This is a genomic window from Bittarella massiliensis (ex Durand et al. 2017) (assembly GCF_009876955.1).
GTDB classification, from domain to species: Bacteria; Bacillota; Clostridia; order Oscillospirales; family Ruminococcaceae; genus Bittarella; species Bittarella massiliensis.
This window is the reverse complement of sequence record NZ_WWVY01000003.1, coordinates 285739-343409: the sequence shown is the minus strand read 5'-3', so window position 1 is coordinate 343409 and position 57671 is coordinate 285739. Positions and strand designations below refer to the sequence as shown.

Annotated in this window: 53 protein-coding genes and 1 tRNA gene (2 of these 54 only partly in view); 51 read left to right on the top strand and 3 right to left on the bottom strand. The window is 45.1% G+C overall.

Annotation, left to right across the window (positions count from 1 at the left end; genetic code table 11):
* The 13 genes from GT748_RS05535 to GT748_RS05475 all read left to right on the top strand — a co-directional run.
* On the top strand, positions 1-194 hold the end of the coding sequence (locus GT748_RS05535) for a glycosyltransferase (RefSeq protein WP_083546615.1). Its footprint begins 625 nt before the window's first position; only the last 194 of its 819 coding nucleotides appear in the window; the start codon falls outside the window, past its left edge; its stop codon occupies positions 192-194.
* 34 nt (positions 195-228) lie between these two features.
* On the top strand, positions 229-1242 hold the full coding sequence (locus GT748_RS05530) for a polysaccharide biosynthesis protein (RefSeq protein ID WP_044991773.1): 1014 nt from the start codon (positions 229-231) through the stop codon (positions 1240-1242).
* Between the two features lie 31 nt (positions 1243-1273).
* Positions 1274-2689 carry a lipopolysaccharide biosynthesis protein gene (locus GT748_RS05525; RefSeq protein ID WP_021657881.1) on the top strand — a complete coding sequence of 472 codons (1416 nt, stop codon included), beginning with the start codon at positions 1274-1276 and terminating at the stop codon, positions 2687-2689.
* A gap of 20 nt (positions 2690-2709) precedes the next feature.
* Positions 2710-3576, top strand: coding sequence for a sugar nucleotide-binding protein (locus GT748_RS05520; RefSeq protein WP_021657882.1), 867 nt, complete (start codon positions 2710-2712; stop codon positions 3574-3576).
* A gap of 33 nt (positions 3577-3609) precedes the next feature.
* Positions 3610-4755 carry a polysaccharide pyruvyl transferase family protein gene (locus tag GT748_RS05515; RefSeq protein WP_021657883.1) on the top strand — a complete coding sequence of 382 codons (1146 nt, stop codon included), beginning with the start codon at positions 3610-3612 and terminating at the stop codon, positions 4753-4755.
* 11 nt (positions 4756-4766) lie between these two features.
* The gene (locus tag GT748_RS15720) at positions 4767-5450 is read left to right on the top strand and encodes a CatB-related O-acetyltransferase (RefSeq protein WP_021657884.1); all 684 of its coding nucleotides are present in this window, start codon (positions 4767-4769) and stop codon (positions 5448-5450) included.
* Complete coding sequence (locus tag GT748_RS05505; RefSeq protein ID WP_243147995.1) at positions 5450-6601, top strand: N-acetyl sugar amidotransferase; 1152 nt, start codon at positions 5450-5452, stop codon at positions 6599-6601. The genes GT748_RS15720 and GT748_RS05505 overlap by 1 nt, the downstream gene beginning before the upstream one ends.
* On the top strand, positions 6594-8108 hold the full coding sequence (locus tag GT748_RS05500) for an O-antigen ligase family protein (RefSeq protein WP_021657886.1): 1515 nt from the start codon (positions 6594-6596) through the stop codon (positions 8106-8108). Before GT748_RS05505 ends, GT748_RS05500 begins: the two co-directional genes overlap by 8 nt.
* The gene (locus GT748_RS05495) at positions 8095-9225 is read left to right on the top strand and encodes a hypothetical protein (protein WP_044991683.1); all 1131 of its coding nucleotides are present in this window, start codon (positions 8095-8097) and stop codon (positions 9223-9225) included. The genes GT748_RS05500 and GT748_RS05495 overlap by 14 nt, the downstream gene beginning before the upstream one ends.
* Before the next feature lie 23 nt (positions 9226-9248).
* Positions 9249-10898 (top strand): cytidylyltransferase domain-containing protein, encoded by a 1650-nt coding sequence (locus tag GT748_RS05490; protein WP_044991685.1) that lies wholly within the window; start codon positions 9249-9251, stop codon positions 10896-10898.
* Positions 10888-11970, top strand: a complete 1083-nt coding sequence (locus GT748_RS05485) for an N-acetylneuraminate synthase family protein (RefSeq protein ID WP_021657889.1) — start codon at positions 10888-10890, stop codon at positions 11968-11970. Before GT748_RS05490 ends, GT748_RS05485 begins: the two co-directional genes overlap by 11 nt.
* Positions 11971-12084: 114 nt before the next feature.
* Positions 12085-12309 carry a hypothetical protein gene (locus GT748_RS05480; protein ID WP_161213310.1) on the top strand — a complete coding sequence of 75 codons (225 nt, stop codon included), beginning with the start codon at positions 12085-12087 and terminating at the stop codon, positions 12307-12309.
* A gap of 141 nt (positions 12310-12450) precedes the next feature.
* Complete coding sequence (locus tag GT748_RS05475) at positions 12451-13065, top strand: helix-turn-helix domain-containing protein (RefSeq protein ID WP_161213311.1); 615 nt, start codon at positions 12451-12453, stop codon at positions 13063-13065.
* Positions 13066-13115: 50 nt separating this feature from the next.
* Here the strand turns inward: GT748_RS05475 and GT748_RS15160 are convergent, their stop codons facing one another.
* Positions 13116-13283, bottom strand: coding sequence for a hypothetical protein (locus tag GT748_RS15160; RefSeq protein ID WP_178551111.1), 168 nt, complete (start codon positions 13281-13283; stop codon positions 13116-13118).
* A gap of 10 nt (positions 13284-13293) precedes the next feature.
* A complete protein-coding gene (locus GT748_RS05470) occupies positions 13294-13635 on the bottom strand; it encodes a hypothetical protein (protein WP_161213312.1) in 342 nt (113 codons plus the stop codon).
* Between the two features lie 502 nt (positions 13636-14137).
* On the opposite strand from GT748_RS05470, the gene GT748_RS05465 reads away from it, so the two are divergent.
* From GT748_RS05465 to GT748_RS05385, 17 genes are all read left to right on the top strand, one after another.
* A complete protein-coding gene (locus tag GT748_RS05465) occupies positions 14138-14512 on the top strand; it encodes a TnpV protein (protein WP_161213313.1) in 375 nt (124 codons plus the stop codon).
* Positions 14513-14631: 119 nt separating this feature from the next.
* Complete coding sequence (locus GT748_RS05460; RefSeq protein WP_161213314.1) at positions 14632-16020, top strand: ATP-binding protein; 1389 nt, start codon at positions 14632-14634, stop codon at positions 16018-16020.
* 45 nt (positions 16021-16065) lie between these two features.
* Positions 16066-17832 carry a type I restriction-modification system subunit M gene (locus GT748_RS05455; RefSeq protein ID WP_161213315.1) on the top strand — a complete coding sequence of 589 codons (1767 nt, stop codon included), beginning with the start codon at positions 16066-16068 and terminating at the stop codon, positions 17830-17832.
* Entirely contained in the window at positions 17829-18203 is a 375-nt protein-coding gene (locus GT748_RS05450) for a hypothetical protein (protein ID WP_161213316.1), read from the top strand. The genes GT748_RS05455 and GT748_RS05450 overlap by 4 nt, the downstream gene beginning before the upstream one ends.
* The gene (locus GT748_RS05445; RefSeq protein WP_161213317.1) at positions 18196-20100 is read left to right on the top strand and encodes a restriction endonuclease subunit S; all 1905 of its coding nucleotides are present in this window, start codon (positions 18196-18198) and stop codon (positions 20098-20100) included. The genes GT748_RS05450 and GT748_RS05445 overlap by 8 nt, the downstream gene beginning before the upstream one ends.
* Positions 20101-21054, top strand: coding sequence for a hypothetical protein (locus GT748_RS05440; protein ID WP_161213318.1), 954 nt, complete (start codon positions 20101-20103; stop codon positions 21052-21054).
* A 56-nt stretch (positions 21055-21110) separates the two neighbouring features.
* Entirely contained in the window at positions 21111-24086 is a 2976-nt protein-coding gene (locus GT748_RS05435; protein ID WP_161213319.1) for a type I restriction endonuclease subunit R, read from the top strand.
* A gap of 42 nt (positions 24087-24128) precedes the next feature.
* Positions 24129-25901 carry an ATP-dependent nuclease gene (locus GT748_RS05430; RefSeq protein ID WP_205301320.1) on the top strand — a complete coding sequence of 591 codons (1773 nt, stop codon included), beginning with the start codon at positions 24129-24131 and terminating at the stop codon, positions 25899-25901.
* A gap of 3 nt (positions 25902-25904) precedes the next feature.
* The gene (locus tag GT748_RS05425) at positions 25905-27641 is read left to right on the top strand and encodes a UvrD-helicase domain-containing protein (RefSeq protein ID WP_161213321.1); all 1737 of its coding nucleotides are present in this window, start codon (positions 25905-25907) and stop codon (positions 27639-27641) included.
* 677 nt (positions 27642-28318) lie between these two features.
* Positions 28319-28552: a helix-turn-helix domain-containing protein gene (locus GT748_RS05420; RefSeq protein WP_161213322.1), complete on the top strand. Its 234-nt coding sequence runs from the start codon at positions 28319-28321 to the stop codon at positions 28550-28552.
* Positions 28545-28901 carry a cysteine-rich VLP domain-containing protein gene (locus GT748_RS05415; RefSeq protein ID WP_161213323.1) on the top strand — a complete coding sequence of 119 codons (357 nt, stop codon included), beginning with the start codon at positions 28545-28547 and terminating at the stop codon, positions 28899-28901. The genes GT748_RS05420 and GT748_RS05415 overlap by 8 nt, the downstream gene beginning before the upstream one ends.
* A 127-nt stretch (positions 28902-29028) precedes the next feature.
* Positions 29029-30045, top strand: coding sequence for an AAA family ATPase (locus GT748_RS05410; protein WP_161213324.1), 1017 nt, complete (start codon positions 29029-29031; stop codon positions 30043-30045).
* A 64-nt stretch (positions 30046-30109) separates the two neighbouring features.
* Complete coding sequence (locus GT748_RS05405) at positions 30110-30331, top strand: hypothetical protein (protein ID WP_161213325.1); 222 nt, start codon at positions 30110-30112, stop codon at positions 30329-30331.
* The gene (locus GT748_RS05400; protein WP_161213326.1) at positions 30328-30588 is read left to right on the top strand and encodes a plasmid mobilization protein; all 261 of its coding nucleotides are present in this window, start codon (positions 30328-30330) and stop codon (positions 30586-30588) included. The genes GT748_RS05405 and GT748_RS05400 overlap by 4 nt, the downstream gene beginning before the upstream one ends.
* Before the next feature lie 115 nt (positions 30589-30703).
* Positions 30704-31042, top strand: a complete 339-nt coding sequence (locus GT748_RS05395) for a plasmid mobilization protein (RefSeq protein WP_161213327.1) — start codon at positions 30704-30706, stop codon at positions 31040-31042.
* Between the two features lie 14 nt (positions 31043-31056).
* Positions 31057-31980, top strand: a complete 924-nt coding sequence (locus tag GT748_RS05390) for a ParB/RepB/Spo0J family partition protein (protein WP_161213328.1) — start codon at positions 31057-31059, stop codon at positions 31978-31980.
* Positions 31981-32104: 124 nt separating this feature from the next.
* Positions 32105-33316: a site-specific integrase gene (locus tag GT748_RS05385; RefSeq protein WP_161213329.1), complete on the top strand. Its 1212-nt coding sequence runs from the start codon at positions 32105-32107 to the stop codon at positions 33314-33316.
* A 116-nt stretch (positions 33317-33432) separates the two neighbouring features.
* Here the strand turns inward: GT748_RS05385 and GT748_RS05380 are convergent.
* Positions 33433-33521, bottom strand: a tRNA-Ser gene (locus tag GT748_RS05380).
* A 527-nt stretch (positions 33522-34048) separates the two neighbouring features.
* On the opposite strand from GT748_RS05380, the gene GT748_RS05375 reads away from it, so the two are divergent.
* The 21 genes from GT748_RS05375 to GT748_RS05270 all read left to right on the top strand — a co-directional run.
* The gene (locus GT748_RS05375) at positions 34049-34579 is read left to right on the top strand and encodes a helix-turn-helix domain-containing protein (protein ID WP_021633063.1); all 531 of its coding nucleotides are present in this window, start codon (positions 34049-34051) and stop codon (positions 34577-34579) included.
* A gap of 1 nt (position 34580) precedes the next feature.
* Positions 34581-35156: a helix-turn-helix domain-containing protein gene (locus tag GT748_RS05370; protein WP_154238242.1), complete on the top strand. Its 576-nt coding sequence runs from the start codon at positions 34581-34583 to the stop codon at positions 35154-35156.
* Positions 35138-35920 (top strand): ParA family protein, encoded by a 783-nt coding sequence (locus tag GT748_RS05365; protein WP_154238243.1) that lies wholly within the window; start codon positions 35138-35140, stop codon positions 35918-35920. The genes GT748_RS05370 and GT748_RS05365 overlap by 19 nt, the downstream gene beginning before the upstream one ends.
* On the top strand, positions 35913-36953 hold the full coding sequence (locus GT748_RS05360) for a ParB N-terminal domain-containing protein (protein WP_154238244.1): 1041 nt from the start codon (positions 35913-35915) through the stop codon (positions 36951-36953). The genes GT748_RS05365 and GT748_RS05360 overlap by 8 nt, the downstream gene beginning before the upstream one ends.
* Before the next feature lie 40 nt (positions 36954-36993).
* Complete coding sequence (locus tag GT748_RS05350) at positions 36994-45429, top strand: GNAT family N-acetyltransferase (protein WP_241675705.1); 8436 nt, start codon at positions 36994-36996, stop codon at positions 45427-45429.
* Positions 45350-45640, top strand: coding sequence for a hypothetical protein (locus GT748_RS05345; RefSeq protein WP_143424471.1), 291 nt, complete (start codon positions 45350-45352; stop codon positions 45638-45640). Before GT748_RS05350 ends, GT748_RS05345 begins: the two co-directional genes overlap by 80 nt.
* 16 nt (positions 45641-45656) lie before the next feature.
* Positions 45657-46751 (top strand): hypothetical protein, encoded by a 1095-nt coding sequence (locus tag GT748_RS05340; protein ID WP_154238245.1) that lies wholly within the window; start codon positions 45657-45659, stop codon positions 46749-46751.
* Positions 46752-46905: 154 nt separating this feature from the next.
* Positions 46906-47799, top strand: coding sequence for a hypothetical protein (locus tag GT748_RS05335; protein WP_149889337.1), 894 nt, complete (start codon positions 46906-46908; stop codon positions 47797-47799).
* Positions 47786-48373, top strand: a complete 588-nt coding sequence (locus GT748_RS05330; protein ID WP_206671698.1) for a hypothetical protein — start codon at positions 47786-47788, stop codon at positions 48371-48373. Before GT748_RS05335 ends, GT748_RS05330 begins: the two co-directional genes overlap by 14 nt.
* Positions 48357-48947 (top strand): DUF4314 domain-containing protein, encoded by a 591-nt coding sequence (locus tag GT748_RS15450; RefSeq protein ID WP_205125103.1) that lies wholly within the window; start codon positions 48357-48359, stop codon positions 48945-48947. The genes GT748_RS05330 and GT748_RS15450 overlap by 17 nt, the downstream gene beginning before the upstream one ends.
* 11 nt (positions 48948-48958) lie before the next feature.
* Positions 48959-50017, top strand: coding sequence for a DUF3991 domain-containing protein (locus GT748_RS05320; RefSeq protein ID WP_149889338.1), 1059 nt, complete (start codon positions 48959-48961; stop codon positions 50015-50017).
* Between the two features lie 2 nt (positions 50018-50019).
* Entirely contained in the window at positions 50020-50916 is an 897-nt protein-coding gene (locus GT748_RS05315; protein ID WP_055180672.1) for a hypothetical protein, read from the top strand.
* Positions 50917-51267: 351 nt separating this feature from the next.
* Entirely contained in the window at positions 51268-51750 is a 483-nt protein-coding gene (locus tag GT748_RS05310) for a ribbon-helix-helix domain-containing protein (RefSeq protein WP_006354114.1), read from the top strand.
* Positions 51731-52966, top strand: a complete 1236-nt coding sequence (gene mobP3, locus GT748_RS05305) for a MobP3 family relaxase (protein WP_206671243.1) — start codon at positions 51731-51733, stop codon at positions 52964-52966. Before GT748_RS05310 ends, mobP3 begins: the two co-directional genes overlap by 20 nt.
* 109 nt (positions 52967-53075) lie before the next feature.
* Complete coding sequence (locus GT748_RS05300) at positions 53076-54287, top strand: ATP-binding protein (protein ID WP_149889385.1); 1212 nt, start codon at positions 53076-53078, stop codon at positions 54285-54287.
* A 120-nt stretch (positions 54288-54407) separates the two neighbouring features.
* On the top strand, positions 54408-54758 hold the full coding sequence (locus GT748_RS05295; RefSeq protein WP_118426526.1) for a hypothetical protein: 351 nt from the start codon (positions 54408-54410) through the stop codon (positions 54756-54758).
* Positions 54748-55431 carry a hypothetical protein gene (locus tag GT748_RS05290; RefSeq protein WP_055180676.1) on the top strand — a complete coding sequence of 228 codons (684 nt, stop codon included), beginning with the start codon at positions 54748-54750 and terminating at the stop codon, positions 55429-55431. The genes GT748_RS05295 and GT748_RS05290 overlap by 11 nt, the downstream gene beginning before the upstream one ends.
* A 5-nt stretch (positions 55432-55436) precedes the next feature.
* A complete protein-coding gene (locus GT748_RS05285) occupies positions 55437-55721 on the top strand; it encodes a hypothetical protein (protein WP_154238247.1) in 285 nt (94 codons plus the stop codon).
* The gene (locus GT748_RS05280; protein ID WP_087182914.1) at positions 55714-56082 is read left to right on the top strand and encodes a hypothetical protein; all 369 of its coding nucleotides are present in this window, start codon (positions 55714-55716) and stop codon (positions 56080-56082) included. Before GT748_RS05285 ends, GT748_RS05280 begins: the two co-directional genes overlap by 8 nt.
* Positions 56083-56091: 9 nt before the next feature.
* Positions 56092-56706, top strand: coding sequence for a hypothetical protein (locus GT748_RS05275; RefSeq protein WP_154238248.1), 615 nt, complete (start codon positions 56092-56094; stop codon positions 56704-56706).
* Positions 56707-56816: 110 nt separating this feature from the next.
* A protein-coding gene (locus GT748_RS05270; RefSeq protein ID WP_161213330.1) for a DUF7768 domain-containing protein crosses the window boundary here: on the top strand, positions 56817-57671 show its 5' portion. 195 nt of this gene lie beyond the right edge of the window; the window shows 855 of its 1050 coding nt (coding positions 1-855); its start codon is at positions 56817-56819; its stop codon lies off the right edge, out of view.

The window sequence follows — 57671 nt, the reverse complement described above, 5'->3', positions numbered from 1 at the left end:
CTGGTGATGATTTATACAAACGAAGAGGGGGAAAGAAATACTTTGAAAACATGAAGAGTTTTAAAAGATGGATGAAAGATCAGGGCTTTTTGTCCGTATTTGAATATGCATATTTGCTTGCGGCGAATGGTCTCATTGTTTTGATGCCTAGTTCGTTTAGAAAATGGATTTATTGTCGCTTTTTGAGAAAGTGAAGAATATAGAAATTGGGGGATTACTAAAATGGGCATTTTTACAGGTAAGAAACTTCTCATCACCGGAGGAACGGGCAGTTTTGGAAATGCTGTACTTGATCGGTTTTTGAAAACTGATATTGGAGAAATACGCATCTTTTCTAGAGATGAAAAGAAACAAGATGATATGCGGAAAAAGTATAAAAGTGATAAAATCCAATTTCATATTGGCGACGTAAGAGATGTCCAGAGCTTGCGAAATGCAATTTATGGGGTGGATTATATCTTTCATGCCGCTGCGCTAAAACAGGTGCCGAGCTGTGAGTTTTATCCCTTAGAAGCTGTGAAAACAAATGTTTTAGGGACAGAAAATGTTTTGACAACTGCAATTCAAGAAGGAGTAAGAAATGTAGTTTGTCTATCTACTGATAAAGCAGCATATCCCATTAATGCGATGGGGATTTCCAAGGCTATGATGGAGAAAGTCATTGTCGCTAAAGGGAGAGCAGTGGGTGGGGGAAATACTGTCATATCCTGCACAAGATATGGCAATGTGATGTGTTCCAGAGGAAGTGTAATTCCACTTTTTGTTGAGCAGATTAAAAAAAATCTACCAATTACTATTACCGACCCTAAGATGACTCGCTTTTTGATGAGTCTTGATGAGGCAGTGGAGCTGGTTCTTTTTGCGTTTGAGAATGCAGAGCCGGCAGATATGTTTATACAGAAATCTCCAGCAAGTACAGTAGGAGATCTTGCAACAGCATTGTTGGAGTTATTCCATGCTCAAAATCCAATTAAGTTTATTGGAACAAGACATGGCGAGAAACTGTACGAGACTCTGTTAACGACTGAAGAAAAGATTCGAGCATGTGATATGGGAGATTACTACAGGGTCCCAATGGATGCGCGAAGCCTTAATTATGAAAAATATATCGAGGAAGGGGATACAAAGTTAGAGACTGTTGAACCCTATACTTCTCACAACACTAGGCTGCTTTCTGTAGAGGAAATCAAATCCAAACTGTTAGAGATCCCCTATATACAAGAAGAGTTGCGACAATTCTGAGAGATGGTAGATAAGGAAATAATGATACGTGATGCAATCGACAAATATAGTCTCTGACAAGAAAATCAATAGAATAACCATTCTCAACATTATAGGAACTCTTGCTTATCAGGGCATTAGTTTTTTGCTGACTCCAATTTTAACACGAGCTTTGGGGTCTTATGACTATGGCATTATTTCTATTTACAATACATGGGTGAACTTTTTGTATCCCATTATTGGCCTAAGCACAGCAATCGTTATCCCGCGAATAAAAATGTCTGTTCCTGAGGAAGAGCAGTCATCTTATATCAGCTCACTCGCGGGGCTTTCGACTATTTCGTTCGTGTTTTTTGGATGTTTAACGTTACTATTTTCCTCAATGATCTCAAGAATCATAGGATTAGAGCCCATTGTTTTAGTAATGTTGGTGATTCATGGATTTGGCTTAACCCTTGTTAAATTTATAGTTTCATTTTATATACAGTATCAGAAAACCCTAAAACAGTTTGCCTTTACAATAGTAGTTTCTTTTGCCACCTGTGTATCGACTTTACTTTTGCTTCGGTTTATTTCACGCCCTGAACAAAAATATTTATGTCAAATCATTGGGTTTGCAATTCCGTATTTTTTAGCAGGTCTATTAGCATTGCTTATTCTGCTTAGAAGAGGCAAAAAAATTGTTCGTTTAGATGTTTGGAAGATGGCTTTACCAATATGCTTGCCAATAATTTTTCATTCGACTTCTCAAATTGTTTTAGGACAAAGCGATAAAATCATGATACAAATGATGTTAGAAAATGGAGTCTCATTGGCTGGCATATATGGATTTGCGCACACCGTTACAAGTGGTGGGTCCATTTTATGGACGGCACTGAATAATGCGTGGTCTCCATACTATTTTGATTTGCTAAAAAAACAGCAGTTTGAAGTAATCGAAAAAAAAAGCAACCGCTATATGTTTTTGTTTACGTCTTTATATTGTGGATTTTACCTAATCATACCGGAATTCGTAAAAATAATGGGAGGAAGCGGTTTTTGGAGTAGTATTGATGTCATACCAATCCTCTATTTAAACGTTTATTTTATTTTCCTTTATTCCTTTGCCGTAAACTATAAAATAGTAACGGGCAATACAGTTTCCATTGCAATTAGCACAGTCGCTGCAACACTGTGTAATATCCTTTTGAATCTTATTTTGATTCCCTCCATAGGGATGATAGGTGCTGCACTGGCTTCCCTGATCTCCTATGGACTACTCTTCTTGTTCCATCATTTGTCACTTACTAAGTATTCTGGGTCTTATAATTATGCATTCAAATTTTATTTTGGGGGACTGGCACCAGTTTTATGTTGCACAGTTGTATTTTATCTCTGTAAAGAGCTTTGGTTTATCCGTTGGTTTATTGCGGCCATAATTGGGGTTTTGCTTCTGTTGAGAATCATAAAACAAAAATCTCTTTTTTAGTGATAATAGGAGGAATAAAGGTGAAGCGTATTTTGATCCTAGGATCCGGAGGCATGTTGGGGCATCTTGTTACATTGTTTTTTAAAGATAGAAAAAAGGATTATTCCACAGCAAATTTGTCTTATCCTAGGCAAACTTTTTCAGATAGCAGAGTAATGAATGTGCGAGAGGTGGACAGGCTAAAATCGTTTTTAGAGACGGAAAAATTTGATTATGTTATAAATTGTGTCGCTTTGCTAGTAAAAGACAGTGAGTTGAATCAAGCTGATGCGATTTGGATTAATAGCTATTTTCCGCATTGGTTGGAAGAAATCTGTACAACTATTGGGACGAAAGTAATACATGTCAGTACATTCGGAATATTTGATGGGTGCAACGGTCCCTTTGCTGAGCATTCTTCGCCGGTCAACCCTCTCTTTTATGCCAAAACAAAGATGTTGGGAGAACTTTCAAGTAGGGACAGTCTTACTGTTCGTTCCGACTTTTTTGGCCCGGATATGAATGTAAAAGGGAAAGGGTTGTTTAACTGGTTTTTCATGAGTAAAGGCGATATACACGGATATGTTAATGCTGGATTCTCTGGTGTAAGTTCACTGGAGTTTGCAAAGTTTTGCGATGCGGCCATGAAAAATGGTTGGAGTGGTTGCTATAATTTAGCTGCCCCCGAGTTTTCCTCTAAGTTTCAACTTTTAAGCCAGATAAAAGCAACTTTTGGTATAGATAAGGTTAGAATAGTACCAGATAATCGACCTTGTAATTCTTTCTGCTGCTTGAGTGAGCGCAAAGATATTAACTATATATCGGCTGATTATAAAACCATGTTAAATGAGTTGAAGTGTTTCATGTCTGAACACCGCACATTTTATGAGCATTATTATTTTATGTGAATCTTTAACAAACCGTAAGGATGGACAGGTATATTGAAATTTTTGTTTATTTCTGGGGCATACAAAAATGCTGGAGATTTTTTGATTGAAAAACGCTGCGAATATCTTTTTAGACAAATTGAACCAACTTGTGTGATTGAAAAGATCATGGGCAATGTTTCTCTCGATAATAAGCTGGAATATGTGAATAGTTTTGATTGGATTGTCATTCCGGGAGGACCTGGCTATATCTTTGATTACTATCCTTCCCATATAAAACTAACGAGCTGCTTAGATGACATTGAAGCCAAGATCATGGCAGTTGGATTGGGATGGTACGGAGCAGATACGACGCAACATACCATTTTAAACTATACCTTTTCTAAAGAGACTCAAAAGTTGCTTCTTCGCATAAGTAGCGATTGTGGCTTTTTGGGATGTCGAGACAATTATTCTGTGCAGGTATTGAGAAATAATGGTTTTGAAAAAGCGATTATGACAGGTTGTCCTGCTTGGTATGAGTTGGAAAAAATAAATGAAATTTCTCTGCGGAAAGACATAAATTTCAATTTTAAAAAGATATGTGTTTCTGATCCGGCCGAACTGTTTGAAAATGCAGAGCAATGTTTGAAGGTTGTCAGGTATCTTAGAAAAACATTTCCGTGCAGTGAGATTTGCTTTGTCTTTCATCGTGGTATCGAAAAAGATATGTATACAAACTCCTTTAATGCAAAAATTGCGCAAAGGCTTAAAAAGAGATTGTGTGCAATGGACAATATAACAGTTCATAATATTGCGTTCGGGGAGAACGGTTTTGCAGTTTATGACGATGCAGATTTGCACATCGGATATCGTGTACATGCACATATTTACAATTTAAGCAAGAGGAATGTATCTGTACTAATTGAAGAAGATGGTCGTGGAGCTGGAGTCAATGAGGCGCTCTCTCTGCCGAGACTTTTGGCTTATAAGGGAAAAGCTAGAGCACCTAAAAGTGTTTTTGAAAAGGCTTTTAGAAAAGGAGCAAAGGCGGTAGGGATTAATTTAATTCAAAAAAGCAATGTCTACTTAATCGATCAATTGGATGAGGTACTCAATAGCTTAAAAGAGGAAGAGTATTCTGCATATCCAATGGCATTTCGGCGGATGCAAAATTCATATAAAAGAATGGTAGATGTGATAGAAGGTGCTTTATATTAAGAGGTGAAATGATGTTTTCGAAACTAAAAAAAACAATGTTAAATATGAGAAAATTATTTAGTAAGATATACACAAAATTGTTTCCTCAATATAAAAGAAAAGGCGCAATAGGAGTATCTGTATCCTACGAGGTTGATTTAGCAGAAACAGTTCTTGAGGATTATGTTACAGTCGCACATCACAGTCAAATATTCAAGAGTCAGATTGGTAAGAGAACATCTGTTGGGCGATACAATAAAATAAGAAGTGCCAGAATCGGAAGATATTGCTCCATTTCATGGGATGTGACAATTGGGGCAGTCCCACATGACTATCAATACTTGACTACAAGTGCACTGTTTACAAGAAAACAATACGGCTTTATTGATGACGATATATTTAGCGATGATGAATTAACAGTGATTGGAAATGATGTTTGGGTAGGGTGTGGAGCCATTATATTATCAGGTGTTACGATAGGGGACGGCGCAGTAATTGGAGCTGGAGCAGTAGTTACAAAAAATGTTGATCCCTATGAAATTGTTGCAGGGGTGCCTGCAAAACATATTGCGTATAGATTTGATGAAGAGATAATAGAAAGACTACAAAAGTTACAATGGTATGAATGGAGTGATGAGCAGATAAAAGAACGACAGATTCTTTTTACAAACCATGTGGATAAAAACCTGTTAGATAACTGGGAGGGAAATAAGTAATGGCTAGCAAAATGAAATACTGTAAGAAATGTCTTCAGCCTGATACAAGACCGGGCGTCTTATTTGATGAAAACCAGATTTGTTATGCATGTAAATATGAGGAACAAAAAAAGAATATAGATTGGACAGCAAGAGAACAGGAATTGCACGAGATTGCGGAAGATGCCAAACGCAAAGCTAGAGAGCGGAAGGTTGCTTATGATTGTGTAATAGGGGTTAGTGGAGGTAAAGATTCAACGTTCCAAGCCGTTTATGCCAAAGAAAAATTAGGCCTTAATTGCTTGCTTGTCAACTGTGTCCCCGACAATATAACCGAAGTCGGAAGAAAAAACATGGAGAATCTGGCTGGGATGGGCTTTGATGTAATTCATTTGACAGCCAACCCAAAGATTGCAAAGAAGTTGGCGTTAAAAGGATTCGTAGAGTATGGAAATATTCTGAAAGCGTCTGAGTACGCTCTATGGGCATCTGCCTATATCATTGCTGATAAATTTAATATTCCTCTTATTATTCAGGGAGAAAATGCAGCGATTACTTTAGGTACGGTTCTTCAACAAGAGGCAACAGATGACGCCTATTCAATTGTCCAGATCAATACTTTAAAGGGCTGTCATGCATCGGATTGGATTGACGAAGAAATCAAACTAGAACAGGTTTCACTTTACGACTTTCCCTCTATTGAAAGCTTAATAAATAAAGATATAAAGGCGATCTTTTTACAGTACTACACTAAAGAGTGGTCACAGGTCTATAATGCAGATTTCTCGATTGCAAGGGGACTTTTAGGGAGAACAAATGAAGATTTACATGATATAGGTAGATATAGAAGATACGCAGCACTTGATAGCGATCTGCAAATTGTTAATCAAATGCTTAAATACCTTAAGTTCGGCTTTGGATGTGCCACCGATGATGCTTGTTATGACATTCGAGAGGGCCGTCTCACTCGCGAAGATGCTGTTTGGTATGTAAAAGAATATGATGGTTTATGTGCAAGACGATATGTTTTAAACGCTTGTAACTACCTAGGTATCACAGAAGACCAATTCTGGAATATTGCTGACCAATATGTCAATAAGGATTTATTTCAGAAGAATAATGCGGGAGAATGGATCCCCAAGTTTACGGTTGGTGAGGATTTTGATGGGTAATAAGAAAGTTGTTGAAAGATTACTTAATGAATTTCTTTCTACCACTAATTTTAAGTTTGCTTGTGTAATCGTGTTCTTCTGTAAGGCCAATAATTATTTAAATAGTAGTCTAATAGTCAAACTTTTAACGGTGCTACTTATTGGCTGGGGCCTCGCCATTATTTTTAGAGATATTATTGGTAAAAAAACAATACTGCAGTTTAAATATTGGAAAATATTATTGGCTTTTTTTGCATCCTATTCTATTACTGTTTTTGTCAACAGAGATGTCGCTTTTTTTAGCAATATTCGAGACGCCGTGTGGTTTTTCATTACCATATTTCTTTTTGTGGCGTTCCCGATAGGAAATCAAACGGCAGAGGTAACCGAGAGCGATAAAATATTTAAGTTGTTTCTTTTATTGTCTTTTGCTTTTGCCGCTGGTTCACTAATTTTTGTTTTTACAAATACTGGTGGCTCTGATACCTATACTTGGGGGTTTTATGCTAATAGACTATTTGGATTATATAGAAGCCCTAATTATGGAGCAGTTTATTCTTCAGTTTCGCTAACAATATCGCTCTATTTATTGCGTTGGGGTGCCTGCAGCCAGAAAAAAATTGTATTCTTAATTTTTAATATGGTTTGTCAGTTTTTATATATAGTTTATTCTGGTTCTAATACAGGTAAGGTAACGTTGCTTGTTTGTCTAATTATGTACTTTGGATATGGTATAGTATTCGGAGACTCAATAAAAATGAGACTTGCCAACAGTCTTCTTTGTATCGTTTCTGCAGTCATGGTACTGTTTTGTATTGATATAACAAAATCTTTAACAGTTGGCATTATGAATTCACTGGAAACAAAAGTGAGTGTGAGTCAGCAGCAAGATCAGAGCATATCAAGCAGTCAAAGTGCGTCAAGCAGTCAAACTTCACAATCGTCGGGTACAGATAAGTCTGAAAGCCACGAGAGTGTAAGTATTCCAGTAGAGAAAAAAGAACCAGTAAGCGTGCCACCTGAGGATAAATCTTTTGATTTAGAAAGAAAAGACTATGGAAATGGCGAGTTGGGAAATGGAAGAGTTTATAATTGGAAAGTCTCTTTAAGGGTATTTAAGGAATATCCATTATTTGGAACCTCCATGAGAAAATATAGTGTTGTCGTGAAGAATTATGATAACTCTTGGAGGATTCAAAACAGTCACCCAACGTTAGAAAATGACTTTTTTTCTTTACTGGTTTGCACTGGAGTTGTAGGATTGATTCTTTTTTTGCTATCAATTGTACCAATAATGAAAACCATTTTGGTTGGACTTTGGGCGAATAGAAAATCTCCTGGATCAGTCAAAACAATATGGCCAGCCCTCTCTATATCCGTTGTAATAGGGATAACGACTATGTTTACAGATGCGGTAATATTTTCTAATGCACTCCAATCCGTTATGTTTTGGATATCTTTGGGGTATACTTATCGGCTGTGTTTAAATGAATTGCAAAAAAGGGAAAAGGGCTATGAACTTTATTGACTCTAACTATTTTCTAAGTGATTTTCTAAGAGATAAACTGTTGAAAAAAGAAAATCAAAAAGTTTTGGGTTTTATTTCTTTTATTTCTCAAGTAGATAGTATTGGCGATTATCAATCTTTTGAAATTGCCATGAAGGAAATGGAAAAGCTATATACGGATAAAAGGTTTATTTTCTCAGTAAAAAGAGCGTTTGGTGAAAGCTTGCTTTATGGTCATTTACATGCCATTGCGGAGTACGCAAAATTAAGTGATGAAGAGATACGCTATTTTCCAATCATGGAGCACGGTGTTGACTTTTGGGAAATGGTGAAAAAGCCGAGTTATCCACGAGTTTTCCAAGGAAAATATTTGCGTAGCAAATGGCGTGAATTAAACAAAGGGGTTCCAGCATTTTATATAGGTCCATATATTTACTATGCTAAGAGCACTTATTCAAAAGAAAAAATTTGTGCACTCAAACGAGAGAATGGGAAAACGCTTTTAATTGTACCAGCTCATACTCATGAAATGGCAGAGCAAAGCTATGATATGAAAAAGTTTGTAAATACAATTATGCAAAAGTATTCGGATCACTACGATACCATAATGGTTTTGGCGTATTGGGCTGATTTGAAATACGATTTATATAGTTTGTTCCAGAAAGCTGGAGCAAAACTTGTAAGTGCTGGGTTTCGGGGAGACCCCAATTTCATTTCAAGGTTAAAAACACTGCTCTTGTTGGCTGATACTATTGTTGGTAATGACTTGGGGACATTTATTGGTTATGGCTTTTTTTTAGGAAAGGACGTATACCTTATTGAAAATGATGTTAAGTTAAATCTATATGACACGAAGTTGGGCACTGATGATATAGTGTATCAAAATAACTTGCAATTATTTTTGAATGCTTTTGGAAGTGAAATTAGTAAGGGGAGGCAAGCTTTTTTATGTAATCAGTTTTGGGGAAATGAAGAAATAAAATCACCTTGCGAGGTGAGAGATATTTTCCAAGTTAACCAGTGCGTTCTGAAAAAGGCAAAGGGACAAATAAATGCTATTCCCAAAGCTGTAAATGCGTGCATTCATTCCGACGAGCTAACGCATTCTCAAAGGGAACTGCTATTGGCATCGATTTAAGAGCTGTATGGGGGATTTAGGAAATGTTAAAAAGAATACTCGTTGTAATTCCGGCTAGAGGAGGTTCAAAAGGAATCCCTAAAAAAAATATAAGACTAATGGCAGGAATGCCTTTAATAGCATATTCGATACTTACAGCTAAAAAGAGCAGATATTCCGTTGATATAGTAGTATCAACGGATGATGATGAGATTGGTAGAGTTTCTTCTCGTTATGGTGCGGAAGTCATGTCTAGGCCGGCCCATCTTGCGGCAGATGAAGTGACATTGGACCCAGTTGTATACCATGTGGTTCTCGAAAAGGAAAAAATGTCGGGAGAAAAATATGATGTAGTTATTACAATGCAGCCCACATCTCCACTTTTAAGTGTAACTACTTTTGACAGTGCTTTGGATTTCTTTTTTTCAAATGATTTTGATTCAGTATTAAGTGGAGTAAACGATCCGCATTTAGCTTGGGGTAAAAAGAATTCAATGATTGTTCCACTATATGAGAAAAGATTAAATCGACAGTACTTGCCAGTACATTTAAGAGAAACAGGGGCATTTTTTATATCTCGAAGAGACTGTGTAAAAGAAGATTCCCGATTTGGCACACGAGTGTCTGTTTACCCTATTCCAGAAAACGAGTCAGTGGATATCGATACCCCCCATGATTGGTGGATTGCAGAGAAAGAGCTGCTTAAGAAAAATATCATAATAAGAGTTGAAGGATATAAAGAAATTGGTACAGGGCATATTCAACGGGGACTTCTGTTAGGATATAATTTAATTGATCACAATGTTCACTATGTCCTCAGTAGAAAGTCTGATATTGGTATTGCCAAAATAAAAGAAAGCCATTTCCCTTACTCGGTTATAGAAGACGATCAAGAATTGTACAGTTTACTAGAAGACCTAGAATGTGATATTTTGATAAATGACATGCTAAATACTACAGAGGAATATATAAAGCAGTGTAAAAAAAGGAATATAAGGGTGATCAACTTTGAAGATTTAGGTGAGGGAGGACAATATGCAGATGCAGTTATAAATGACCTATACGAAAAACAGAACTCTTATAAAAACTATTTTTGGGGAAGTGAGTATTACTGTATAAAAGATGAATTCTTACTTTCCGAACCGTCAGAGTTCCGTGATGAGGTAGAAGAAATACTAGTTTCTTTTGGCGGAACGGATCCTAGCAATTTAACATCAAAGGTTTTAGAATGTGTTCCACAAATCTCATCAAGAGTACATTTCACTTTCATTTTAGGTATGGGATATTCTGAAAATGACCATTTGAATCTAAAGGGTAATTATATACCATCAAATGTAGATATAGTAAGCAATGTGTCTTATATGACAGACTATATGAAAAAGGCAGATATTGCAGTCTGCTCACAGGGAAGAACTATGTTGGAATTGGCATCTATGGCAGTACCGACAGTCTTATTGGCTCAGAATGAGCGCGAACAAAACCACGAGTTTGGCTATTTAAAAAATGGGTTTTTAAATTTAGGCTTGGGAGAAGAAGTCGAAAAGGAAACAATAGTTGAAACGCTTAAGTGGCTAATCAATAGCAAACAAATACGGGCTCAAATACGAAACCAAATGCTAAAGTTGGATTTAAAAAAGGGACTGAAGCGCACATTGAGAATTATTTTTGAAGGGGGAAGAGACAATGAGCAGTAATATAATAAACCGTGCTCAAAAGGGCCAGTTTAGTTTAATTGCAGAGATAGGTGTCAATTATTATGATATAGCTGAAAAATTAAATTTATCACTTATGGACGCGGCAAAACTTATGGTGGCAGAAGCAAAGAATGCAGGCATTCATGCAGTCAAGTTTCAATCTTATAAAGCTGATACTCTGGCATCCAAGCATTCTCCAGCTTACTGGGATTTGGACGAGGAAAAGACAAAGTCACAGTATGAACTCTTTAAGAAGTTTGATTCTTTTGGATATGAAGAATATAAAGAACTATCCCATTTTTGCGGACAAATAGGAATAGAGTTTTTATCTACAGCGTTTGACATAGAATCGGCGGACTATCTGTTTGGATTAATGAATGTTTATAAAGTGTCTTCATCAGATTTAAATAATAAGCCATTTTTAGCTTACCAAGCAAAAAAGAACAAACCCATTCTTCTATCAACAGGAGCATCTAATCTGGAAGAAATAATTGAAGCTGTTGAAACAATACGTCGGTATAATAGCCAGCCTCTCACTTTGCTTCATTGTGTTTTGCAGTATCCTACGCCATTTGCAGATGCCAATTTGAACAAAATACTTTCGTTAAAAAAAGAGTTCCCCGATATAATTATTGGGTATTCTGACCATACAAAACCAACGCCTGATATGGATGTATGTAAAACAGCATATAATTTGGGTGCAGTGATAATCGAAAAACATTTTACCCTTGATAAATCTCTAATTGGCAATGACCATTATCATGGAATGGATCCAAGTGATGCCAAACATCTTTTGGAAGGTATTGATTTTATTGAGCAAATAAAGGGCAGTGGAGAATTGCATTGCTTAAACTCAGAAAAAGTGGCGAGAGCAAATGCGCGTCGATCCTTGGTAAGTTTATGTAGAATACCTAAAGGGACAATTATTACTGAAGATCTGTTAACATATAAAAGGCCGGGTACGGGCATTTCTCCAGATAAAATACAGTCGGTACTTGGAAAAGTGGCAAGTTTGGATATTGAAGAAGATACAGTGATAAATTACAGTATGTTTGGCAACTTAGAAAACTGAGGTTGAGGAGTCTCACGGTAAGTGTTGAAGGCTTGCGTGAGACTTCTTTTTTGCACGGTTCTGTACATTCTTAAAAGTTAAAGTTCTTCGTAGCGAATTCCCACAAAGAGAGTATTGGAGGAAACAAAAGCCGACAAAAAAAAGTTGCCATATGGCAACCTCTTTTTGTTGGCGGAGCGGGTGGGATTCGAACCCACGGAGCCTTGCGGCTCAACTGATTTCGAGTTTTATCGCCGTCTGTTAATTACATGGTTTCTCCTGTCAATTTCAGTCAGCCTTGTACGCCCGCAAACCCGCATGAAATCCGGGCTTTTTGAAAAAATAGCCCGTAAATACTGAGAAATCGCCCATCGGTTCCAATCAGCAATTTTTCCGCTTTTGGAAAGAACTGCGGAAAGAACGGAAAGAACAAAAATCAAAAGGCAATACACGGACAGTTCGAATACCGGCAAAGCTTACCAAGATATGAGGTGTATTGTCATGAAAGAAAACGCAATCAACTGGGACAATGTCCCCGATGTGATCACGAAGGATCAGCTGTATCACATTTGCCACATCAGCAAATCTACCGCCCTGTACCTGCTCCAAAGCGGAAAAATCCCCTGCGAGTACACGGGCAGGAAAACCCGCTGCTACAAAATCAAAAAGGAAGATGTCATTGCCTATCTGGAAAACCGCAAGGTGTTCCCCGAAAGCTACTCCGCCCCGGCGGGCTGGTACAAAGGGGATTATACTGTCCGGATGGAGGAACAAGTTCCCCCAATCGTGCGGGAGCATTTGCAACTGTATTATACCGATCTGCTCTCCGACTATCCCGATGTACTGACCACCCAGACGGTCTCCAAAATCACCGGCTACGGAAAAACCGCCATCAACAACTGGTGCAATCAGGGGCACATCAAGTCTTTCCGAAAAAACAATGTCAACCATATTCCGAAGGTCTATTTGGTGGAGTTCTTCTGCTCTACCTACTTCCGCACCATCACCCGCAAATCGCCGTGGCACATCCGTACCCTGCAAGGCTTTTCCAGCTGGCGGAAAATCCGTGACCTGCACACAGCAGACAGCGAAGGAGGTGCGGAGAAAAAATATTAAAGTATCAGCCGTCCCTTTCGAGGCGGCTGATACTTTAATATGAAAGCACGTTATTCTTCGTTCTCCCACGAAGAAACTATGTGAAGTTCTCCGGAATCCACTTCCAGCGCCATGTTGTCTCCTAAACGCATCATCATATTTCCGTCGGAATCAAATCCCAAAGAAGATGTAGAAAAGATAAAATCACCGTCATTGTAGTCAAAAACACTTTTTCCCATATTTGACCTCCTAATTCAATTTAACAATTTCATGTTCTCGTGTACCATATATGCGTTGAACCTGATACAGGCAATCATCAATCCAATATGTAATTTTATCTTCCGCCATATCATTGGTATAGATATTTGTACAAATCAGATTTTGCTTTTCGTTGGTACCTCCACAAGCAATGGGCAGTATATGGTGGATATTCCAACCGCAATATACCGTCCTTCCCCAACGAATAACGCAGTAATCTGCATTTCCATATCCGTCTCTGCACATTAGGTTGCCATGGAAATCCTCTGCAAAACGAACATTGCCATAGTATGCGTCCCACAGGCGCAACGCATTGGATTTACATATTTTCATTGTATCACCTCCAACCCGGATCAAAATAAAAGCCCATACACAACCATGTGTGTACAGGCATCAACGATCCGAGTCGAAACTTTACACACATAGCAACAAAGACATCAGCCGAAGCCGTTGCCTAATGTTGTATGGTGTAAAGCTTTGATACAGCAACTTGGGCTCACCTCAAAAGAGATAAATATCTCTCGGAGCCTATCTTGTGGATTCTCAGCATCGTAACGAGAATTTCAATCGATGTTGATAGTATCTCAGAATTACAATTTTTTCATCGTAGGCGTTTTGAACCCGGTTGTTCTTTGGAATTTCTCGTCGATCCGGCATACAAACTGATTCAAATTTAACATATCCTACAATTCAAATTATATATACCATACGATGAAAAGTCAACTATTCCAATAGAAAAAGAGAGTTTTGGTAGAAACTATAATTTTAAAAATCGCACATTCGTAAAGCAAAACCTCCTTTGGTACAATAACGGTATCAAAGGAGGTTTTGCTTTATGGCTAAAACAATATTTGAACAAACGGGCGGCACATACACCATGCAGGGCGACTATTGTCTGCCCGATCTTACATTACCCGCCGAAGAAGAACGCCTCATCGGTGTCTGGGCGCAGCGCCGCAGACAGTACCTGAAGCAGCACCACAAAATCCTGTACTACAATCTGCTCACTTCCGGCAAACTCCGTTTCCACCTCGCTGATGTGGAGAAAGAAGCGCAATCTCTTTTTCTTCGGCTAGTCAAAGAATACGCCGAGCGTGAGGGCGTAACCGAACAGCTGAAAGCGGAGAATCCAATGGAGTGGGTGCAGAAAATGAACAATATCCGCAATCGGGCGGCAGAAACCGTTTATGCCGACTTGATTTTTGCGTAGCAACAGAAAAAGCGAGAAAGAAATTAGTCAAGTGTGATTTACCGAATCATACTTGACTAATTTTAATTTTGTGGTATACTATACTCAGTGAATTTATGGCAGATAGGAGGATACCAGTCATGTTTATCGGCAGAGAGCGTGAACTTGCGGCGCTGAATAAGCTGTACGAATCGGATAAGTTGGAATTTGTTGTAATCTATGGTCGCCGCCGTGTCGGCAAAACAGCGCTGATCAGCCAGTTTATTGATGATAAAAACGCCATCTATTTTATGGGCGTTGAGAGCAACGCCAAGCAAAACCTCGAAAATTTCAGCAAGAGCATTCTAAGCTTCCACACCGGCATGGACGCCGAAACCTCTTTCCTGTCCTTTCAGGCGGCTTTGGAGTATGTGTTCAAGTTGTCCGAAAAGGAACGGGTTATCCTTGCCATTGACGAATACCCCTATGTTGCCCGCTCCTCGAAAAGCCTCGCTTCCACCATCCAGCTTTTGATTGACCAGTACAAGGACACTTCTAAACTGATGCTGATCCTCTGCGGCTCGTCCATGTCCTATATGGAAGACCACGTTCTTGCCTACAAAGCGCCGCTTTATGGCAGACGGACGGCGCAGATGAAAATTCTCCCCTTTGATTTCGATGAAACTTGCCATTATTTCAAAAATTTCACCGATGAAGAGAAAGCCTATGTGTACGGCATCGTCGGCGGCACGCCCCAGTATCTGCTTCAGATGAGCGATAAGCTGAGCATTGAGGACAATATCAAAAACACATTCCTGAACCCCAACTCCGCCCTGTTTGAAGAGCCGGAAAACCTGCTCAAGCAGGAGGTGCGGGAACCGGCGCTCTACAACGCCATCATCACGGCGATTGCCACCGGCGCTTCCCGTATGTCGGAGATTTCCGGAAAGGTCGGCGAAAGCACAAATATTTGTTCCGCCTATGTGAAAAACCTGATCTCCCTCGGCATTATCGAAAAAGAGACGCCTTATGGGGAAAAGGCGTCCCGAAAAGCGATTTACTCTATTGCGGACAATATGTTCCGCTTCTGGTATCGTTTTGTGCCGGAAAACAACTCGATCATCGCCCGTGGAGCTGCCGATCTGGCCTACAAGCGTATCGAGCCGTATCTGTCCGACTATATGGGCAAGGTGTTTGAGGAAATCTGCAAGCAGTACCTCTGGAAGCAGCTGCTGAACGGCGAATGCCCGGTGGAATTTTCCTCCCTCGGCCGCTGGTGGGGCAACGATCCCAAAGAAAAACGGCAGGCTGAAATCGATATTCTTGCGGAACAGGATAAAAACACCGCCCTTTTTGGCGAGTGCAAATGGACGAACGAGAAAGTCGATCTCGGCGTTTTGGAGACCCTCGTAAAGCGCAGCGAACTGTTTGCCTATAAGAATGTCCACTACTACCTCTTTGCAAAAAACGGATTTACCAAAGGCTGCATTGACCGGACAAATGAGATGGGGAATGTGACACTAGTGGCCTACAAAGATATGTTGCGCTAACGTCCGTATTAGAATAAAACATTTGCAAACAGAGGTGCTCACAAAATGGTGAATGATAAAATAAATGTAGTTGGTACAAATATTGCTGAAAAGGCAACGATGATATGGAATGTGGCAGATATGCTTCGTGGCCCGTTTAAGCCGCATGAATACGGACTTGTTATCCTGCCTATGACGGTAGTGAAACGTTTTCACGATTGTTTACTGCCTACACATGAAGCCGTATTAAAAGAATATGAATCCAAGAAACATTTAGCGGTAATTGACGGCTTTTTAACTCGTGCGTCCGGTTATCAATTCTATAATACAAGCAAATTTGTTTTTGAGTCACTGCTTGCAGATTCTGAAAACATTGAAGCAAATTTCCGTGATTATCTGGCAGGCTTTTCGGCAAATGTACAGGATGTTCTTGCTAAATTTGATTTTGACAATGTCATCCGCAGAATGGTTGAAAGCAATACCCTGTATCTTGTAATAAAAGAATTCAATACGCAAAAGGGATATTTGGGCCCTGATAAAATCAGCGCTGTGGACTGCGGTTATATTTTTGAGGATTTGGTTCGCCGCTTTTCTGAGTCGTTTGGCGAAGAAGCCGGAGCCCATTTTACCAGTCGTGATATTATTTATCTGATGACCGACCTGCTTCTTACAGATGCAAAGCTCGATGAAACGGGCAATGTCACCGTTTACGATATGACAATGGGCACCAGTCAGATGCTTTCCTGTATGGAAGAGAGAATCCACGAGTTAAACGAAGATATAGAAGTTACCTGTTTCGGGCAGGAATTTAATCCCTCTACTTTTGCTATCGCAAAGGCAGACATGATGATTCGTGGCGGCGATCCAAACAATATGCGGTTTGGGGATACTCTTTCTGATGACCAGTTTAAAGGCTTCACTTTTAAGTACTGCATTTCCAATCCTCCGTTTGGAATCGATTGGAAGCGAGAGCAAAAGGCCGTCGAAGCGGAAGCTAAACTTGGTGAGCTGGGAAGATTTGCTCCGGGACTTCCGAAAATCAGCGATGGTCAGCAGCTTTTTGTGCTGAACGGTCTTTCCAAGCTTGCGCCTGATGGCAGAATGGCAATTATCCAGAACGGTTCTCCTCTGTTTGCAGGCGACGCAGGCAGCGGCCCCTCTAATATCCGTCAGTACATATTGGAAAACGATTGGCTCGATGCAATTATCCAGCTTTCAACCGACCAGTTCATGAATACGGGAATCAGCACCTATATTTGGATTTTATCCAAGGACAAGCCTGCCTATCGTGCAGGAAAGGTACAACTTATTGATGCCTCCCATTGCTATGAACAGCGCAGGAAGTCTATCGGAACCAAACGCAACGATATTACCGACCTTTGCCGCAATCTGATTGTAGAAGCATACGGCGAGTATAAGAACGATGCTGTTTACGGTGATAAGAACGGCATTTATTGCCACAGCAAGATTTTCGGCTCAGAGGACTTCGGATACAACAAAATCGTTGTAGAACGCCCGCAGAGAGACGAAAACGGCGAAATCATACTGAAAAAAGGCAAGCCTGTCGCAGATAAAAATCTACGTGATACGGAGAATGTACCGCTTGTGCAGGATATTGACCGTTACTTTGAACGGGAAGTTTTGCCGTACGCTCCCGATGCATGGATTGATAAGAGCAAAACCAAAGTCGGATACGAGATTCCGATGACACGCTACTTTTATGAGTATCAGCCGCCGGAACCGGTGGATGACATTGTAAAGCGCATTAAAAAGCTGGAAAGCGAAATTTCCGAAAGCTTAAATGCACTGTTTCATAAGGAGAATGAACTTTGAGAGAAGTGTTGAGTTTTCTGTTTGACATATTTACCGACCCGCTCGGTCTTCCCATTGCGGGATATTGGGAATGGATTATTCTTGCAATCATTACATTTGCTGCATACGCCATTGCGTTCCGGACTGTGGGTGATTTATATGATGGCGGTATGATCAGCGGCAGCGCAGCCGGTTCTGTTTTACATTGGATTATTCGCCTGATTGTATTTGTTGTGATATGGGCAATTACATATTTTGTGATTTGGCTTGCAAAGCTTATTTTTGCACATTGGCTGCTCATTGTAAGTATCCTTGGCGGCATTCTGGTGGCTGCTGCAATTGTTTGTCTGATTGTTCGTTATACCCGAAAAGGTGGTGAAAACAATGCGTGAAATGAAGGATAGCGGAATTGAATGGATTGGAGATATTCCAAAAAATTGGAATATGTCAAAAATCGGGAGCTTATATACGCAACGAAATGAAAAGGTATCTGATAAGGAATATCAACCGCTTTCCGTAACGATGCAAGGTGTTTTACCACAACTTGCATCTGCTGCTAAAACAGATGATGGTGATAACAGGAAATTAGTTCGTGTAGGTGATTTTGCAATTAATAGTCGATCCGATCGACGGGGTTCGTGCGGAATTTCCCCATTGGATGGATCAGTATCACTAATTAATATCATATTGACACCAAGAACAACTATGCACCCTGGTTATTATGATTGGCTTTTTCATACAACGCTTTTTGCAGACGAGTTTTATAAATGGGGGCACGGGATAGTAGCTGATTTATGGACAACTCGATGGCAAGAGATGAAATCCATATGCGTACCTGTTCCAGAATATGCTGAACAAAAACGTATTTCCGAATTTTTGAATTCAGAGTGTGCTGAAATCGATGCTGTTCTGGAAAAGACCCGTGCCTCGATTGATGAATATAAAAAATTGAAGCAGACTGTTATTACACAGGCCGTCACCAAAGGCATCCGTGGCGGCAGACCGATGAAAGACAGCGGAGAATCTTTTCTTCATAAGGTGCCCGTTGGATGGACAAATAGCAAGATCAAATACTGCGCTATTTTTTCTCCTTTATGCAATACCAGCCATCTTACAGAAGATAGTATAGTAACTTTTACTCCTATGGAGTGCATAAAAAATGGCTATTTTGAAAATCGGGAAGCTGTTTTTGCTTCGATGAATTCATCGTATACGCAATATCAAGAAGGCGACATTGTTTTTGCGAAAGTAACGCCTTGCTTTGAAAATGGGAATATTGCAATAATGCAAGGGCTTTCGTTTGAATTTGGTTTCGGTAGTTCAGAGCTCTTTGTATTACGCCCTAAAAGCATAAATACTAAATTCCTTTTCTATTACTTACAAAATGATATATTTAAACAATATGCTTGCGCAACTATGACAGGGACTGGCGGACTAAAAAGAGTATCTCCCTCATTTGTGCGGAACTTTCCAATTTTTCTTCCAAGCGATAGTGAACAGGCTGATATTGCGGAATACCTAGACTACAAATGTAAAGAGATTGATTTACTAATTTCAAAAAAGCAACAATATCTCACCGAAATAGAGAATTATAAAAAATCACTCATTTATGAGTATGCAACTGGCAAGAAGGAATGTCCTGCAATAAATCAGAATGACGACGTTTCTAATGCTTATCCATATTTCCCCGCTCCGGTGCATGCTTCCAGTCCTCGTTTTGCTCAGGCCGTTTTGATGAGCAAAATACTTGAAGAAAGCAGCAAAGGAATGGGCCGTGTCAAACTTGAGAAAACATTATTTACTATCGAAAATCACATTGGATTCAATTTTGACACAGAGTATCTTAGAGAAGCGGCTGGCCCCCTCGATGCTTCGATTTATGAGTGTGAGAAAATCATAACGCGCCGTAATAAGTGGTTCAGTACGAAAACTTCAAGTTATGGCGTCTCATATGCTCCTACCAATGATGTGGATAAATACAAGAAGTACTATGCGAAGTATTTTTCTGAGTATAATTCCGAAATTGAACGCATCATTGATGTTTTCAGAAATTACACAACTGAACAAGCAGAAATAATTGCTACGTTATTTGCTGCTTGGAATGATGCTATCATTGATAAAAAACAGTTTACCGATGATGACATTGTTGATGATGTGCTAAATAATTGGCATGAAAGCAAAAGACGTTTTCCCAGACAAGTTTGGCTTCGTGCAATGAACGAGATCCGAAAGAACCATATTATTCCTAAGGGATATGGAAAGCATACTGTTATGAAGGAGATGCAGTAAATGGAGATACCTATCACCATTCATTCAGACGAAAAAGGATATTTCGATAGAGAATGCCCAAATGAGAATTGCCTTTATACTTTCAAAATCAATATGCAGGATTGGAAAGAAAAAATTTCTGATGACGAAGTCCACTGCCCAATGTGCGGTCATATTGATACCGCCGATAAATGGTGGACACAGGAACAATTGGAATCTATGCAAGAAATTGCAGCAAGCTATGCTATGTCAATGATTACCAAAGAGTTAGATAAAGCTTTTGGTAAACTGGCCCGTTCTACTCGGAATAATAAATTTTTGAAGATAACCTATAAGCCCAGCAAAAAGATTACTTTTCAGAACAATCCTATCGGTCAGAGTGAAGAATGGGAAACCGATATTACATGCGAAAAATGTGGCACTCGATATAGTGTTATTGGTTCAGCTTATTTTTGCCCCTGTTGTGGCCATAATTCCGCAGTCAGTGCTTTTAACGAGTCTACAGACAGCATTGAGAAAATGCTGAAATCTCTTCCAGAGATGAAGCAGTTGTTAACTGAATCATATGGTAGGGATAAAGCAGAAACCATGTGTCGTGGACTTTTGGAAAGCTCCCTCGGTGATATTGTTTCATCGTTTCAGAAGTTCGCATCTTGCCATTATGATAAGCTAACGGGAGAAATATCTAGAGTAAATGATTTTCAAATCGTTGAGAAAGGAAACCAACTCTTCAAAGATGCAACTGGAAAAGGTTACGAAGAATGGTTATCGGATAAGGAACTACACAACATGAATATGTTTTTTCAACGTAGACACTTGATTGAACATAACAACGGCATGGTCGATCAGAAATACGTTGATAAATCTGGTGATAATTCCTATGTTATAGGTCAGAGATTGGTGATAAAAGAAAACGATGCATACGCTTTATTAGCAATAATTAAAAAGCTTGCTAAAGGACTTATGACATTATGAAAAGATGTTCTATAGAGCGCGCATTACAACACTATGGCAGGAAAGGTGAAAACTAAATGTCTATTGCTGTTACAACCGAAAAACGATTTGAAGAAGATATAGAATCTTTCTTCCTTTCCCCGGCAGGCGGATATACAAAAGGTACCGATACATACGACGCCAAGCTCGGTCTATATGTAAATACCCTGATTGATTTTGTGCAGCGCACCCAGCCTAAAGAATGGGCACGTTTTGAAAACGCTAATCAGGTTGATCCTGTTCGCAAGTTTTGCCTTGCGTTTGCTTCAGCCTGTGATGCAGAAGGCGTTCTTTCAGTTCTGCGTCATGGATTTAAGCATAGGGGTATCCATTTTCGGGTGTGTTATTTTAAGCCGGAATCCGCTCTAAATCAAACGGCAGCCGCATTATGGGCGCATAATAAAATTGAATGTTACCGGCAATGGTATTATTCCGCCGACAGCAAAAAGAGTGTGGATATGGTTTTGGTGCTCAATGGCATTCCTGTGTTTGCCTTTGAACTGAAAAATCAATATACCGGTCAAACCGTTGATAACGCAAAGCAGCAATGGATGTATGACCGGGATCCCCGTGAGACCTGTTTTCAGTTTAATCGGCGGATCTTGGCATTTTTCTGCGTTGATCACACGGAAGTCTGGATGACAACGAAATTGGCCGGTAAAAATACATATTTTTTGCCGTTTAATCAGGGCTCTAACGGTGCAGGTAACGATGGCGGCAAAGGAAATCCTGCGAATCCGAATGGATACCCTACTGCGTATCTTTGGGAAAATGTTTTCCAGAAGGACAGCATGATGGATATTATCCAGAAATTTATGAACTTACAGGATGGTAAAACTTTGATTTTCCCTCGCTATCACCAGCTGGATGTTGTTCGCAAATTACTGAACAATGTTAAAAAGGACGGCTCAGGACACAACTATCTGATACAACATAGCGCAGGCAGCGGCAAATCGAATTCTATTGCTTGGACAGCCTATCGTTTGGCTTCCCTTTTCAATGCGGATAACAAGCCTGTATTCTCAAGCGTTATTGTTGTAACAGACCGCACGGTTTTAGATGCGCAGCTACAGGAAACGATCTCCGGCTTTGATCATACGCTTGGTGCCGTAGAGACGATTGGAGAAGACAAAAATTCAAAAGATTTGCGAGATTCTATTAACAACGGAGTCCGTATCATTGTCACCACATTACAAAAATTTCCTGTTATTTATCAGGAGGTTGATAAAGTGGCAGGACGGAATTTTGCGGTTATTGTAGATGAAGCGCATTCGTCGCAAACAGGCAATTCAGCCTTGAAATTGAAAGCGGCTTTGGCCAATACGGAGGACGCTTTGCGAGAGTATGCAGAAATTGAGGGTAAGAACGAAGAAGAGCTTGATCCCGATGATAAGCTGATGAAAGAAATGCTGGTTCACGGCAAGCACAAAAACCTATCTTTCTTTGCTTTTACTGCTACGCCGAAAGATAAAACTTTAGAGCTTTTCGGAACGGAATACGAGGATGGTTCTTTCCACCCATTTCACATTTACAGCATGAGACAGGCCATTGAAGAAGGCTTTATTCTCAATGTTCTTCAAAATTATATGACCTATGACACCTGCTTTAAAATAGCTAAAACTACGGAAGATAATCCTGATGTTCCTGCAAGCCGAGCGGCAAAGGTAATCCGCAGGTATCAAGAATTACATCCATATAATATTTCGCAGAAATCACAGATTATTGTTGAAACGTTCCGTGAAACAACACGCCATAAAATCGGCGGCAGAGCTAAAATGATGGTGGTTACCTCTTCTCGGCTTGCTGCGGTGCGTTATTTTCACGAAGTAAAACGCTATATAGAGGAGCAGAAGTATAATGATGTTCAAATACTTATTGCTTTTTCCGGTGCTGTTCAAGATGGAGATACCGAATATACGGAGCCTAAATTAAATGTCCGTGCTGATGGCAGCCATATAGCAGAAACGCAGACCAAAGCAGAGTTTCACGATAATTTTAATGTGCTTATCGTGGCAGAAAAATATCAGACCGGCTTTGACGAACCATTGTTGCATACGATGATCGTAGATAAGAAGCTGAAAGGCGTAAAAGCCGTGCAAACGCTATCTCGCTTGAATAGAACTTGTGCCGGAAAGAACGACACATTCATATTGGATTTCGTCAACAAAAAAGAGGATATTCTGAAAGCGTTTCAGCCGTTTTATCAGGAAACAACGCTTTCACAGGAAGTTAATGCCGATTTGATTTACCAAACGCAGAAAGAACTGCGGGGCTTTGCTATTTATAGTGATACTGATGTTGAAGCCTTTGCGAAAGAGTATTTTAATACAGGAAAACAGGACGCTCGTGCAATGGGAAGAATGACCAGCATATTAAAGCCTGTTGCAGACCGGTATAACAAGAAATCTACCGAAGAACGTTACCAGTTCCGCCGCCAAGTTCGTAATCTGATTAAGTGGTACGGATACATCTCCCAAATTTTGCGTATGTTCGATAAAGACTTACACAAGGAATATGTGTTCTGCTCCTATTTGCTTAATTTGCTGCCGTCAGAGGCGGTTTCTATGATTGACCTCGAAGGCAAGTTAAAGTTGGAATACTATAAGTTGCAGAAGACCTTTGAAGGCTCCATAGAATTGCAGGAGACAAAGGGTGTTTACGAGCCCGCCAAACATAAAGGTGCTATGGGTGGTGACAGCAAGGAACCTCTTGACGAAATCATTGAGAAAATCAATGAAAAGTTTAAAGGTGCATTCACCGAGGGAGATAAAGTTTTACTGAATGCTTTGCATACTAAATTGATGGCAGACAAAAAACTGACAAAAATGGCACGCAGTTCTGATCCGCAAATTTTTGCGGAAAGTATCTTCCCCAAAGCTTTCGGAGATGCAGCGCAGGACAGCTATATGGAATCTCAAGACACCTATACTTCTCTGTTCGAAGATCAGAATAAATACAATGCAATTATGAGTGCATTGGCAGATGTGGTATATCGGGAAATGAGAAAAAACTAATCATATTTTATTTTAACGGTTATGTTAGCCGGGAGGACTCAAATGTATATTTGTAAAATTGGAATTTCTAATTTTAGGGGAATTAAAAGTGCTTCTATTTTGATTAATGGTAACTCTGTGTTTGTCGGTGATAATAATTCTGGAAAGTCCACAATATTTGAAGCAATAGATTTAGTGATGGGGCCAGACCGTCTTGCAAGGCATCCAGTAATTGATGAACACGACTTTTACGGAGGCGAATACCTAAAAGGTGATAAAACGGTTCAAATATATATTGAAGTTGTAGTTATAGGACTTAGTGAAGACCAAAAAATACATTTTGGAAATCATATAGAATGGTGGGATAAAAAATCAAATTCTATTATAAGTGGACCACCGGCCAGTGCTACTGATTCAGATGATGTTGAGCCTGCCTTACGCTTAGTATTTCAGGGCAACTATAGTCCGGAGGAGGATGATTTTGAGGGGCAAACATTTTTTGCTGGAACACTTCGTGAAGGAAGTGTTCCAGAACCTTTTCGCAAGAAAGATAAGCGTAAGTGCGGATTTTTATATTTGCGAACCTTGAGAACCGGAAGCCGTGCTTTGAGTCTTGAAAGGGGTTCTTTACTTGACATAATCCTTCAACTAAAAGAAATTAAACCGCAAATGTGGGAAAGCGTCATAGAACAACTTGAAAAAGTTTCTATTGCAGGCGATCCAAATTTAGGTATTACGGAAGTGCTTACATCTGTTCAAGATTCCTTGGCAAATATAGTTGCTTATGAATCTGCGGACAAGCCACAAATTAAAGTATCCAATTTAACTCGTGAGAATTTACGCAAAGTATTAACTGTATTTATGGGTTCTGGTGCTTATAAAGAAAATGGTTCTGAATATATGACTCCGTACTTTCACCAAGGAACAGGAACTATTAATACACTTGTTTTATCTCTACTTTCAATGATAGCTAATATAAAGGAAAATGTAATTTTTGCTATGGAAGAGCCGGAAATTGCATTGCCTCCGCATATACAAAAAAGAGTTATATCAAGCGTAATCGAAAAATCCAAACAGGCTTTGTTTACATCTCATTCGCCATATGTCCTTGAAGAGTTTTCACCAGAACAAATTCTTGTTATCTCTCGAAAGGATGGTGTGCTTAGTGCCGAACCTGCTGGAATGCCTCCAGCTGTAAAAGTAAAAAAATATAGGGATGAATTCAGACGCAGATTTTGTGAGTCTTTATTAGCCCGAAGAGTTCTTATTACTGAAGGGAAGACGGAATACGATGTGTACTCTTCAGCTTCCAGAAAAATGCAATGCCTGCATCCTGAAAAAAGTTACTCATTTGATTTGCTTGGAATTGCACTTGTAAATGCCGAAACGGATACTCAGGTGTCAGCATTAGGTCAGTATTATAAAAGGCTCGGAAAGACAGTTTATGCTGTTTTCGATAAGCAAGAAGAAAGAGATAGTGAGCAAATTGCTTTGGCAGTTGATTGTGCTTATGAAGCCAATGAGCACGGAATAGAAGATGTCGTCCTTAAAGGAATTAAGCCGTCTGTATTATTAAGATTTGCCCTAGATGTTGTTGCAAGCGGCGAATGGCCTCCGCATCTTTCTAATCAAACACCTTATGAGGGGATGAAGGACGATGAATTATATACAACAATGAAGCTGTATTTTAAAAATAAAAAGGGAGAAGGTGCGCTTGCAGAATTAGTCCAATTTTGCGAAGAAGATGAAATGCCTTTATTTATAAAAGATACTATTATTAGCATTAGCGAAACTGTGTATCCGATATCCCTTCCCAATGACATTAATGAGGAGTGAATTATGATTCAGCTTCAAAACGACGAATTGCGCAAGGATATTTTGAAATCTGTCTCTCCTTTACTTATTATGGGAGGCCCCGGTTCAGGAAAGACTACTATTGCGTTGTTTAAGGCAAAGCAACTGATTGAAGAAACTGGAACACTTAAAAAGAATCAAAAGGTTTTATTTTTAAGCTTTGCACGAGCCACTATTTCCAGAGTAGAAGAGCAGGCGGGTGATCTTATTCCCGAAGACACGAAACAACAGATTGAGATAAATACTTATCATGGATTTATTTGGAATATACTAAAACATCATGGATACCTTCTTAATTCACACCCCATTCATCTTCTCCTCCCTCATGAAACAGGTCGGCTACTTTCAGATGTGCCTCTAAATAAACGTGCAGCAAAAATGCATGAACTATTTCTGGCAGAAGGTCTTGTGCACTTTGATATGTTTGCAAAACTATGTTCGCAGTTGTTAACAGAAAGCAAAGCTTTACAGAAACTTATTTGTGCCATGTATCCAGTAATTATTCTTGATGAATTTCAAGATACCAATATGGACGAGTGGAATCTGATAAAAATCTTTGGAAGCGAATCTAAATTGATAGCTTTAGCTGATCCCGAACAAAGAATTTATGATTTCCGTGGAGCTGATCCTAAAAGAATATCTCAGTTTATTGAAGCGATTCATCCAGAAATATTTGATTTCGGGCAACAGAATAATAGAAGTAGTGGAAAAGACATTGCTCAATTTGGAAATGACTTGCTGCAACAAACGAACAAAGGTAAAATCTATAACGATGTAAGTATTTTTGCTTATCCTTTTTATAAAAAACCATTTACACATATTTATTTAAAAAGCGCTTTGTTACAAATTCGAAAGAAATTATACGAGTCTCAAGGAAATGATTGGTCTTTAGCTATTTTAGTGCCAACAAATTCACTTATGTTAGCTGTGTCGGACACATTGCAACGGACTCAAAAACTATCCAATGGAAAGGTTTTACCAGCAATTGAGCATGATGTTGCCGTAGATACATCAGGAGCGTATTTAGCCGCTCAGTTTATTGCTAACCTTTTAGAAAATGGATCTCAAAAAATATGTACTGAAACTACTGTGCTAAGATTTTTGATTGAACATATACTTGGGAGAAAAGGGGCAAATAATTCAGTTTCCAAAGCAGATAAAGAGATTGCCTCTGCTTTAGAGCAATATATAAAGTCCAAAAAAATCAGAGGGAAAAATCGTGAATTACTTATTGCAGAAACCAAACAATTAGTGAACTCGGTTAATGACTTACACTTTTCAGGAAATGTGGTGAATGACTGGAAACAAATATTAAGCATCATTATCGATTGCAAATCTGATTATTATAAAAAAGTTGCAAATGATGCAAAATATTTACGCTTACTTCAACGGGGCACTCAATTATATTCAGCGCTAGATACAATTTGGAGGAACAGCAGCACATATAATGGCGCTATACAAGCAGTGTCAGATGCCTTGACGCAAGAGCATTTTTCTTTAAGCACAAAAAGATGGAATGGAATAAGCGTTATGACAATACACAAATCAAAAGGCAAAGAGTTCGATGTGGTTATTGTATATGAAGGGCATTATCACAATAAGATTGTATCAAGTCCAGAACGAAAAGAACAAGCGATTTTGAATTTACGTGTTGCAGTCACAAGAGCGAAAGAACACACTTATATTCTTACTCCCGATGATGAGCCGTGTTTATTATTATAAATGCGGTTTATGTTTCAAGATATCGATATTTCACAAACAGAATAACCAAAACAAAAATAGGTTGCTCATAACAGGGCAACCTATTTTTGTTAATGGCCTGATTTGATATGAAATAAAACGAATTATAGTTTTCCTGCAAGCACGCAAATGCCCGCCACTCCCGGCGGGCAAATTTTTTTGTCCGTTTTCAAAATTTTTTCTTAAAAATAGGTTGCGTTTTGGCGTTTCAATTCCAAATAAGTGAAGGGGAAATTTTTTCTCAAAAATTTTTTTGAGAAAAAGCCCGGAAATGGGTGTGCATTTCGGCACCCTTTGTCCAAATGAGTGAAGGGGTCTTTTGCAAAACAAAAAAATTTTCAAAAACACCCGATAATTTTGCTCTTCCCAGTGGGAACAGGTGAAAGGATTTTTCAAATTCTCAAATATTTTTCCCGTTTAGGGGGTGCGTTTGACCTCTCCCTGTGGGAATAAGTGAAAGACCTTTTCATTGTACCTTGAAAATTGAATAACAATCCGAATGGGATATGACTTTGCGATGACAGGAGCGAAGCGACGCCGCCTGACGGGGGCAGGGATAGAAAAAAGGTTCGGAAAAGCACAGCAGATATCGGAAGGCACTATGATCCTCACGCCGATATCTGCCTTACATAGCCGTAAAAAAGGAGGATTGAAGCGCTATGAAAAAATCAGAGCTCAAAGAGCTTTATCAGATGATGTTTCCGGAATATCCGGACATCGTGACCGTCCGGCAGCTTCGGGAAATGCTGGGCATCAGCCGTCAGCTTGCCTACGATCTCATCAACGATGGTGAATTGCAGGCGATTAAAATCGGCAACAGTTTCAAAATCCCGAAAGTCAGTGTGATCAACTTCGTGACCGAAGAGAAAAAGGAGGTGAAATCAAGTGCCTGAACGAATCGAACTCACGCCGTCCCAGCGCAGGCGATGCAACCGGCTGATTAAAAGACTGTGCGCCAATTACGACGACGGAAACTGCCTGCCGCTTGACGAAGGAGACGGTTGCGTTTGTGTGCAGATGATCTCGTTATCCATTATCTGCAAGTATTTCCGTAATGCGGTTTTACCGGCGAACAAGGAACTGTATGCGGATATTTTCAAACAACATACTTATCACTGCGCCGAGTGCGGGGCAGCTTTTGTGCCGAACTCCAACCGGCAGAAATACTGCCCATCGTGCAGCAAAAAAGTGCACCGCAGGCAGAAAAACGAGAGCGCAAGAAAGCGTAAAGCGGACAATTAAGGGTTTGAAAATGCCCGGTTTACAAGGGCTTTTTAACACCAAATCTGGGTACATAAAGGCATTATACTAAACTCCTCGATTTCGGTGTTCTAATTGTCCGCAAACCAAAAAAAGAAAGGATGTACTTATGAAAAGAAAATTAGTGACCGTGGACGCAGAGACCCTGCTGGCCACACCGATGAGCAAGACAATGTTCATCGTCGATGGGCTGATCCCGCAAGGGGTGAATGTCCTGAGCGGAGCCGCCAAAATCGGCAAAAGTTGGCTGATGCTGTGGCTCGGCTTGCAAGTATCGCAGGGGTTCTCTGTTTGGGGAATCCCGACCATGCACTGCGACGTGCTGTATCTCTGCTTGGAGGATACGCTCAAACGAATCAAAGACCGGCTTTTCGATTTGACGGACGATTCAACCCGAAGCTTCCACTTGGCCGTAACCTGCGGCTTGATTGGGAACGGTCTGGAAGAAGAAATCATTAACTTCTTGGAGGACTTCCCGAAAACAAAGCTGGTAATTATCGACACGCTTCAAAAGGTGCGGGATTCCAAAGGCAGCGCCGGGAAAACGGGAATGTACGGCAACGATTACGATGACATTTCCGCCATCAAGCGGATCGCAGATGAGCACGATATTTCCATTATTCTCGTCCACCATCTGCGAAAGCTGAAGGACGGGGACGATCCGTTCAACGAGGTGTCCGGCTCTACCGGCATCACCGGGGCGGCGGACACCAATTATGTGCTTAAGCGCAAGCGAAGCAGCAGGGACGCCACGCTCCTTGCCTGCGGGCGGGATGTGGAATATCAGGAGCTGACCCTGCGGTTTCAAGACCTGAAATGGGAGCTTGTGGAGCACAAAAACACAGAAGAAATCCGCAAAGCGGAAATCCCGCAGTTTCTTCTTCGGGTAGCGGAATTTATGAAATCCCGCACCGAATGGGTAGGAACTGCCACCGATTTGATTGCAGATATGGCGGAAACCGAAACCACGCCCAATGTGGTCACCAAGTATTTAGGGCAGTTTTCCTGCGATGTGCTGGAGCCTGCCGGGATTGAGTATCGAACCAAGCGGACAGGGCAAAGCAGGCTGATCAAGTTTATACGGCATGACGGCGATGACGCAAATGACGGGACAAACGGTATATAGCGAAATGCCCGTCACAAGCGTCATTACCGTCACAAACAGAAAATACGAAAAGGAGAAAAAAGCAATGGCAAACTATGAAATTGTAAAGAAAATCGCCGTGCTCGGCGGAAAGCCGGACGGCGTAACCAAGGAAATCAATATCGTAAAATGGGGCGTTTATGACCCGATGATCGACATCCGCCGCTGGCAGGGAGACATCGCCTCAAAGGGAATTTCCTTGAAGCGGGAGGAAGCGCAGAAGCTGTTGGAGGCTTTGAAAATCGTACTTGGGGAGGCGGAAGCATGAGAAGCAAAACACTTGGAATCAATGTGCGGGTAACGCCGGAGGAGAAAGAAAAGCTTTTGAAAAATGCCGAATACTGTGCGCTTTCTCTTTCGGAATATCTGCGGAGACTGGGGCTTGGAATGAATGTTGAAGCAACAGTTCGAGAAAAAGATTACCGACTTTTCCGGCAGTTAAAGCAACTGAGAGCAGCCATTCCGCAGCATGAAAAGGATGAAATTATCCGCTGTATAGATGCGATTTTGAAAGAATTACGTTAGACAGAAAATGGCTGCGCTATCGTAGCGAGCAGACCGTTTATACTCCCAAAGGTCGTAAAACGGTAAATCTCGTTAGGGCGCACCCTAATACCCCATAGAGAAAGGATGAAAAAAGATGCAACGAAGAATCAAAAAACAGTTCTGGCTTTCCCCGCAGGACGTCAGAGAATTAAAACGCAAGGCAGAGCTTTGCGGAATTACAGAAACAGCGGTGATACGAATTCTGCTGCACGGCTACGAGCCGAAAGAAAAACCGGACGCAAAATTTTATGAAGCTATGCGCCAGCTTTCCACCATCGGCAACAACATCAACCAGCTTGCGGTAAAAGCAAATGCGCTCGGTTTTATCGACGTGCCGATGCTGAAAGCGGAAGCATTGCGCTGGCACAAATTTCAGGCGGACATCGAATCAGTGTTCCTCCGCCCCGGCGAAAGCAATCTGAAATGGCAATAAAGGAGGCAAACACAATGACAAAACGAAAATCCGATTTTACTTTACCAACAAATTCGCTGGACGAGCTGTTTTCCTCGCAGGAAGAACGAGACGATGCCAAGCTGGAACGAGTCAAAGACATTCCGCTTACTGAGCTGCACCCGTTTAAGGATCACCCATTTAAAATCCAAAATGACGACGAGATGAAACGCCTGATCGAGAGCATCCAAAAGTTCGGTACACTCACACCGGCGCTTGCCCGTCCTTTGCCGGAAGGCGGATACGAATTGATTTCGGGGCATAGACGGCTTGCGGCTTGTCAGGTACTCGAATTTGAAACAATGCCGGTCATTGTTCGAGAGATGAGCGATGACGAAGCGGTCATTGCAATGGTGGACGCCAACCTGCAACGAGAACATATTTTGCCCAGTGAAAAAGCGTTTGCCTATAAGATGAAGCTGGAAGCAATCAAGCATCAAGGTATAACTTCTCGCCAAGTTGGCGAGAAGTTATTGAGCGTAACACAAGTGAGCAAAGAAAGCGATGATAGCGAGCGGCAAGTCCAACGCTATATCCGCTTAACTTACTTGATTCCCGAGCTTCTGGAAATGGTGGACGACGGAAAAATTGCTTTTAACCCTGCGGTAGAAATTTCGTACTTAGAGCAGTCGGAACAACGGGTATTGTTAAACGCAATGGAGCTAAACGACTGTACTCCCTCTCACGCACAGAGCATACGGCTTAAAAAACTCTCGCAGGAGGGGGTACTGCAAGACCAGACGATCTACGACATCCTTGCCGAGCAAAAGCCCAACCAGCAGGAGCAGTACAAATTCAAGCGGGAGGACATTCGCAAATACTTCCCCCAAAGCTATACGGACAAGCAAGTCTGCGATACGGTCATCAAGCTGTTGGAGCAATGGCAGCGCAGGCGGGAACGGGACAGGGACAGTCGCTGATTCGAACCGAAAATGTGTGCGGAGCACGACTTTCGCACAATGGAAAGAACGGCATCTGCAGGGTACAATGGCCTTGTCGGTGCCGGACTGTCCTGTGTAAAAGCAAAGAAAGGAGTTTTATCAATTGGTATCAGGACATTTACAGGTTAAAAAGGGGTACTACTACGCTGTGCTAAGCTTCTACGACAGCAAAAACAAGCGGCACGTCAAGTACATATCCACCGGACTTCCCGAAAAGGGAAACAAACGTAAGGCCGAAGCGGAGCTTGTGAAAATCCGCAACGCCTTTGAGCCACCCGCAGAGATCGGTGAGCTTTGTTCCAATATGCTGTTTGCCGATTATCTGCTCGGCTGGCTGGAAATCGTCAAGGTCAGGGTGAAGCCCACCACCTTCGGCTCCTATGAGAGCATGGTGAAGCAGACCATTGAGCCGTATTTTCGGAATAAGCTGATTACCCTAAAGGACTTGGAAGCAAGGCACATCCAGCAGTTTTATTCCGAAAAGCTGCGGACGGTCAAGCCTAATTCCGTCATCCACTATCACGCCGTGATCCATCAGGCGCTGAAATACGCCATGAAAACCGACCTTGTACCGCAAAATGTGGCGATGAAGGTAGACCGCCCAAAGAAGAACGATTTCCAGCCGGTGTTTCTGGATGTAGCAGAGCTTCAGCACTTATTTGAAGTGGTCAAAGGTACAAAACTGGAACTTCCCGTTTTAGTCGCCGCCTTTTACGGCTTGCGCCGTGGCGAGGTGCTGGGGCTTAAATGGGACGCCATCGACTTTGAACGGGGAACGCTGACCATCAAACGGACGGTGACCTCCGTCAATGTCGGCGGGAAAACGCAGATCATCGAGCAGGAGTCGGCAAAAACCAAATCCAGTATGCGCACCCTGCCGCTGGTAGGAAGATTCAAGGAATACTTTGCAGAGGTCAAGGCGGCGCAGGAGCTGAACAAGCAGGTCTGCGGCAACTGCTACAACTACGAATACGACGGCTTCGTCTTCGTGGACGAGTTGGGCGAGCGGATGAAGCCCGATTATCTGACCTCACAATTTCCCGCCTTTATTCAGCGGCACGGCATGAAAAAGATGCGCTTCCACGATCTCAGGCATAGCTGCGCCTCCCTCTTGCTTGCCAACGGTGTACCGCTTAAGCAGATTCAGGACTGGCTGGGGCATTCGGATTTTTCCACCACGGCAAACATTTACGCCCATCTGGATTACAGTTCGAAACTCTCCTCGGCGCAGGCGATGGTGAGCGGTATGCCCCTTCCCGAAGCGGGAGATTTCGGCAGCAGATGGGAGCAAAGCGCAGAAAAAAGCGGGGAATAAAGCGAAAAGCTGTTCTTTCCAAAATTATGGAAAGAACAGCCCAAAATCGGGTGATTTTTGGAGCGGGCACAAAAAAGAAAAAATCCAGAAACCCGCATGGTTACTGGATTTTTCGATGGCGGAGCGGGTGGGATTCGAACCCACGAGCCCGTGAGGACTACCTGATTTCGAGTCAGGCCCGTTATGACCACTTCGATACCGCTCCCTATATGCTCAACCGCTGTTTTTCCTCGCTTTTTTTCGATGAAAAAGGGCTTTGGAAAGAACTGACGGAAAGAACAGCAAACTTATTCAATTTTCGAACCGGGTAAAACCCGCATGGTTACAAGGTTTTTGGTGGACGAAACGGACAGCTCCCCGCAAGATTTCGAGTCATTTCCCGCTTATGACTTTTGGTGGAAATTAAGCGAAGATGGAAGTACACAACGGAAGCCCAAAAGCTGCGGTATACTGCGGATTTTGGCTTCCGTTTTTCGCTTTTATTTGAACCCACCGGGTTTTCCGAGTTCTTCCCGTTTTTGCCCCGAATTATGACCGGAGGATAGAACAAGGATAGAACTGCACGCCAGATCGAGGAGTTTAACACCCATCCCTTTTTACGAAAACGCAAATCTCAATTTGATTTGTCATCCTAATTTTATTTGAACTCATTTCAAAAGTCAACATTATACGACGCACCAGTGAAGTACCTCACCTACCAATGACAGATGAACAAGAAAGTGAGTGCTGCACATGGATTTGACCAAGTATTACCCCGACATCGCCGCAAAGTATCCCGCCTATGTAACCCAACGGGAACTATGCGAGATCTGCCGCATCTGTCCCAAGACCGCCTACAATTTGGAGCAACAAGGTGAGATTCCCTACACCATTGAGCAAAACCACCTGATCCGTAGCCACAAAATCAAGCTGACGGACATTCTTGCCTATCTCTATCGGCGTGAGTGCAGACAGGAAGCAGACAGTCCCTATATCTGTGCTATGAGAACATTCTATGACAAACATCTATCTCCCTACTCAGACCTGCTTTCCGTAAAGGATATTCAGCAGATTACAGGCTTTTCGTCCTCGGCAATCGTGCGGTGGATCAGCATAGGGATTCTGAAGGCTTTCCAGCCTGGAAAGCAGTACACCGTCCCAAAGGATTTTATGCTGGACTTTCTGATAAGCCCATATTACCGCCGTATCCGCCGAAAGACCCCTGTCCAAAAGGAATTGATGGATACATTTGAGCGTCTGTGGCAGGAAAAAGGAGGCGAGTGATGTGGCACAGGTATCCAAGTATCGCTATTTGCTGAATCAGTACCCAGAAACAGTCCAAAAAGAGCAATTCCGCATCATCTGTCATATCAGCAAACGCACAGCTCGTTATCTGCTGCAATCCGGTCTGGTTCCCTGCGTACAGAGTGGGAAAAAGACCCGGAATTACACCATTAAGATGAAAGACATTGTTCGCTACCTTGAGCGCAGGGAAATCCACCCCGAGAAATACAAACTTCCCCCCGGCTCATATAGCGGGACATACGCAGTCAAGCCCCTGCTTCCCGAATCTGTGACAACGGAGGAACTGCGAAAATACTACATAGAGAGTTTCCGGGACATTCCCGACATAGTTTCCACGAGAGAGGCCGCGGAATTAACAGGCGCCACGGCATCTACGGTCGCAAAATGGATCAGAACGAAAAAGCTGAAAGCTCTTTCACATGGTCCGGCATTTATCATCCCGAAGGTCAATCTGATCGACTTTATGGCCAGTGACGCATATTTGAACAAACGCTTGAAATCACAAAAATTCCACGAAAATATAGGAGGTTTTCTATCATGGAAAGAGGGAAAATAATTGTTGTAGCCAACCAGAAAGGTGGAGTAGCCAAGACCAGCACGGTCCGAAATCTGTCCTATGCGCTGGCCGAGATGGGCAAAAAGGTCTTGGTAGTTGACTTTGACCCCCAGTATAACCTCACCACCAGTTTCGGTGTCCTGCCGACCCAGACGCCCTGTAATACCGGGACTCTCATCACCAATCTGCTTCTCGACGAATCTCTGCCGGATACCAACGAGTTCATCCAGAAAATCGGCTCTGTGGACTTGATCCCTTCCAGCCGCTCTCTCACCGTTGCGGAGGCAAATCTGCTGATGACGCCGGACAGCAATGACTACCTGGCTGCTCTGCTGAACCCTCTGCGGCTGTCCTACGATTACATTATCGTGGACACCAACCCCTCTCTCGGCTCGTTGACCATCAACGCTTTAACGGCTGCCGACGAGGTAATCATCCCGATTGACCCGGAACTGTTCGCTCTGACCGGTTTGCAGGCGTTGGTGGACACCATCAAGAAAATCAAGCGGAAATTAAATCCCAGCATTGAGATCGGCGGTATCCTGTTCACCAAATGCAACAAGCGGACGAACCTGTATCGCCGTACATACGGTCAGGTCACAAAGGCATTCCAATCGCTCCCCATCTTCAACTGTCAGATTCCCTACACGGTCAAGGTGGGGGACGCAAACAGCTACGGAATGAGCGTCATGGAACTGGAGCAGGCAAACCCCGCCTCTCTTGCCTATCTGGAACTTGCAAAGGAGGTGCTGGCAAATGCCTAAAATCAATCCGCGCATCAAGTCCATTGACGATCTTCTGGGCTTGGATGCCGCAGAAGAAAGACCTATTGAACCCACCCCTTCCGTATCCTTGCCGACCAAGAACACCATCATCACCCTTCCCCCGCAGGCCATTCGTGCTTTCCGAGGCCACCCGTTCCGGCTGTATGAGGGCGACCGGCTCAATGATCTGGTAGAAAGCATTGCGGAACATGGGGTCCTGAATCCCGTCATCATCCGCAAAATCGAACGGGATGAAGATGGCTTTGAGTATGAAATGCTGGCCGGTCATAACCGGCAGAACGCCGCAGCTATTGCAAACCGTGAACTTCCCTGTATCGTCAAGGAAAATCTTTCCGATGAAGATGCCTGGATTTATGTGATCGAAACCAATGTCCTGCAACGCTCCTTCTCCGAAATGCTGCCCTCTGAAAAAGCGGCGGTGCTGGCTCTGCGCTATTCCAAGATGATCTGTCAGGGGCGCCGGAACGATATTGTCGAGGAGTTGAAACGGCTTGAAAACCCTGATGAAATCAGGGAAACCGGGACTTGTGGCATTGAGTGCCACAAGTCGAAAAGCCGTGATGTTGTAGGCGCAGAATATGACCTGAAAGGCCGCGCCGTTGCGAACTATCTCCGCATCAATGAGTTGATTACTCCGCTGAAAAGGCGAATTGATGACGCCGAGTTCCCGATTGTGGTAGCTGTGCAGCTCTCTTATCTGACCGAACAGGAACAGCAGATGGTTGACGATGTGCTTTCGGGAAGCGAGTACAAGGTCAATGAGGGAAAGGTTGTCCTGCTGCGGGAATATACCGGAAAGCTGACCCCGGAGCGTACCGAACAGATTTTGTCCGGCGAGTTTAACCGGAAACCCAAAAAATCCACGGCTACGGCGTTCAAGGTCAAACCGGCGATTTACAAGAAATACTTTACCGCCAGCATCAGCCAGAAAGAGTTCGACAGCATTGTGGACGAGGCACTTGCCCTCTACTTTGCTCAGAAAGGACAGGAGTCCGAGCAAGAGGCCGGATAACCGGCCATAATCACCAACACAGGAAGGAGGTCAGATACCGTTGAGAAATGATGAACGCCTGCGGACGATATATGAAGTCATGGCTCCCTATATTGTCCGAAATGAACACAACTGGCGGGATTATCTGGCATTTGCATCGCAGTTCCATAAGCACAGTTTTGACAACATACTTCTTGTGTACGCACAGGACGAGGATGTTTCGATTCTGGCGACACGAAAGCAATGGGCAGCCATAGGCAGAAATTTGATTCCCCGTGCAAAGGGCGTTGCTGTTTGTGTCTATCGGAATGCCAAACTCACCCTTGACTATCTCTTTGATGTAAGCCAGACTACTGGCAAAGAGATTCATCCTACGGACTGGCAGCTTTCCGATGAAATGAAAGAGGCCCTGACCGAGCGCCTGTCATATGCACACGGTTTCCCCAAGCAGGGCTTTTCCCAAGCACTGTATGCGCTGGCCAGCGAATCTGTCGCAGACAATTACAACCACTTTTTGCAGGAACTCAAGCAGGAAACCAAAGGCCATTTGTTCACCGAGATCCCGGCCGGTGGTTTTGAAGCCCAATACATCCAGCTTCTGACCGACAGCATTTCTTATTTCATCGGCAAAAAGTGTCACCTGCCGGATGAAGAAATCCAGTTGAGTGACGGTATGGCGACGGTCAGCCATTTCAATACACTCCCGTTGGTTGCTCATCTTGGTACGGCAGTAACCGCCCTTTCCAAAGGCATCCTGTTAGAAGTGGAACGGAACATCAAGATCATCAATCGTGAAAGGATGGCACAACATGAACAAACCGAATATCAATCTGAAATACAGAGAGCAGGACGGGATGATGCTGCCCGATCTGCAAATCTCCAACAGCAGCGAAGCAGATCAGCCTCTGGGCAGGTACGGCCGGATGGCCCTGGAATACCTCAGAGAGAATCACCCGGAGCGATTTACGACTTTGAAAATGGATGGCAGTCTGATGGAGATCATGCACCGGGTACAGGACGAGGCGACCGAGAAGATCGAAGCCCTGACCCAGCAAATGCTCCAGCAGGAGCCGATCCCGCAGACCGAGGACATCATGGAGCGGACGCGCCACCTGAACAGTCTGAAACTGATGGCGGAGGAAACCGTACTCCAGAGCGTAGTCCTGATTCCCCGCTGACCGAAGAACATCCAAATACAGAAGCGGCGCCAAGCGCCGCACCTGTGGGAGAGCCGTCTGAAAAGGACGGCTCTTTTTCTGTTCCTGCGGAACAACCGACACGCCATTTTACCGATGCAGAAGTCCGACGCAATTATGAGTACATCCTGACCAGCACCAACCTATACCCCTCAGAACTGCACAGCGCGGTTCGCAGCGTATTGTCAGAACCGCCGCTTAATCCAGACTGGTCAGACAAAGGGCGGCAGATTGCGGCTCTCTTTACTCCCTATGGCGACCGTGAATATCAAGGCGATCTTCTCTATCGTACCCGGCTACATGGTGAGGATGGCATTTCGTTTTTCTTTGATGAAGGCTATACCTACATTCCCTGGAACGGACTGGCGTTTTTACTGGACGCCATGATCGAGGACAGCGACTATCCCAATCCTGTCGTAGAGGAACAGCCTGATCCCATCGGGGATTATAACATCCCTGATGAAGTTGATGAAATGGGCGGTCCTCACCGGCAAATGACCATCGGAGAAGCGGATTTCGATTATGTCCTGGATTCTGTTGCCTATGAAGCCGGAGAAACCGTAGTGGAACCGGTCAAGCCACCGGCGATTGTTCAAATGGAAAACGACACACCAGCAGCCGGTGACGAGCCTGCATCCGTTCCTGACGAGAATCCCCATGCTATTGTGGAGGCCCCCGAAACGGCTCTCCCCACAGATACAGCGGAGCATCCTGCACCGCCGCCCGTCAAGGGAAACACGACGGCGCACACGAATTTCCGCCGCTTTCAAGAGTTGTTCCCGGAGATTGTGTCCGGTCAATATGAGTATCTGCGGCTGGAGGCCGGAGAAGCCTACTACCCTCTGGTCATTCACCATAAATACGGTTCCCATTACTGCATGGAGCATTACTATATGCAGAACGGCGACCGGATGTATGACCCCTATATGGATTTCCAAATCGACAAAGAGGCCGGAACACTTCGGGCTTTCAGCTATGAGAACAGCGGCATTGGTGTCTATAACGAGGCTGATCCCGACGACCCCGCACATGAAAAGAAAATCAATGGATTCAACAAATTCTTTGCCACTTGGCTGAACAACATCCGCAGCCAGGGCTATGAGCCGGTGCGGGCCTCTATGATGGTCAACGATGAAGAAGTCGATGTGGATTTGCGTCCAGCTGCCGAAGCTGTTCCGGTCGTGGAAGAAGAACAGCCGGAGCAGCTCTCCCTTCTGTCCCTGGAAAAGAGTACGGAAGATCTGCTTGTTGAGCGTGTCATGCAGAAAGGTCCCCTTACCGCAGGGAAAAAGGAACAAATCTACGAGTTTGCCCAGACCCACCCCACCGGATCGGAATTTACTGCTTTCCTAAAAAAGCTATATGGCTATGAAGGGTTCTCCGGTGATGAAATGGGCGTGAAATACGCCATGTTCAATAGTGAAGGTGTCACTATCGAATGGCAGGATAAGCAGGGCGAAACACAGGAAACGAAACTGTCCTGGGCGCGGGCTGCCGGTGTCGTGCAACGCCTGGTGGATGAAGGCCGCTATCTGGAAACCCCTGTTGTCAGCCAGACGGAGCAGCAGAATGAAGTGCAGCCTTTCAGTGACCAATACCGTCTGTTAGACCGTCTGTGTGCTGACTGCGAGTATTTTCTGGGGGCGGGACAGCGGGCAGAAAAGCATTTGTGGGCAGGCAGCGTGGATGCACAGATTGAGAAAATGCGGGAACTGTATGCCCAACTGCCGGAAAAACCTGATTGGATTTCCCTGGATGTAATCAACGCCTACGCCCGCCGCATGGCAGCCCCGGAGCCGGTAGAAAATACTGCGGAAGCCTCGCCGGAGGAAACGCAGATTTTAGACGAAGCCCTGGACGCCCATCATGGGCAGATTGATATGCTGATGCAGGCGGTCCGAGGTGAGCTGACGGTTGGAACCATCCGGTACAGTATTTTTGAGGGGCGGCCCCATATCAGCATGATTGAAGTTCTGGAGGACTACCGCCGTCAAGGTATCGCAACCCAGATGCTCCGCTATCTGCAAGGGCAATATCCCAATGAGGAAATTGTATGGGGGTATTTAACCGAGGATGGTTCGGCCCTGTACCAAGCTGTGGTGGATGAGCAGCCCAATCCCGACTATCTCCGGGTACAAAATGACCTTGAAGATATTACGCGGGAATTTGACGCTTATGTACGGCGCCTGGACGGTGGGGCTATTCTCTCCCCCCAAGAAGCTGCCGACATGGACGATCTGGAGGACACGCAATACCGGCTGGAAAAAGAGTTGGAAGAACTGCGCCCCATTCGCGCCTTTGTACGAATGGGCGATGGTACAGCAGCAGAGGTGCCCGCTGTTATGGGTGAAGCCACTCGCACTGATCTGGCGCCCCTTCGTGAGCCGCCTGCGGCGCCGCAGGTCGCCGCACACAACTTCCGCTTTTCCGAGGACTATGACCTGTATCCAAGTGGGGCAAAGACCAAATATAAAAACAATGTCATGGCGATCAAGCTGCTCAAGCAGATTGAGCTGGAAAAGCGGACAGCGACACCAGAAGAACAAATCATCCTTGCCTGTTATGTCGGATGGGGTGGGCTTGCCAACGCTTTCTCCAGTACGGCCTCTGGTTGGGAGAACGAATATCAGGAGTTGAAGTCCCTGCTGACTGATGTGGAATACAAGGCGGCCATGAACTCCACCATCACAGCCTACTACACCGAGCCTGATCTGATCCGGCACATTTACCGCGCTCTGGAACGGTTTGGCTTTGAAGGTGGTCCCGACAGAAAAATCCTGGACCCTGGTATGGGAACCGGCAACTTCTATTCTGTGCTGCCGGAGCAGTTTCAAGAGAGCAAGCTGTTTGGCGTTGAGTTGGATTCCATCACTGGCAGAATCGCAAAGCAGCTTTATCCTGATGCGGATATTTCCATCATGGGATACGAAGCCACCAAATTTGAGGACAACAGCTTTGATGTGATTCTGGGCAATATCCCGTTCAACTCCGTGAAAATCTATGATCGGCGCTACAATGACCTGAACCCGTACATCCATGACTATTTTTTCATTAAGTCCCTGGACCTTGCGAAACCGGGCGGTATCATTGCCTTTATCACCAGCAAAGGAATTATGGATCGCAAGGACGAGAGCCTTCGAGAATATATCGCGCGGCGGGCAGAGTTCATCGGTGCTATTCGCCTACCCAACACAGCGTTCAAGGCTTTGGCGGGAACCGATGTAACAGCGGATGTTGTTTTCTTGAAAAAGAGAGCGCATCCCATAGAACTTGATCGCACGAATCTTCCGTCCTGGATTGAAACTGACCTGGACCGCAGTAAATGGATCGCCTATAACCGCTATTTCAAGGACAATCCCGAAATGCTCATGGGCGAGATGGTGAGCAGCCGGAATATGTACGGCAACGAAGATGGGACAGCCTGTGTTGCCCCGGAAGATTTTGACCTGAACCAGCATCTTACCCAAGCGGTTGATTCCCTGTATGCCCGTTTCACCGCAGAGCCGGATGAAGAAATCGAGGCGGACGAACCGGAAGAAAGCAATGCAGAGTATGAGGACGCCCCGGCCGGAACCAAAAACTTCACCTATGTTGTGCGGAACGGCGAGATCTTCTTCTGTGAAAAAGATAAGCTGATCCCACAGCCTTACACCGGCATGAAGGCCGAAAGAATCAAGGGGCTGTGTGAGATTCGTACTGCGCTGCTGGAGGTTATCAACATCCAGTCCCATGAGTATGACCCGCTTGATCTTCAGAAAGCGCAGGACACACTTAATCAGGTATATGACCGCTTCGTTGCAAAGTATGGAGCCATCAACAGCAAAGGAAACATCCTCGCTTTTTCTGATGATGACCAATTCCCGTTGCTACGCTCTATCGAGGATGAGCGGAAAGACAAGACCGGTTGGGATAAATCAGCGATCTTCACCAAAGCCACCATCCGCCCCTTCCGTCAGGTCAATCATGCAGACACCGCCGAGGATGCCCTTCAAATCTGCCTGAATCACAAGCTGCGGGTGGATTTGCCCTATATGTCCTTCCTGACGGGAAAAGAGCCGGAAGAATTGGTGCGTGAACTGGATACTCGCATCTATCTCAATCCTCAGAAATACTACGGCAATCCGCTGGAAGGATGGGAACTCGCAGAAGAATATCTCAGTGGTCATGTGCGGGATAAGCTGCTCTACGCACGTCAGAAGGCAGCAGAAGAACCGGAACTCTTTGCCCGGAATGTAGAGGCTTTGGAGGAAGTACAGCCGGAGCCGCTGACTCCTGCCGACATTGAAGTGAATATGGGCGCCATCTGGGTTCCCATTGAGTATTACCGCCAATTCATGTATGAAACCTTCCAGACCAGTGGATATGAAAAGGTCATTGAGGGCGGTGACAACCGGCACCGTATTGACATTGAGTATTTTTCCTACACCACGACCTGGCGTGTCACCAATAAAAATGCGGAACCGGATTCCGTAATGGTCAACCAGACTTTCGGAACCAAGCGGAAAAATGCTTATGAGATTTTTGAGGATTGCCTTAATATGCAATCCTCAACAGTCCGTGACCGGCAGGAATACATCAATGAAAATGGCAATAAGTCAGTTAAATATGTAATCAACGCACAGGAAACGATGATTGCCCGTGCCAAGCAGCAACAGATTCAGGAGGCGTTTGCGTCCTGGGTTTGGAAAGAACCGGAGCGCCGGGATACGCTTCTGCGGATCTACAATGAAACTTTCAACACGGTTCGTCCCCGTGAGTTTGACGGGAGCCATCTGGTATTCCCCGGCATGAACACAGAGATGAAACTGCGGAAGCATCAGCTTGATTTTGCTGCCCGTGTCATCTATACCGGGACGGGGCTTGCTGCACATGAGGTAGGCGCCGGAAAGACCGCTGCTTTAATTGCCGCCGGGATGTACCTCAAGAACCTGGGAGCGATCCACAAGGCTGTGTTTGTAGTTCCCAATCCCCTGGTAGGCCAGTGGGCAACAGAGTTCTACCGCTTTTTCCCCAACGCAAACCTTTTGGTATCCACCGCAGAGGATTTTACCCCTAAAAACCGCAACCGCTACATTTCCAAAATCGCCACCGGAGAATATGACGCCGTAATTTTGGCACATAGCCAGTTTGAGAAAATCCCAATCTCCACAGAGCGGCAAATCGCTATGTTGGAACGGCAGATCAACGATATTGAAAATGCTATCTATGAGATCAAAAGCGAAAACGGCGAAAATTGGTCCGTCAAGCAGATGGTCATTTTCCGCAAGAATCTGGATGAACGGCTGAAAAAGCTGTCTGCCGAGGAAAAGAAAGACAATCTGCTGACCTTTGAGCAGCTGGGCGTAGATATGATGATGGTGGACGAGGCGCACTTTTTCAAAAACTGCTTTGTCTTTACAAAGCTGCGAAATGTGGCTGGTATTACAACCTCAAGCAGTCAACGCGCCTTTGATATGCTGCTCAAATGTCAGTATTTGCAGGAAACAAATCAGGGGCGCGGCGTAGTATTTGCGACTGGAACGCCAATCAGCAACTCGATTTCCGAACTGTTCGTCATGCAGCGGTATTTGCAGCCGCAGGAGTTGGAACGCTTTGGCTGGTCCTACTTCGACACCTGGATCGCTCATTTTGCCAAACGAACCTCTGTGCTGGAATTGAAGCCGGAGGGCGGCGGCTATCGGATGCGTGATCGCTTCGTCCGCTTCTACAATCTCCCTGAACTGATGGCGGTCTTTCGTGAGGTCGCTGACATCAAAACAGCGGATATGCTGGATATTCCCGGACTCCCGGCTGTTCGCACTGGTAAAGCGGAGATTGTTTCGGTGGAAGCGACCCCCGCACAGCAGGCAATTATGGCCGATTTTATCATGCGGGCAGAAGCAATCCGAACCGGCCGAGTGAAGCCGGAAGAAGATAATATGCTGAAGCTGACCGGTGAGGCTCGCCTGATGGCGATTGACCCGCGCCTGATTCGACCGGATGCGGATGGTACAGGAAGCAAGTTGAGTGTCTGCATTGAGGATGTTTATCAGGTTTGGAAGGACACCGCCGCCTCTGCTTCCACGCAGCTTGTCTTTTGTGATGTTGGCACTCCCAAAGCCGGGAAATTCAATGTATATAATGAAATAAGAAATGTGCTGCTGGCAAAGGGTGTGCCGGAATCGGAGATAGCCTTTGTTCACGACGCCACTTCTGAAGCACAGCGGCAGGAGCTGTTTGAGCGTACCCGTCAAGGAAAAGTCCGTATCCTGATCGGCAGCACAAGCAAGCTGGGAACCGGCGTGAATGTTCAGAATAAGGTAATCTCCATTGACCATCTGGACTGTCCGTGGAAACCCTCTGACATTACACAGCGAAATGGGCGTGGGGTACGGCAGGGCAACGAAAACCCGGAAATTATGATAAAGCAATTCGTGGCCAAAGGGACATTTGATGCGTATCTCTGGCAGATTCAGGAGCAGAAATTGCGGTATATCACGCAGATTCTTACCGGGAAACACATCGCCCGCTCTTGTGAGGATGTGGATGAAACCGTTCTGTCTGCCGCCCAGTTCAAGGCAGCGGCTACCGATAATCCGATGGTTGCACAGAAGATGGAACTGGAAAACCGGGTCACGGAATTGAAAATCCTGCGGGGTGCGTGGAGTAACGAGCAGCTTTCTTTGGAGCGCAAAATCAGCACTATTTATCCTGGTCAGATAAAGCGGTATGAAAAAGAAATCGACCAGATCGGTGAGGATATTAAACTGCTGAACCAATCGGCCGGCAGCGACTTTTCGATTGTCCTGGATGGCAAACGCTATACAGAACGGTCAGAGGCCGGAGAAGCCTTCGGGCTGCTCTATCGCATGATAAAGGAAGGCGCAAAGGACGATTCGGAAGAATTTGAGATTGGTGCTTATCGCAGTTTCCCGTTGTATCTGTCGGTTGGGTATGTTTCACGATTGGTTTTGAGATATAACCACCACTACACAACGGAGGTTGGAACTTCCGCTTTAGGTGCTATCACCCGCATTGAACACCTTGCCGAACGGATTCCCGGCTATCTTAAAGAGGCCCAGCGTGAGTTAGAGGAAGTGCAAAAACAACTGGCGGTTGCCCAACAACAGGTTGGACAGCCGTTTATTTATGAGGATGAGTTGTCGGAAAAGGTTGCCCAACTCACAGAAATCAATACCAAGTTGGAGTTTGAGTCATTACAGGAAAGCGAGGTGATTTTGGATGAAAACGGACAACGATCTGATGGCGAGGAAGATTGGGATTCTGAAAGAGTTCCTTCCTGCGCTTCTGCCGAAGTATAAGATCATGCTGCTGGAGGCATTCAGCCCCCATGATCTTCTCACGGCGTATATCAAAAACACACTGTCGGGCTACCCCCGTCTGGAAGATCAGAACCTGGACGACCTGACGGTGGAACTGCTGTACCCCACTGACGAGGCGGCGGAACACTGTATCAAAGAGTTCCTTGCTCTGCGCCTGGACGATGACAACGAGCATGAGCTGGAGCAGTGATGTGAGGTGGTGATATATGGGCGAGAAACATTCAGCTGTCGGCTATCTCTTTCGAGAAGGTGCTTTTTTGCCAGCCCAAGAAACAAAGCCGGTCCGCAATGAGTTTGGCCTGGACCTGTTTCAGCATAGAGGCTCCGTTTATGAAGGAAAAACCGGGCTGCAATTCTGTTCTCTCCAGCAGGCGGAGGACTTGGCCGGTTTCGTTGAGAAGCATGGCGGTATTGAAAAAGTACAAAAGCTGATTGCAGACAGTTTGGAGCGCACCGGTCTTTCTCCCCGCTATACCCGACCGGATGAAAAGAAAAAGGACATTTTTCCGCCAAAGGAAAAAGACGAGAACCGGGTTTTTGCCAAAGACCTGATGGGCAACAAGCACTACTACTACCGCTTCTACAACGAAAATGGCATTGAACTCTACACAATGGAGAAGAAACGGGAGTTCTTCCAAACGGTTTATATTCCATGTGACGGGTTTATGGTGGGCATTGACCAGCGGCACCGACTTGAAGAAGTTCTGAAATGGCTGCCCACGCTGGAGCATGGCATCCGGGGTGAGATCGAGAGGGTTCTCAATCAGAGTATGGAAGCCCCGGACCGGTGGGCTGATCTGGGATTTGCAAATCTGCTTGGACGGTATGAAGAAGCAAAAGCCCACAATGCCCCCATTGCTGCGGAACGGCAGCGGCAAGCTGATGAAAGGCGGGCGCAGCAAGAAGTCCGTGAACAACAGTTGGCACAAGAACGACAGGCCCGTTACGATTCCGCCATTCGTGAGGCCGAAGGAGATATTATGGCGGGAAAGGAGGTGATAAACCGGGAGATCAACGGTAAATCTCTCATTATGCAGCTCTTTCGGGAGCATGAAATTCCTGTTCCTCTCAAAACACAGGGCTGGATCATCAATTCGCTTCACAGCATCCGGTATGAACCCCAAAACGGAGAATGGCACTATCGTTACTTCAAAGGCAGTCGGGACAGCACCAAAATGTTTGACCTGCTTTCCAAACTGTCCGCTGCGATTCAGACCCGACAGCAGTTTGAAGAACACGGGGCATCCCCGCCGGACACCCCTGTGCTGGACTGTGAGGAAGAACAGGAGATGGAACTGTAAATCTGGTTTTTGAAAGGAGCCAATATGAAGAAAGCAATTTTGAGCGTATCCGCTGCCGCCGCCATGATTGGCGGCCTTTTCTATTTTGGTTGGTATCGCAACCGCCACGGCGCCAACTAAGCAAATCGACCTGTCTGGAAGGAGGTGAAGCGATATGCCGATGACAGCGACAATGGCGCCCTACACCCTTTTCATCCTGGATGATGATACCCCTATGAACCCTCGTGAGGATCACGACTGCCTGGGGAAAATGGTCTGCTGGCACAGCAGATACAGCCTGGGCGAGAAACATGATTATGACGAGACAAGCGATTTCCTGCGAAGCCTGCTGTTTTCTGAATACTCCAGCGGCCATGACCGGAACAATCCGGTTTTTGCATTTCTCAAATCTGGCAAGGCCAAAGATGCCCGATTGGAATACAACCGCTCCACGCGGGAGTGGGAATTGCGGGAGAATCAGCACTGGAGTTCAGAAAACGATTGGTATGTGTCCTCCAGCTATGCGGCCTCGTTGAAAGATGAAGTCCCGGACTGGTTTTTGGATGATTGCCTTTCTGCCCTCTCCACCGGCGAACTGTTTTCGCTGGTAGAACAAATGGATGGCATGGTGATTCTTCCGCTTTACCTGTACGATCACAGCGGGATCACCATGAACACCTGCGGCTTTTCTTGCCCGTGGGATTCCGGTCAGGTTGGCTGGATCTACGCAGATAAAGCGATGATCGAGCAGGAACACGGGAAAATCACCCCTGAAATATTGGAACAGGTTCGTCAAACCCTGGAAGCCGAAGTCAAGGAGTACGATTACTACCTGACCAACCAGTGCTATGGCTTCCAGCTTTTCAAGGAAGATGTGGAGGTGGATAGCTGCTGGGGGTTCCTGGGGGAAATCCGGGATGTTCAGGATGCTGTAAAGGAGCATCTGCCGGAGGACTGCAACCCGGCAATCGTTGAATCGCTCCAATTTCAGTATGAGGAACTGGACATCGACGAGTATTTGGAGCGATTGCAGGAAGAAACGGAGGGATTAGACTGTGAGCCTGGATAACACAGTGAATGTTTTCATCCTGTATGGCTGCACCTTGAGCAAGGAGCGAAGTTCCATGCGAATCGTGGCCGCCACTACGGATGAAGAAATGCTGCATACCATCATCGGCGCCCAAATCCTCGGCGGCACAATGGACTACCGGGGCTTCAGCAATATGAAGGGCTTTGAACAGTTCCGGGCGGCCTGCCGTGCCGGTGATGTTCAGTATAGCAATCTGGACTATGGCTTTGTGGAGCAGACGGAAAATCTGATGCTCCCGGACTGTGCAAAGGAGCCGCAGTTTGAGAAAGCATATCGGCTGCTGAACCTGTCCGACCATGAGTTCAATGCCATCCGCAATGGTTCTCTGGAGAGCCTGGGCGAAGATCGCACCCGTTTGATTCTGGATAAGGCGCTGTCATGGGCGGCACAGAACTATGCCGGATGGGACTTATACCGCCATTTGAGAGATGAACTCGGCATGAGCAACGAGGAAATCGGAAAAGCCGGATTTGACCTGGATGAGTTCTATGAGGTCGAAGCGGCGGACTCTGCGGAGTATGAAGTGGAGGCTGACTATGGCGAAGAACTTTAATTCTTCTGCTCTGCCGGAACATTGCTATGCAGTTCTTCCCGGTTCCGGGCAGCTCATAGAGGTCAGGCGCGGCGAAAAGGGCTACTATCCCTGTGCCTACTCCACCAGCGACCGTGAGTATAACAAGGTTCTGGCAAATTACTTCAATGCCCATGAGGGCATTTCAAAGGCACAGGCGGCAGCTATGTTGGCCGGTTCCATGTTTAGCTGGAATGTTCCTGCTGCCGATCCTGCCTGTTACGATGCAGAGGGCATCCCGATCCAACCGGGAGAAAAGAAAGCGCCCACCAGATCGCCGGAATATCAGTACGAGCAGGCAAAGCTCATCCGGCAGAACTACCAGCCCGGAACCAAGGTTGTGCTGGATGAAAAGATGGAAAATCCCTACCGTGAAATGCCTGCGGGACTGACCGGCATCGTAGATTCCGTTGACGATCTGGGGCAAATTCATTGCCATTGGGAGAATGGTTCTTCGCTGGCGCTTATTCCGGGCGTTGACCATTTTCATCAGGATATGACTCAGGAACCTGTGATTGAGAGCAGCGAAGAACAGGAGCCTGATTTGGAATTGTGAGGTGATGTGATATGAGCAGAAGCGCCGCTGCGTATCAGAAATTTACCGAGGATGAGATTAGGAAGGCAAACAGCGTGGATATTCTGTCCCTGGCCCGTGGCTATGGATATGAGCCGGAAAAGGCAGGCCGCAAAGCTGTCCACATGAAGCACAGCGGCGGGCTTTACATCTTCCCCGAAAACAATCGCTTTTTCCAATGGACGGGTCCTGATGATGGAGTCAAAGGCGGCGCCATTGATTTTGTCATGCGGGAAGAAAACCTGTCCTTCCCCGAAGCGGTGGGCAAGCTGATCGGCAAGGAGTTCTCTCCATCCGTAAAGCAGGTGGTTCCCTATGAGAAAAAAGAACGGGAGCCGCTGGTGCTGCCCGAAAAGGCAGACAACATGAAGCGGGCCTATTGGTATCTGGTTTCTGTCCGAGGTATCAGCCCTAAAATCGTAAGCCACTTTATGAATCGGAAGATGATTTATCAGGAAAAGAAGTATGGCAACTGCGTGTTTGTAGGCTACGATGCGGAAGGAACCGCCCGGTACTGCTCCATGCGGGCGACCAGAGATAACAGCTCTTTCAAAATGGATGCGACCGGCTCTGATAAAAGCTACCCCTTCTTCCACGAGGGCAAAACCGATCTGCTGATTGTCACCGAGGCGCCCATCGACCTGATGAGCCATGCTTCTATTGCCGCTGACTTTTATGGGCGTGACTGGATGCAAGATCACCGTATCTCTACCGGCTGTCTTTGGAATGGAGCCATTGACCGTTATCTGGAAGGCCATCCGCAGATCAAGCGGCTGGTGTTTGCAGTGGACAATGACTATCTGGCCCGTGACAAGAATGGGCAACTGCGAAATTGGGGGCAGCTTACAGCGGCAAAGTGGATGAAGGCATACACCGAAAAGGGATATGCCTGCGCGGTTCATGTGCCGCATTTGAATGACTTTAACACCGACCTGGTGGAAATGCGGAAGGGGCGTTCTGTGGAGGATTTAGACCGTCAGCGTATGGCGGAGCTGGAAACCGCATTTGAACAGAGCGCCGAGGAAGAACCGGAACAAGGTATGGAGGTGTAAAATTGGCAAAAATCAAAACCTTTGAATTGGATCGCTGGAGTGAGCCGGATGAAAAGCGGCGTGTCCGGCACATCGGCATGGCCGACGCAAAAGAAACCTTTGACAGACTGCAAACGCACCTGGAACTGAAAGGTCTGCTCCCGGATGAGTATTTCCTGTTCTCCGATGAACTGACGGGCGAGCTGCCTGAATTTGACCAGGCGCTCTGTATTCCCAATTTTGGGGCCAGCGAAGGTATCTATCTGGACATTTCCCTGGCCTGCCGCGACAAAGATGGCAAGCGCTATTTTCAAAACTTTGCTACCGGCAAGACATTGGGAGAAACTGCGGACGACTATTACAGGATGTTCCGCATTGCTGCCGAATGTTCCCTGATGCTCAATGGCCGTGGAAATACCTATGAACAGAAAAAAGTGGACATCGTTCTGACCGAGCAAGAAGCAGAGGCCGTGGGGACTGTGGTGGATATGGAACTCTGCGGCCACCATCCGCCGGAGGCCGAGGCAATTTTGAACTCTGCGCTGGAGAAGATCGACCGGATTGCCTTTGCAAAAGTCCAGACCATCACCTGTCACGGGAAAGACGATTACTCTCTCTGGTCTGCGGAAATCCCCAAAGATATGCTGCACTCCATCCTGCACGAAGCCTGCGAACGGGTTGGAACCCTGGATGAACTGATGGACGCAATGAACCCGAAGGACGGGTATGAAATGCGGCTGTTCATTCAGACACCGGGACGGCAGTTTGCGTTCTACCGTATCCCTGAACGGCTCTCCAATCTGGAGGACTACGCCAATGAGGGCTGCTCTGTCCGAGGAACAAAGGACGAAATCATGGCGGAGATTTTTACCGAGTGGGCGCCCGCCCAAGAAGATCTGGAAGATGACTTTGAACTGTGACAGCCCGCACTTTTCTTTTCATCTGTACCTGCCCGCCCCCCTGCGGGGGCGCCCCGCAACCGGAATCCGCAGGCCACGCCCTGCGGTTCTCGGTTAAGGCAGGAATAGCCGTCATACCTGACGGCGGGCTGACAGCTTGAAAGCCGTGCTTTCAACGGGGTTTTGAGGATTTCAAAGAGTATGATTTTTTGATTCTGGTGTGATTTTTGTCATACCGCGCTTTGTATCCGTTCTACCCACCGATTCTAACCATCCTCTGCGTTAGAATGGTTAGAATGGTTAGAATGTGAAAAGCATTTTGTCAGAGCGCCGGATGAACCGGTGCCTTTTCTGCTGGAAAGGAGGATTGATTTGAAGGAATCGCCCATAAAAACAGAGCGCAAGACGCTCCATCTGCCGGAAGATACAGTTCGGGCGCTCAATAAACTGGCCGCCAAGAATGGGACGGACTTTTCCAAAGAAGTGCGCAGGGCGATTGACGAATATCTGGATTTGGAAACCACCGCCGAAAATATTGACATGATAAACGGGGTCATCCGGCAGGAACTCAGCGGGCAGCTCAAAGCCCTGGGAAATCGGTTGGCCGGACTGATAAACCGCCTGACGATCATATCGGCTGCGGGCTATTATGCCAACATTGCCATTATCGCAGACCTCATTGACCAAGATCGCTATTCGTCTTTTGAAAAAATTGAGTCGGCGGCCCGAAAGCGGGCATTGGCATTTGCCAATCAGAAAAACGCGGATGCGCTGCGTACTTTCATGGATGACGAGGAAATGCAGAAAGCCATCCATGCCGTACAAGGAGGTTCCCGTGTCGATTCTGATTTATAAGCAGCGCCACCGGCACCCCAACTATAAGAAAACTCCCAAAGGCAACTATGCACATATCGGTTACATTGCAACTCGTCCCGGTGCCGTGAAGAATGAGGGGATGCGCCACGGACTGTTTGGCAAGCTGGAGCCGGGGGCGGTCAAAGAGTTTGACACTTGGCAGGAAGCCGCCCGCCTGGTTCGGGAGCTGTCCTATCGCCGTGTCAATATGTATCGGGGAATTATTTCCTTTTCGCCGGAAACGGCTGCCGAATTGGGGCTGTCCGATCACAAAGCGTGGGAGGACTATATTGACCGCCACATTTTGACCCTTGCAAAGTTCAATGGAATCCGGGTGCAGGATTTGCAATGGGTGGCTGCCCACCATAACGAAAAAGGTCATCCTCACATCCATGTGGTGTTTTGGAATAAACATCAGCGAACAATGGTCCCTTTTGTCCATCCAAGCATCCCGGATAAAATCCGTAAGCAGCTCATTCGGGATACCTTTGCCGAGCGCATCAAGGCATATTGCGAGGACAAACAGCAGGCCAAGGAACACCTGTCGGCCATCACAGACGAAATGATCGACGAGTTTGAAAAGTATATGGAACAGCTTCACCCGCAGGAATATCGCCGCCTGCGTGAAGCGTTTGGGCGAATCACGGATGATGAACTGGGGACTTCCCCTTTGGACAGCGTTGTTGGTGCAATGAAGATCGCCCCCTTTCTCTCGCGCCTGTTCGCGCTGAAGGAGAAAATGCCGAAAAAGGGACGGCTGTATTACAAATTGCTGCCAGAGGATGTGAAGGTCGAAGTGGATGCCTTTGTTGCCTTCCTGAAAGAAAACAACGAGTACATCCGCAATCTGGTTCAGGACTATGCAGAGAGCAAGACCCGTCTTGCCATGCTCTATGACACCGACCCGGCGCACATCAAAGAACAGCAGGAAAAGGCTGTGGCGGAGGCCGATAAGCTGATTGCCAATAAAATTCTCGACGTGATCCGCACCATGCTGTGCAAAGACCGTGAGGTCCAGTCTTTTGAATATACAGAGGCCCGGAAAGCCTACTTCACCGAACAGATGATTTGCGAAATTCTAATAGCGCTGGAGCAGGCTGCTATGAGTTTTGACATGGAATACGACGACCGGCAAAAGGCCATGAGTACCGAACTGTCAAAGGCGGCCCGAAAAGAGTGGTATCTGCGGCATAAGGACAAGGGGGTGGAACCATAGCAATCCGCAAATAAATGTATTGTCGAAAAGTTTTGCGATTATAAACCGCAAGACTGATTGACCACCTGTGCGTTTTGCGGTATAATAATAGCGAATGGAGGTGGTCACGATGATTGAAAGACCGTTATATGTGGATAAGATTATGGCCTATGTAGATACTCCTTTTGTTAAAATCCTTACAGGGGTGCGCCGCTGCGGAAAATCTACCATACTGAAAATGATTATGGAAAGGCTGAAAACGGAACGAAACATCCCGGAAGATCGCATTATAAGCTGTCGTTTTGATTCTATGGAATATGAGGATATGACGGCAAAGCAGATCTACACGCTATTGAAGGATCAGCTTTCCTCCACAGGAAGGACTTATCTGTTTCTGGACGAGGTTCAGGAAATCAGAGGCTGGGAAAAGGTCGTAAACTCACTGGCATCCGATTTTGATGTTGACTTGTATATTACAGGCTCCAACTCCAGAATGATGTCCTCTGAAATAGCGACCTATCTTACTGGCCGATACATTTCCTTCCGCATTTTTACCCTGTCTTTTGGCGAATATCTGATGTTCAAAAGCAAATTCGCCAATGTTGGGGAGCCGAAAGCAGAACTTGCCAATTATGTTCGCCTGGGAGGATTTCCGGCAACGCATTTGCAGGCGTATTCTCAGGATGAAATCTACACGATTGTCCGGGATATATACAATTCCACGATCTTCTCGGATATTGTAAAGCGAAATCAGGTTCGGAAGATCGACCAGTTGGAGCGTGTCGTAAAATACACATTTAATAATGTCGGCAACACCTTTTCCGCCAAGTCCATTGCAGATTACCTGAAAGCAGAACGGCGATCCCTCGACAACGAAACGGTTTACAGCTATTTGGAAAAGCTGGAAAAGGCATATCTGCTTCACCGCTGTTCCAGATATGACTTGCAGGGGAAGGAAATCCTGAAAACGCAGGAAAAATTCTATCTGGCCGATGTTGCCTTGCGATACAGTGTTCTCGGCTATAACGCAGACAGCGTTGCTTCCAGCCTTGAAAATATCGTATATTTGGAACTCTGCCGACGGGGATATACTGTCAATGTGGGGAAAACCGGAGATAGCGAGATTGATTTTGTAGCAGTCAGACAAAACGAAAAAATTTATGTTCAGGTTACGCAGGAAATCAACTCAGAAAAGACAGAAAAGCGAGAATATAACCGCCTGCTTGAAATACCCGACAATTATCCCAAATTTGTTCTCACAACAGACGAATTTGCCGGTGGGAACTATGAGGGAATCAAGACAATGCACATAGCGGATTTTCTGCTTAGTGCGGAGTATTGACATCTGAAAAAATTGATATTGCCATACAGAAAAGCAGTCCTGCGGGGCTGCTTTTTCTGTTTTCAAATGATTGTGGAAATCAAAAAGTGACCGGCCGCCCGGTTCCAGAAAGGAGAAAGGATGATAGCAGCGAACACTTCCTATAAGCAAAATGGTGTGCCGGTGTCGATTCCGAGCGGTTCGTATGGCATTGCCCATTTGACGGTTCACCAATATGAATACCCCAAAGGACATCCCTGCCATAACTGCCCTTATACCCTGCGCACCTCTGTCCCGTCCTGTATGTTCCCTGAACGAAGGGATGGCGGCTGTCTATGGTACGATCTGAAAAAACAGCGGCGCCCTCCGCTGCCTGCGGTTTACCCCAAAAATCAGGCGGCGGCAGAGCGCATTTTTGCTTTCGTTGAAGTTCTCAAAGATGTGATGAAGCGAAAAGGTTATCAGGAAAGGAGGAAACCGATTGCGAAGTAAAACCGATTTTTACAGGCTGTTCTTTGAGCAGCTTGCCCGGCGCGGCTTTGATGTAAAGCGGTCCCAATCTTCCGATTACATCGCTGATATTTATTTCAAGAACCAGCTTGTGGCCTATTTCTCCAAAGCCGATACGGTGATCCAGAACCCCTTTGTCACAGTCAAGGACAAACTCATTCGCCTTATCAACGATACGGCCCAGGACACGGCGAACAAAGCGGGTATCTGCCGCGACTGTCCTTATACTGACGCCAATGAGAAACTTCCCAATGGCTCTTATAAGCTGGCAGAATACAATGGCGTGACTCTCGCCTGCAAGGAACATCATCTGTTTGGCTATGTGTTCTCCACCTACCGCACCGCCCCGGATTCCGGCGAAATGATGGCCCGCCAGATTTTTTACAACAAGGAATTTGCAGGACAGGATTTCGCCAAACGGAGCGGTTTGGTGGATGAACGTGCGCTGTTCACCGAAGAAGAACTCCGGGTCCTTCATGCGGGCTTAGTTAAGATGAGCATACTCGATCAGGATGTTTCCAACGAGGCCCGTGAATCTGTGGAACGGATTCTTGACAAAATCGAGGACATTATCCCGGAGCTGCGGGAGCAGGAAATGGAGTTTGACTTTGATATGGAGTTCGGCCAGCAGGAAGAAATGGAGATTGGAGGATAGCAAGAATGAGTAGCAAGAGGAATCAGACCATCGCTATCGCCCGTTTCCTGATGTATAAATACGGGCTGAACCAGCAGCTTGAGGGCATGACGGACGAAGAATACCTGGCGCATCCCATTGGCTTGGAGGTGGGGCAATATGTAGCTGACCTGATGAAATACTGCCCGGAGCATATCGTCGATCAAGTCATGGAACATCAGGATGCTCTTTTGCGGCGCCTGGGTACGGATTACCTCACCGTCATAGCCTATATGCCTTATGAGGAAGATGGAGGGACAAAGTATGCGTGATGGACGCCCGAATCCCGATATTTGGGGAAATATCATCACCTGCGGGGAGATTGCCGTGGGCATTTATGAGATTGTCGGCACAAAGAAACGTGGGCTGGAAGTGCCGAAGGCTGTTGCCGAGGAAATTCTGCCGGAATCTGTGGTGGAACAGGCTGCACAGGACGGTGAAAGCCTTTGTTTTACTGACCCGGTTTCCAACGCTATCGTTGCGGACGCCCTGCTGGAACAGGAACTTGTCACCGATCCGCAGGCGGTGGCCCGTCTGGACGCAATCCGGCAGCTTGATGATGTGGCCTATGATACGGCCTTTGAACCGCCTGTTTCAGACTATGAGCTGGACGGGCTGGACTTGGAAAGATAGGAGTTTTCAATGAAAATCCTGGACTTCGACCTGGAAGGAAGTCACTTCATCATCGAAGCAGACATTTCGCCGCGCCAAGAGGCGGATGATGATATGGAGTGTCAATGGCTCCGGTTCGACTTTGATAACACGCAGGTTTATAAGGAAACGGACGGCGCTGTTTCGCCGTTCCAAATTACAGCCGTTGCTTGGGCTGGCTATCAACTGACTGCCGATCATGCGTTGAAAGATGTGATCGGACGAATTTCCCGCAATGAAACCGGTAAGCTGACCGTGCATTATATCTGCCCTGAACTTCAAGAATTTTTTGATGAACTCAAAAAGTATCCGGCTATCAGCGGGGAACGAACGATTCCATATTTCATTTTTCACGACGGCGACATTGCAAGACTGGCCTATGCGACCAATGAGTTTCTGTATTACGAGGACAGTAACTATATGCCGCTGATGTTCCGTACCGTTGACGGTACTCTTGTTTCCGATAATGAATTTGCCGATATGGGCCTTTATGAATCCGAGGAAAATGTTGAGAACGGCACAGAACACATTTTGCCGTTCACAGATTACGGTTCCGATGTGGAAAGCGCCTGTGATTTAGAGGACGAGGAAGATCTGGAAATTTGAAACTCAGAGGTTTGCGGGCTATGTTCCGTGGCCGGTGGGCAGTTTTCATCGACTTTTGCACCGTCCATCTGTTGGGTGGATGGGCTTAATTTGGAAAGGTAGGTGTTACTTTGAGGCTGGTCTATATTTCTTCCCCTCTGCGGGGAGATATGGAAAAGAACAAGGAAAAGGCAAAGGACTACTGTGCTTATGCGGCATCCTGCGGCGTGATTCCCTTGGCGCCGCATACGATTTTCACGCAATATCTGAATGATGCGGTGCCGGAGCAGCGGGAACAGGGTCTGCGAATGGGTCACGAACTGCTGGAGCGCTGCGATGAACTCTGGGTAATGGGCGACACCATCTCTCAGGGAATGAAGGACGAAATTGGCCTGGCTACTTTTTTGCAACTCCCGATTCTCTATGTATCCGATGATATGGTGAAGAATCAGAAAATGATCCGCCAGTCGGATCGCCCTCTGGACATAAATGACTGCATCCCCGACAGTAGCCAGTACAACTACGAAAATCAATTTTTGGTTCTCAAGCCTGGGGTGAGCAGCAAGGGCAAGGACATGACTGCCGACGACTCCATCTGGTATGCCCGTAACGGTTTTGGATGTATTTATGGAGCCAGAGGTCAGGCCGTGTATGCGGAAAGCCTGTTGACCGGCAAATACATTCATTGGGAACGACATGACTTCTGTGGCATCGTCAAGCCGGAAAGCTTGAAAGAATGGCTTCTGGATAAGCCGGTCAGGAATGAGGCTGCCGAAGAACTCACCAAGTTTGTCACCCCTGAACTTATAAGCGCAGCCAAGCAAAACCATACTGCTTGCGGCTATCCTTTTCTAATCGGGTATGCCCCTGCGGAGGGCGGTCTGCATGAAGCGTTCTGCCTGGACCCCGATCCGGTCAATCTTGCATCTTTTATTGTGAAGATGGGGAAAGAGCGCGGCGACCTGATGATTTGTACTCCGTTGGAT

Excerpts from the sequence above, each read along its gene's own strand:
- GT748_RS05525 (WP_021657881.1), top strand. The coding sequence starts at position 1,274 with ATGCAATCGACAAATATAGTCTCTGACAAGAAAATCAATAGAATAACC.
- GT748_RS15720 (WP_021657884.1), top strand. The coding sequence starts at position 4,767 with ATGTTTTCGAAACTAAAAAAAACAATGTTAAATATGAGAAAATTATTT.
- GT748_RS05505 (WP_243147995.1), top strand. The coding sequence starts at position 5,450 with ATGGCTAGCAAAATGAAATACTGTAAGAAATGTCTTCAGCCTGATACA.
- GT748_RS05500 (WP_021657886.1), top strand. The coding sequence starts at position 6,594 with ATGGGTAATAAGAAAGTTGTTGAAAGATTACTTAATGAATTTCTTTCT.
- GT748_RS05495 (WP_044991683.1), top strand. The coding sequence starts at position 8,095 with ATGAACTTTATTGACTCTAACTATTTTCTAAGTGATTTTCTAAGAGAT.
- GT748_RS05490 (WP_044991685.1), top strand. The coding sequence starts at position 9,249 with ATGTTAAAAAGAATACTCGTTGTAATTCCGGCTAGAGGAGGTTCAAAA.
- GT748_RS05485 (WP_021657889.1), top strand. The coding sequence starts at position 10,888 with ATGAGCAGTAATATAATAAACCGTGCTCAAAAGGGCCAGTTTAGTTTA.
- GT748_RS05475 (WP_161213311.1), top strand. The coding sequence starts at position 12,451 with ATGAAAGAAAACGCAATCAACTGGGACAATGTCCCCGATGTGATCACG.
- GT748_RS15160 (WP_178551111.1), bottom strand. The coding sequence starts at position 13,283 with ATGGGAAAAAGTGTTTTTGACTACAATGACGGTGATTTTATCTTTTCT.
- GT748_RS05470 (WP_161213312.1), bottom strand. The coding sequence starts at position 13,635 with ATGAAAATATGTAAATCCAATGCGTTGCGCCTGTGGGACGCATACTAT.
- GT748_RS05465 (WP_161213313.1), top strand. The coding sequence starts at position 14,138 with ATGGCTAAAACAATATTTGAACAAACGGGCGGCACATACACCATGCAG.
- GT748_RS05460 (WP_161213314.1), top strand. The coding sequence starts at position 14,632 with ATGTTTATCGGCAGAGAGCGTGAACTTGCGGCGCTGAATAAGCTGTAC.
- GT748_RS05455 (WP_161213315.1), top strand. The coding sequence starts at position 16,066 with ATGGTGAATGATAAAATAAATGTAGTTGGTACAAATATTGCTGAAAAG.
- GT748_RS05445 (WP_161213317.1), top strand. The coding sequence starts at position 18,196 with ATGCGTGAAATGAAGGATAGCGGAATTGAATGGATTGGAGATATTCCA.
- GT748_RS05440 (WP_161213318.1), top strand. The coding sequence starts at position 20,101 with ATGGAGATACCTATCACCATTCATTCAGACGAAAAAGGATATTTCGAT.
- GT748_RS05435 (WP_161213319.1), top strand. The coding sequence starts at position 21,111 with ATGTCTATTGCTGTTACAACCGAAAAACGATTTGAAGAAGATATAGAA.
- GT748_RS05430 (WP_205301320.1), top strand. The coding sequence starts at position 24,129 with ATGTATATTTGTAAAATTGGAATTTCTAATTTTAGGGGAATTAAAAGT.
- GT748_RS05425 (WP_161213321.1), top strand. The coding sequence starts at position 25,905 with ATGATTCAGCTTCAAAACGACGAATTGCGCAAGGATATTTTGAAATCT.
- GT748_RS05420 (WP_161213322.1), top strand. The coding sequence starts at position 28,319 with ATGAAAAAATCAGAGCTCAAAGAGCTTTATCAGATGATGTTTCCGGAA.
- GT748_RS05410 (WP_161213324.1), top strand. The coding sequence starts at position 29,029 with ATGAAAAGAAAATTAGTGACCGTGGACGCAGAGACCCTGCTGGCCACA.
- GT748_RS05405 (WP_161213325.1), top strand. The coding sequence starts at position 30,110 with ATGGCAAACTATGAAATTGTAAAGAAAATCGCCGTGCTCGGCGGAAAG.
- GT748_RS05400 (WP_161213326.1), top strand. The coding sequence starts at position 30,328 with ATGAGAAGCAAAACACTTGGAATCAATGTGCGGGTAACGCCGGAGGAG.
- GT748_RS05395 (WP_161213327.1), top strand. The coding sequence starts at position 30,704 with ATGCAACGAAGAATCAAAAAACAGTTCTGGCTTTCCCCGCAGGACGTC.
- GT748_RS05390 (WP_161213328.1), top strand. The coding sequence starts at position 31,057 with ATGACAAAACGAAAATCCGATTTTACTTTACCAACAAATTCGCTGGAC.
- GT748_RS05375 (WP_021633063.1), top strand. The coding sequence starts at position 34,049 with ATGGATTTGACCAAGTATTACCCCGACATCGCCGCAAAGTATCCCGCC.
- GT748_RS05365 (WP_154238243.1), top strand. The coding sequence starts at position 35,138 with ATGGAAAGAGGGAAAATAATTGTTGTAGCCAACCAGAAAGGTGGAGTA.
- GT748_RS05360 (WP_154238244.1), top strand. The coding sequence starts at position 35,913 with ATGCCTAAAATCAATCCGCGCATCAAGTCCATTGACGATCTTCTGGGC.
- GT748_RS05345 (WP_143424471.1), top strand. The coding sequence starts at position 45,350 with ATGAAAACGGACAACGATCTGATGGCGAGGAAGATTGGGATTCTGAAA.
- GT748_RS05340 (WP_154238245.1), top strand. The coding sequence starts at position 45,657 with ATGGGCGAGAAACATTCAGCTGTCGGCTATCTCTTTCGAGAAGGTGCT.
- GT748_RS05335 (WP_149889337.1), top strand. The coding sequence starts at position 46,906 with ATGCCGATGACAGCGACAATGGCGCCCTACACCCTTTTCATCCTGGAT.
- GT748_RS15450 (WP_205125103.1), top strand. The coding sequence starts at position 48,357 with ATGGCGAAGAACTTTAATTCTTCTGCTCTGCCGGAACATTGCTATGCA.
- GT748_RS05320 (WP_149889338.1), top strand. The coding sequence starts at position 48,959 with ATGAGCAGAAGCGCCGCTGCGTATCAGAAATTTACCGAGGATGAGATT.
- GT748_RS05300 (WP_149889385.1), top strand. The coding sequence starts at position 53,076 with ATGATTGAAAGACCGTTATATGTGGATAAGATTATGGCCTATGTAGAT.
- GT748_RS05295 (WP_118426526.1), top strand. The coding sequence starts at position 54,408 with ATGATAGCAGCGAACACTTCCTATAAGCAAAATGGTGTGCCGGTGTCG.
- GT748_RS05285 (WP_154238247.1), top strand. The coding sequence starts at position 55,437 with ATGAGTAGCAAGAGGAATCAGACCATCGCTATCGCCCGTTTCCTGATG.
- GT748_RS05280 (WP_087182914.1), top strand. The coding sequence starts at position 55,714 with ATGCGTGATGGACGCCCGAATCCCGATATTTGGGGAAATATCATCACC.
- GT748_RS05275 (WP_154238248.1), top strand. The coding sequence starts at position 56,092 with ATGAAAATCCTGGACTTCGACCTGGAAGGAAGTCACTTCATCATCGAA.